We start from the raw sequence: 57,671 nt of genomic DNA, 5'->3' as shown, positions 1-57,671 counted from the left end.
ACCTTACAAAGGTCCTTCAACCTCAGGAAAAGGTAGATGATAGCATCCATACACTCGAAGGTAAAGTGTGGGTGAAGGATGGAAGGCTATATTGTAGAGATTCACCCACAAGGTTTCCTTTAGTGACAATCCAAGAAGGTCTACGTTTAATGAAGAATGGGCAATCCATAACAGAAGAGACAACGATTGTTTCTGAGGCACACCATTATGAAATTGAAGTGGATTCTCTGGAGGAAAGAGAAACAAAATGGTCCATTAAGATAGATAAGCAAGGGTTAATAGTTTTATTAACAGTTGAACCTGGTTACACAATCACCCGGAGTTTACAAGATGTCGTACCGGATTACCATATTGACGTTAAAGTGGACGAAAAGAAAGAAATCATAAACAGCTTAACTCAACATGATGTTATCAATGAGTTGAAATCGCTAGGTATTAACGAGGGTTACGATATAGAAGAAATTATAAAAGCAACGAGTGTGGAAGAACCGTCCACGTTCGAAATTGCAACAGGTAAAAGTCCAACAGATGGAAATGATGGATGGATCGAGTATTTGGTCAACCTTCAAGGTAATAATGAATTTCTTGAAAAAGAGGATGGACGAATTGATTATAAAGAAGTTCAAACCTTTCCAGCTGTGGATAGAGGCGCAGTGATTGGCATTATTCATCGCCCTATTCCAGGAGAATCGGGATATACAGTTCAAAACGAATTAATACCAGCCCCGAAGGTATACCCAGTGATTGTGAGACCTGGAAATGGAATTATCATTGAAGAAAATAAAATTGTGGCAACTGCGTCAGGGCGACCACAAGTGGAGCAAAGAGGAAAACTGATTACAGTAGCTGTTAAACCAAAGCTCGTTCACCAAGGAAATGTAGATTTGGAATCTGGAAATATTCGGTTTATAGGTGATGTAGAAATAGTTGGAGAAGTAAATAATATGGTTGTGGAAGCTGAAGGTGAAATTAATGTTCACAAGCTTGTTAATAAAGCAATTTTGACAACTTCTGGTTCCATCATTACGTATGGAAATATCGTTGGTTCAGAGATTTCAGCAGGGAAAAACAATATGTTACAGGTTGAGTTAGGACATTTGCTAGGGAGTCTCTATCAACAAACAGAAAAATTACTGAAAGTGGTCAATGAACTGATGCTGTCTCCAGCTTTTAAATCTAGTGATTTATCTAATGGTGGGTTAAAGCCGTTAATTCGAATATTACTAGAAAAGAAGTTTCAAAGCTTCCCATCCATAGCTAAAAAGTATGTAGAGGTTGTAAGAAAGGGAGAAACGTATTTAGATGAAGAATGGAAAGAAGTAGCGATATCGCTAAATCATCTTTTTTTATCCTTAACAAATGAAGTCATTTCAATTGAACGTATAGAGCAACTATCACAAAAAATGAAGAAACTAAATGAAGAAAGCGATTCACCGATTGATCAAGATTCCTTTATAACAGTACCTAATGTACTAAAGAGTAAGATTTATTGTAGTGGTAATGTGTTAATAGTAGGGAAAAGTTGTACACACTCTACTATCCATGCAGGTGGTAGTTTGAAAGTTAAAGGTGCTCTAAGAGGTGGAGAGGTTTATGGAAGACTAGGTGTTGATATCAATGAAGTTGGTGCTGAAAGTGGTGTTACAACCTTAATATCTGTTCCAAGTGATCAAACCATAAAAATAAATAAAGCAATGGAAGGTACTACAATCAAAATTGGAAAGTCTAAATACACCTTTCAAGATGTCACCTATGAGGTTGTTGCCTACCTGGACAACGAAGGGAATATAGCGTTTAAATCATAAAGGGGGAAATCGAATGTTAAAGTACTCATTGCTGGAACAAGAAGATGGAGTAAGGGTGGATCTAGAGGGAGATTTGGATATTGAAACTACTGAGATTATAGAGGAAGAATTAACCCCAAGTCTCCTTACGTATCGTTCAGTTGTATTCAATTTTGAAAGGGTACCATTCGTAGATTCCTCAGGTATTGGACTTTTGTTGAAAACCATCCAACTGCTGACAGACCAAAATATTAAGGTAACTATCACGAATGTAAATGAGGATGTGGCGATGGTTTTCGATATACTCCAAATATCAGATATTGTTGGAGAAGATGTGTTTGTTTAGGAATTAGTATCTTCTATAAGAAAAGGAGGAATTAGATGATTTATGAATATCTGTTCCTAGCCATACTATTTGCATACTTACGTGCAAAGTCATTTGACCATTTATGGGAGGTTAAGATTAAAGCTCCTTATCTCATATTAAGCTGCTTTGTCCTTCAACTCATAGCCATGTATCTTTATGATTACTCAGCATTTACAAAGTGGTTTTCTCTATTTATCGCAGCTTCATATCTCCTGCTTTCAATAGGGGCGTTGATCAATAAACATTTACCGGGTTTTATACTTTTCTCCGTTGGGATGTTTTTAAACTTCCTAGTCATTATCATAAACGGTGGAAGGATGCCGGTATCTAGCAAAGCATTAGAAGCGGCAAACCTTTCTCATTATATAGAAATTCTTGAATCAGGCTATCGAAAGCATCAATTAATCAATGAACATACAATGCTACCTTTTCTAGGTGATGTTATTCCACTTCACTTGCCTTATGCATTATTTGATAAGGTCATTAGCATAGGAGATGTCATTATTACTTTTGGGATGTGTATCTTCTTTTTTTATACCATCACTGGAATAAAAAGCTACGTTGATATCTTCCACAAAAACAAAAAAGGGCTAGAAATTGATTGAATCTGACAAAGTAGGATTCAACATTAAAATTGGTTTCAATCTTGGGGCGTAGGATTTTCAAAGAATATAGATGTTTTTCTTATCGAAAAGGGCAAACTCGCTCGAAAGACGAGGACGCAAAGCTAGGGCCTAAAGAGGAAAATCTCAATGGCAGCCGGTTACCGAAGAAGGAGGTTGATCCCATGAAAGGTAAAGTATTTCTAATCATGGTTCTTGCTGCAATGGCATTATCTGCAGTAGCAGGAGTACCTTGGCGTCCATAATCATAATCTTTTAGATTTAAGGATTCAATAGCAGTACCTACGCCCCAGTTTTTATTAAAAAATAGATGTTTCTTGATTAATTTATTTGTTAAACCACAAGTTATTTCCTCATATTTTAAAAAAGGATGTGAAAGAAAATGCCAACCAAATTAAATGTATATATTAATTCAATAATATTGGTTGGTTTTACATTATTAGTCATATCCCTCCTTACAACCGATTACTCCCGTATTGAAGTCATTCTTGCATTAGGTATCTTGGCAGGGGTATTAGAGTATTTTTTAATTGAACTTCCCAATGGTACCTTATTTACTAGTTCTCAAACCTTTACGTTTATTGCTTTATTGTTTTATGGAGTGGAAAATGCAGTTGTAGTGGAACTCGTTATTTTCCTCTTAACTACAGCCTTATTATGGAAAAAAAGAAACATTAAGAAAAATTTGTTTAATTTGAGTCTATATATTATCTGTATTATTGTAGCAGGTTTGTTCTTTGAATGGCTATATGATCGCGAGAGTATTTTTCATTGGAAAACAATGTTGCTACTATTCGCTGTTATAGGAATACATTCTTTGGTCAACTATATATTGATTGCTGTTGTTTTTTCAACACTTAATAATAAACCTTACTGGGGAACCTTGTTAAATATTTTATTAGATGCTATCTATATGTTTCTTACGACATCTAGTATTACATTGTTCCTTGTCTATATTTACAGCTTAAAGCAACCACTCCTATTTTTTATTGTTACTTTCTTTGTTGTATTTTGCTATTTTCTACTTAGATACGCATTTGGTTTATTTATTAACCTTCGAAAAATCTTCTTATCAACAATGGAGAAATTTTCAGAAGTGTCAGAAATGAAATTGTTAATCAACCGTGGTCACTCTACGCGGGTAGGGAAAATGGCTAGAAGAATAGCTGAGGAATTAAAATTACCCATGGAGGAAATTGACTCAATTCATTATGCAGCCCTTTTTCATGACATGGGTAAGCTCCAATTAGGTGAAAAACTGTTTATAAAAAGAGGCCCTTTAACGATTGAAGAGGAAAGGGAATATAGGAACCATATTGAATTGGGTTCGAAGATGGTGAAAGAAATATCAGGGTTAGACAAAGCAGCAGAATATGTTTTCTATCATCATGAGCAGTGGGATGGAAATGGTTTTCCATATAATTTAGCCGAAGAAAGCATTCCTTTAGGCTCTAGAATCATTTCTGTTGCCAATGAGCTCGATCATCTTTTACTTGATCCAAAGATAAAAAATCCCAAAAAAGAGTTTAGTAAGCTTGCTGGGAATAAGCTTGATCCGAAGTTAGTTGAAGTAAGTTTAAATATATTTATGGAACTGTGTTTAGGTGAGTCGGTGGAAGAAGTTGTACATGAGAAGGAATCAGTTGAGAAAAAAGTAGATTCTAAACTTAGTCACAAACTTAAAGACTCTGAATTATTAAGTAAATTAAGTGTGACTCACCTTACATTCAAACATCAGGTTTTTATTGATGGAAAAGGTCAGGAAGTTAGTCTTGATATTGAACAAAAGTTAACTGTTCTCATTGAGAAGGTACAAGTGGAACAAAGAATCATCAGGGAAATAGTAGAAAATGAAGCTGGAAGACTTTATGACGTTTATTGTACTCAAGTGCCAGATGGATATCAGTTCTTACTTACTGATATAACCCCCATTTTTGAATTTGAAAAACAAAAAAATGAACAAGTCCAAACTTTGTATAGAGATGTTATCTTTTCTGTTACGAAAGGAAAAATGGAACTTATTGATATGAAGGAACTGAATAATATCGTTCAAAAACAATCAATTGGTTCATTGCCAATTGAAAAGAAAGGAGATGTCCCGTTAAGTAGACAATTAGTTCAGGAAATTTTAACCCAGTTAAATGTTCCTAGTAAGGTGGCATTTCAAATTTTACTTTGTACATCAGAAGTTGTGACAAATGTGATCAAGCATGCAACTTCAGGCTCAATACACCTATTCTATGAGAATGGGACACTTAAGATTGTTGTTCAAGACAAAGGAAGTGGAATTGATTTATCAGAGTTACCTAAATCCACTCTTTTAGCTGGTTATTCAACAAAAGTATCATTAGGTCAAGGGTTTAATCTCCTCATGAAGATGATGGATAAGGTGAAACTTTATACAAGTCCAAAAGGGACTACGGTTGTGATGGAGATGAATTTGGTAGAAATGGTAGGTACTGGGCATTTTTCAGAAAAAAAAATAGTTAGTGAGTAGAAGAAGGATTTCTTTCTCGGAAAAACATGGTATATTTTTAGTAGGTAAAAAACACTACGGGAAATTTACACGTGGGATAAAGGTGGGGTAGTATGAGTGTTCCCATTCTAAACGAATTGGATAAGACTTTAAAAAGAGAAATTAAACTAGCCAAAAATATCCAAACGAAACTACTTAATAGTACTCCACCCATCTCTTCAGGTGTAGAGGTTTCTGGAATATCGATACCCGCAAGGCTAATCGGTGGAGATTACTATGATGTATGCAAGTTGCCGGATGGCAAACTTAGGATGGTCATCGGGGATGTAATGGGTAAAGGGATCCCGGCTGCCATGCAAATGATCTTAATAAGAGGGGCATTTCGAAGTTTAGCACAGAAAGCAAATGATCCATCGGAAATGTTAACGTTAATCAACCAAGCTCTTTATGAGGATCTTCGGTCACTTACTTCGTTTGTTACATTGTTTTGTGCCGATTGGGATCCAGCTTCCAGCACCATCAGATATGCGAATGCAGGTCATGCATATCCTTTGCTAATGACAAGCTCTTCAACTAGTACGTTCCTAGAAAGTAAAGGAATTATGATCGGTGGTCTGCCCCATTATGAGTATGAGCAACACGAATTAATAATAGAAAAAGGTAGTTGTTTATTTTTCTATACAGACGGTATTATTGAAGCTCAAAATTCGGAGGGGGAACTTTATAATAAGAAAAGATTAATAAATCTACTTTCCAGAATACACACCCTTCCTGTTGAGGATATTAAAAATGGTGTTATTGAAGAACTACACTGCTTTACAGAACATCTTCAACAAAAAGATGATATTACGATGTTAGTTTTTAAATACAAGTATTAAAAGCAGACAGGACTAATCCTTGTTCTGCTTTTTTGTTTATTGCTAAAGCGTTGATTAAAGTTTATGTAAGTAAGAACCTATTATATGCAATGACCTAATCTACATCCTTTAATCTTCTCTTATCATAAGTACATTCATCCTCCGTACCAAAACCATGACCGTCTTCGATAATCGAGGAAACAGTCACATGAGTAGTGAGTGCAATTTTCCAATCTCCATTCTCACGGACCATTGCAATAAGAAAATAATTTGTCCCATCAATAAAGGACTGAGTTTGTTTATGTACTGTGTAGTTCACACCGACATAGTAGATTTTCTTATCCTTTGTAAAAAAATCCATATACTCACTTGGAACATAACTCAAGCCGTACTCATACGGTAGCTCTTTCCACATAACTAACTTCGCTTCCTTCAGATTATAAAGTCCTTTTTTCTCTCTAATATTATTTTCGTTTTCAAAAAATCCTTTTAATTCAACCCGTTGCTGCTCTATCCACCAATAGGGGGCTTCATCCCAGCGGTTGTGACTTACATCCTCGTAAAACTGGTGAATAACAGCTACTGGAGATAGGGTATCCTTTCCATATGCTATTTGGTAGGTCATGGCAAAAAAAAGTGCAATAAAAACCACCATCTTTGTATAAATAACCTCACTACCTTTCCTTTGTAGATCCAATTTGATCGATTTCCTTGAATGGAATCATATCAACTCTCTTATCATCGTCGTTATATAGCTGTATAAACTGTTCATCCATATTAAAAGAAAGGAGCCTTCCATATATTAGAGAGCGCCCAATCCTCTGCTTCATCGTCTCCACATAAATTAGTTCATTCGTGTTTATCCATGCTGAGAATTTTTTCTCCCATTGTTTCATAAGTTCCCTCTCTTGTTTGTTTTCGTTTTGATTAGTATAGACGAATATGAAAACAATATTTCATATGATTGAAAACCAACTAAATCACTTGGTATAATGAGCATAATAAGGAGGGATAGAATTGAATATACCGAAGCCTTTAGTCCAAATAAATCAATCATTCATTTTGATAACTGTTTTAATAAGCTTATTTTTCGGAAAACTATTATTACTTCTCCCTTTTGTAGCTGGAGTTATCACAGTAGTCACGAAACAAAATCCAGTTATGTTAATGGGCAAGGTGTTTCTAAAGAAACCATTTAATCAGTATAGACAAGAAGACCGTGAGCAGCAGCTATTTAATCAATGGATTGCAACAATCTGCCTGGGAATATCATTACTTGCGTTTACAATTAAATATACAGTGATTGGTTATATTTTCAGTGGAATGGTTATCATAGCTTCCGCGTTAGCATTAAGTGGTTATTGTATCGGATGTACCATTCGGTATCGATACTTAATGTGGAAACATCATCACGAGTTCAAATCAAAGTAAAACGTTCTTAATGGACGTTTTTTGTTTGCGAAAAGTAGAACAGGGAATAATGGTGAAAGTGGTTAAAAGTTGAAATGTATAAATTTTCCGTTATAATGAATAAGGCAAAACACTGGGAGATTAGACATAAATACATGAAGATCGGTCTATAACATTATGGAAAAGAATATACCTTAACTACTTGCAGTAGGCTTGTAAGACCGAAAGATTACTTTGACTCCCAAGCTAGCACCGTGAAAGACGAAAGTAAGATTTTATTTTAAGTTGATATAAAAGAAACAGGATGATGATAATGAAAAGAGCACGGATTATTTATAACCCAACGTCAGGAAGAGAATTATTCAAAAAACATTTACCTGAGGTTTTACAGAAAATGGAGATTGCTGGTTATGAGACATCATGTCATGCAACGACAGGTGCTGGTGACGCGACGAATGCTGCTCGCGATGCAGTAGAACGACAATTTGATGTTGTAATTGCCGCAGGTGGTGATGGAACGATTAATGAAGTGGTCAATGGTTTAGCAGAGCTAGAAAATCGTCCAAAGCTTGGGATCATCCCTGTAGGAACCACAAACGACTTCGCAAGGGCTCTTGGTGTACCGCGTACCATTGAGGAAGCGACCAACATTATATGCGAAGGTGCCACCCTTCCTATCGATTTAGGTAAGGTAAACGGACAATTCTTCATTAACATTGCAGGTGGTGGAAGGTTAACGGAGCTTACTTATGAAGTACCCAGCAAACTAAAAACGGTACTTGGACAATTAGCGTACTATTTAAAAGGAATGGAAATCTTACCTTCGATTAAACCGACCCATGTTGAAATTGAATATGATGGGAAGTTTTTTGAGGGAGAGATTATGCTATTTCTTGTATGTAACACAAATTCGGTCGGTGGTTTTGAAAAACTAGCACCTACTGCTTGTTTTAACGATGGAATGTTCGACCTTATCATCGTCAAGAAAACAAACTTAGCTGATATCGTGAGAATTGCATCACTAGCCCTTAAAGGTGATCACATGAACGACCCAGCTATCATCTATTCAAAAGCGAACCGTGTTAAAGTAAAGACAACTGAAAAAATGCAATTAAACCTAGACGGTGAATACGGCGGACTACTACCAGGTGAATTCATGAACTACTATCAACATTTAGATGTATTTGTATCCAACAGTAAAATCAATCAACTCTACTCATAAACAGACCATCCTTGGTCTGTTTTTTTTTTAGTGACAGTCACTTCCCGGTTTTTCTTGTTTCACAAAATATGTTTCACGGTTGTAGTTTTCCTGATAGATACTAAAAAGACATCCATAAAAGGGATGTCTTTTTAGTGGTTAATATTGGCCTTGCGGATAATATGGAGCTGGATACGTTTGTTGTGGATATGGTGCCGGATATGGATAAGGCGCTGGGTACGGATATGGAGCGGGATAAGCCCCAGGAGAAGCAGCTGCACCTAGTACTAAGCCAGTGGCAGTTCCTGCTGCAAATCCAGGATTATACCCCCATCCGTGATGCGGTCCCCAAGTTCCACCATGTCCCCATGTTGCATGTCCTGTCCCATGCCCCCAGCTTGCGTGTCCTCCGCCACCGTGTGGCCGATAATATGAAACCATTATTTTCACCTATCTTTCTTTAAACTTTCCTTATCATATGCAACTAGATTAAAAACGGTCTAACTTTTAACTAGTCCATACCACAAAAGTAATATGACGGTCATGTTTGAATTAGTTGAAGAAGCTTAAAAAGGAAGGCTTTGTTTTGTGTACGCTTCCTCTGAACAAAAAGCGAGTGGGAATATAAAAATTGTTTGACCAAAGAGGTAAAACACAAGGTATCGGTTTTTTTAGAAGGATGAGTCATTCGGAATTTATGACTAAGGATGTGACCGAATTCACTTATAATATGACTCTTAAATCAGCTATATTGTTTATGGAAAGCGAAGGGATAGTAAAAAAAGATGAGTAAGGAGAATCATGATGAATTTAATAAAATTTATAGTTAATCGAAAAATACTAGTTGGTTTATTATCGGTACTTGTCATCTTAGTGGGAAGCTATGCCGTATTCAAGTTAGATAAAGAATTAATGCCAGCAGTTTCTTTTGATAGTGCGTTTGTAGAAGTAAATGCAGGAGAAATGGCAGCAGTTGAAGTAGAGCAAACAATCACGAATCAGTTAGAACAACAAATTGCATCAATAGACGGCGTTGAAGAAGTTCAATCCACAACTGCAATAGGTAGAAGCTCGATATCAGTTACGTTTGAACGCGGGCGGGGTGATGAAGTATTTAAAGAGCTGGAATCTACAGTAAACTTGCTCACAGCTGATATGAACGGTGTAAAAGATGCCACGGCCTTTCAATTAAGCACAAGTGGGAATTATGAGTTTTTCCTTGATTTAGCCGGGGGAGAAGTCGAGGACATGACGTCATTTGCAGAGGAGATTTTGGAACCAAGATTAGAAGCATTGCCAGAGGTAAAAGATGTCCTACTATCTGGTAACCAAAAGCATGAAATGCTAATTGAGTTTGATAGAGAGAAGTTAATCAAAAATGGAATCGATATTTCGCATGTTATTGGTGCAATTCAACAAGGAAATGACGAAGCTACACTTGGAGAACTAAGTGGTGAAACTGATTCCCCTACCTTACGCTGGGATACGAAACTAGAAAGTGTTCAGGATGTGGAATCAATAAAAGTACCGATTCATACTGGTTTTATTGAAGTAAAAGATATAGCAGATGTATCAATTGAGAAGCAAGCGAGCTCGTCATTTGTTTGGAAGAATGGTTCAAAGGATATTATTTTTGTTCAAATTGCACGTACAGCTGATTTTACCCAGATTGATTTAGCGGAAGCGGTAAGGGCTGAGATTAAAAAGATTGATGAAGAGAACTTAATTACAGGGTTTGAGTTAACGGAAATTGTTTCACAAGCAGACTATGTAAAAGAATCAATTGATGGTGTAACTAGTAATATATTAATTGGTGGCGGGATTGCCGTTCTCATTCTGCTATTATTCTTACGAAATGTAAGAGCTACTCTGATTATTGGGTTATCCATTCCGACGTCTATTTTACTTACATTTGCTTCCATGTGGTATTTTGATTACAGCTTTAATATTTTGACCTTGATTGGTTTAGGTCTTGGTATTGGAATGATGGTAGACTCCTCGATTGTCATTCTAGAATCTATTTACCGAAAAAAAGTGCAAGGTCTGCAATCGTTTGATGCGGTTATAGAAGGTGTCAAGGAAGTAGCAACAGCTGTTATTGCTTCCATGTTAACGACTATTGTGGTGTTCTTGCCAATTGGTTTACTTGGTGGTGAAGCAGGATCGTTTATGATCATGCTATCAGTGGTTGTGGCGATAACCTTGATTAGCTCAGTCGTTGTATCGTTTACCCTCATACCTTCTTTAGCGGAGAAATTCTTGAAAGTAAACAGCAAAACATCTGTAAAAAAAGAAGGGAAAATTTCAAAAGCATATACAAGGTTAGTCGCTTGGTCAGTTAAGAAAAAACGAAACAGTCTGGCCGTCATTACATTATTTTTTGTTATACTTGTTGGTTCGACGTTTTTAGTTTCAAAAATTCCGATGATTATTATGCCTGATATGTTTAATCGTTTTGCACAGCTTTCAGTTGTGTTAGAAACAGGTGTACCTCTTGACGAAAAAGAAAAAATTATGATTGAAATGAACGAAGTCTTATCTACTATAAAAGACGTAGAATCAAACTATATTATGGATGATGGAAACCACTTTTCTCTTATTGTGAATATGACAAAGGGAGATGAAATTACGAGAGAACAAAAGGCAATCAATGAAGAAATTCTCAGCTCGTTACGTGGTTTGCAGGAAAACTATCCAATCAGGAGTGCGCATGATGCAATGGCAGGTGGTGGAGGCTACCCAGTACAGGTCACGATTAGTGGAAATGACTTTAATGTTCTACAGCAGCTAGCTCAGGATTTCAAGCAGGAACTGGAATCTATAGATGGAATTGTTCAAGTTTCAACTTCAATCGATCGTAAGTCACAACAACAACTAATTGAATTGAAGTCTGAAGACATTGAAGAAGCTGGACTCATTACACCTCAAATTAAACAGTATATCCAGCAAGCTTTTATGCAAATGCCAATTGCTGAGATGGCAGTCGAGAACGAAACACTTCCAATTGTAGTAAAGTGGAAGGAATCAACCACTTCAAAGAGTGACCTGTTAGGATTAAAGATTCCAACTATCACTGGTGAAAAAGAATTACGTAACTTTATAGAACTTAAAACGATTGAGACACCAAACGAAATATCGCACAAAGAAGGTGAGAGATACATCACAGTTTCTGCCGATATTAAGGGCCGAGATTTAGGGGCCATCAATCGAGATGTTCAAAAAATAATAGAGGATTTTCAAACACCTGTAAGTTATGATGTATCAACGGCGGGTGATTTAGAAACACAGCAACAATTAATGCAAGAAATGCTGCTTGTTTTAGGAATTGCGATTTTCTTGGTGTATCTTGTAATGGCTGTTCAGTTTAATAGCCTTTCCCAACCAATTATTGTCATGTCGGTTATCCCAATGACATTCGTAGGAGTTATTGGAGGACTATTTATTACCCAGCGGGAATTGAGTGTCATGTCGGGAATGGGGGTTGTCATGTTAATTGGCATTGTCTTAAACAACGCGATTCTATTGATTGACCGTACGAACCAGTTACGAAAAGAAGGGTATTCAGTCCAGGAGGCTCTCGTACAAGCGGGGAACGATCGGATCAGGCCGATTTTCATGACTACCTTAACAACCGTTGGCGGAATGTTACCACTAGCCTTAGCGACAGGAGGATCTGGTAACTACCAAGCTCCAATGGCAACAGTCATAATCTCTGGATTATTATTCTCAACACTAATCACCCTACTGTTAGTGCCAGTAGTATACCGTTTATTCTCATCCGTCTCGAACATTGGAAAGAAAAAACGAAAAAGAGTATCAGAAGAAGTAGCTGAAGAGGTAGCATAAAACCCAAACCAATCCAACCCGACTAGTAGAAGGGTTGGATTTTTTTTCGACAAGTGACAGTCACCACCCGGTTTTTCTTGTTTCACACGTTTGTTTCACAGGATCATTAGAAATCGAATGGCTATGTGTGGTACAATCATGGCAGTCAATTTAACGGAAAAGGAAGACGAAACGTATATGGCAAAAGGAACGGTACCTGTTCAAAAAAATGAAATGTATGAGGTAACCTTTGAGGACCTGACTCATGACGGTGCAGGAGTGGCAAAGATAAATGGATACCCTATTTTTGTCCCTGGAGCTCTACCAGGAGAAAAAGGGACGGTCAAAGTAATAAAAATAAACAAAGGGTACGCATTTGGGCGTTTAATGGAGCTTGAGGTAGAAAGTGAATTTCGAGTAGAGCCGGATTGTCCTATTTATCATAAATGCGGGGGTTGTCAGCTGCAGCATATGAGTTATGAAGGTCAGCTATTGGCGAAGAAAAAGCAAGTTGAAGGTGTTCTTTCTAGAATTGGAAAGCTGGATAACGTAATGGTGCATAATGTGTTGGGAATGGCCGAACCTTGGCGTTATCGTAATAAGGCTCAAGTGCCTGTTGGTGAAAGAGAAGGAGGTCTAGTAGCTGGATTTTATCAACAAAGGTCACATGACATTATTGATATGGACAAATGTCTTATTCAAGAACAACTAAATGATGAGATCGTACAAGCAGTTAAGGGGATTTTTGAAAAGTATGGCGTTCGAGCTTACAATGAAGAGCGTCACACTGGAACCTTGCGCCACATTATGGCTCGCTACGGACAAGTAACAGAAGAGGCGATGATTGTTCTTGTCACAAAAGAAGAGAAACTACCTAACAAAAGTCAGATGATTCAGGAAATAGTGGATATTTCCCCGAAAATAAAATCTGTCGTTCAAAATATAAATGCAAAAAGAACGAATGTCATATTAGGTGATAAGACGAAAGTCCTTTACGGAGAAGAATATATCCATGATTATATCGGTGATATCAAGTTCGCCATTTCGGCAAAGTCTTTTTACCAAGTAAATCCGAAGCAAACGAAAGTCCTTTACGATAAGACGCTCGAATTTGCCAGCTTAAATGGAAGTGAGACCGTTATTGATGCGTATTGCGGGATTGGGACCATCTCTTTGTTTTTAGCACAGAGAGCCAAACACGTATATGGAGTAGAAATTGTTCCAGAGGCCATTTCTGATGCTAAACGTAATGCTAGATTGAACGGAATCGAAAATGTGGAATTTGCAGTTGGTGAGGCAGAAAAGGTGATTCCATGGTGGTATGCACAAGGAATTCATGCGGACGTTCTTGTGGTCGATCCACCTCGTAAAGGATGTGACGAGACATTATTAGACACGATTATTAAAATGAAACCGAAGAAGGTTGTGTATGTATCTTGTAATCCGGCAACCTTGGCAAGAGATTTACGGGTACTTGAAGATGGTGGTTTTAAAACGATAGAGGTACAACCAGTAGATATGTTTCCGCACACAACACACTGTGAGGCAGTTGCAAAGTTAGTTTTACAATAGATTACAGGGACCAGTTAGGTCTCTGTTTTTCTTTTAAAGTAGAAGTTTCTAGTGCTTAGTTTTTACAATGTTACTGTAAAATCCAGCTCCAACGCCCAGCCAAGAAAAATAGCGACAATCTTTGCCATTGCATCCTACTCGAGGTCAAATAACCTGTCATGACCTTTATTTCATGACAGGTTATTTGCTTGTCATGGCTAAACGGGGCGCTCCGAGCCTTTTGTTCAGGAAAACCAACCGCGCTGGATTGTTAACTTGCCGATTAAAAAATGGTGAAGGTTTGTACATTACTAGAAGTTATAGAGCAAACTTAAAATGAAAATGGACGATTCTTTACGCAACATGACAAAAATGTCACATTAGATGTTGTTATATCGATGGTTGATGGGCAATTCAGTCGGTATAGTAGAGTTGTGAAGGAGGATGGAACAATGTCTAAAGTTATCCAAACAAAGAACCTATCGAAATCTTACGGTAAAACACAAGTATTAAAAAATATTGATTTAACAATTGAAGAAGGCGAATTCACAGCGATTATGGGGCCATCTGGATCTGGGAAAACAACATTAATGAATACCCTTGGGGCGATTGATGCCTTTAACGGCGGGGATGTATGGATTGAAGGGAAATTGCTGTTAGATTTGAAAAAGAAAGCATTACGAGAATTTCGTCAAAAGCGAATGGGATTTATCTTTCAAGATTATAACTTGCTGGATACATTGACGGTTAAGGAAAATATCCTGCTTCCGCTCTCGTTACAAAAAACACCTGCCCTTGAAATGGAGCAGAGGCTAGCGAAATTAGTTGAAGCATTAAATATTGAATCGATTATACATCAATATCCGTCTGAAATTTCTGGAGGACAAAAGCAGCGAACGGCTGCAGCGCGGGCACTTATTACCAATCCAGCGATTGTGTTTGCTGATGAACCGACGGGTGCACTTGATTCTAGGTCTGCTACCCAGCTACTTGAACAAATTCAATTACTCAATAGTACGTTAAAAACAACGATTCTGATGATTACTCACGATCCGTATGCTGCAAGCTACTGCCGGCGCGTTATTTTTCTCCGCGACGGAAAAATCGTCAATGAAATGTTTAAAGGTGAACAATCCGAAAAAGAATTCTTTGACCGAATCCTGACGATCCAAAGTGTTATAGGGGGCGAAAGGCGATGAGCTTAGTTGATTTATCATGGAGGAATGTGAGGCGGAATTTCCGTTTGTATACCATATATTTCATTTCCATGCTTGTCGGGGTTGTCATTTACTTTACCTTTTCCAGTTTAATGTATAACGAGGACGTAGTTACAGCCATTCAAAATAAAGATAACTACGGAAAGATTATTTTCATTGCCTCGATTATCGTCTTTCTGTTTATTGTGTTCTTTATCTTGTACGCGAACTCATTTTTTATGAAACAGCGGAAAAAAGAATTTGGTATGTATCTACTTTACGGGATGAAAGAAAGACAAGTTGCCACAATGGTCTTTTTTGAAACGTTATTTCTAAGCGCCATTTCTGTATCCAGCGGTATATTAATTGGTGGATTCCTATCGAAATTTTTCGGTATGGTATTAATGAACTTAATGAACTACAATGACGATATTTCTTTTGCTTTTCCACAAGAAGCAATCATCTCAACCATTTTGTTATTCACTTTGTTAATCGGTATTATTACAATTCAAAGTTATTTAAACGTACGTCGTGTGCAGTTAGTTGAATTGTTTCATGCAAAAGAAAAAATGGACAAACCACTTAAATTTTCCATGCCTTTTGCGATATTGTCCATCCTATTGATTGTGATGTCGTACTATACGATTACCATAGCAGGAGATACAAACATATGGAACGATTATTTTAAAGAAGCATTAATTGCTACTACAGTGTCATTGATTGTTGGAACATATTTATTTTTCCGCCAGTTTTCGGGATGGGTTTTACAAAAAATGAGTCAAAGTAAAAATTACTTTAAAGGTAACAAAATGTTATGGGTTTCCTCTCTTCGTTTTTCTATCCGAGGAAATACAGTAAACTTTACATTTAATTCACTGATCAGTGCTATTGTCATCTTTGCAGTTGGATTTATTGCCGTAGATTATGCTATGAAAGGTGAAGTAGTGAAAAAAGAGTTTCCAAACCATTTTGCTTTTTCGACTCAAGATGATGAAACACAAAAACATATTGACAAAATGATGAATGAATCACATCCAATTATTGGTCATGAAACCATTACGGGGATTCAAACAGAAAAAATCTCAAACAGAAAAACGTTTTTTAGCTATCCCGAATATTACACAGAAGAGTTTTACCTATTTCCAGAGTCACAATTAAATGCAATTGTTGATTTACGTGGAGTTGGTGAAAAAGTAGATGTAGAAGGTGTAGAAGCCATTGTTTTAACAAGGGGAATTGATGAACCGACAAAATATGAAAGTCATCAGCCTGAAATTACGGTTTTAGATGATAACACTTTTCATGTAGTCGAAAAGATACGATATCCGTTGTTAAGTATCCCAACAAATCCGGGTGGAGATACGGGTCCTCAACCTTCTGTACTCGTTATTTCAGATGAAGCTTTTGAGCACGTAAAAGAAAATCGTACGCTATCTTCCTTTGAAATTTATCAAATCAAAGATCCGAAAACATCTAATGATGTATCACGAAAAATATACGATATTGTTATGAAAACAGAAGGAGCATATTATTCAGCCTATATAGATATGTATTCCATTGATACTGAGTCGTCCTCTTTAATATTGTTCTCCGTTGCGTTTTTTGCAGTCATTGCATTGTTTGCGTTAGGAAGTGTTATATACTTTAAACAGCTCCGCGAGGCTACAGAAGAGCGAGAACACTACGCAATTTTGCGGAAAATTGGTGTTGGTGACAAGGAAATAAAAAGGATTATTCGGAAACAATTGTTGTTCGTATTTTTACCTCCACTAATACTTGGATTGTTACACAGTTGGTATCTTTTATACTACACTGTCATACTAGTAATAAAGGATTTGCCATCCTTAACGACAATTATATTTTCTGTGATGGGATTATACGTGTTAACCTATCTAATTTTTTATGTATCATCAACATCTATTTACTACAAAATTATCAACGAAAAAAACAGAAGGTGAGTTTACTCACCTTCTGTTTTTTGTAGTGTTAAATACGGATCAAAATCCTTTGGAAAATGAATAATGAATTGAGTAAATTCACCGGCCTCGGACGTGCAGGTAATATAATGGCCAAGTTTGTTCGATAAAGCTTGAGCTAAATACAACCCCATTCCTGTCGACTTCGAATAGATGCGTCCTGTTTCTCCGGTAAACCCTCGGTTAAAAAGGCGCGGTACGTCCTTTTGACTTATCCCAATCCCATTGTCCCAAAATATCAGCTGTTTTTCTTGCGGTGTTTCGAGTGCAGAAATGGTAATCCCCCCACCCGGCTCTGTATATTTTAAACTATTCGTTAATAACTGGTTGATAATAAACTGCAGCCACTTTGGATCACTTTGGATCTCGAGTGAAGCTTCCTGAATAGTAATTCGGATTTTTTTAGAAAAAAAAGTTCTCGAATGAGACTTTACAATCTCCTTCGAAATCTGGATAACGTCACAATTTTGAATATCATAATCCTGGTTAAAGCTATCTAGCTTGGCGTAATAGAGAGCTTGATCGACGTAATTTTCAATCTTCGTAATCTCTTCCCTTAAACTACCCGAGTCCATATCGGTTTGCTGCAGTAAGCGAAGAACCGCAATCGGCGTTTTGATTTCATGGAACCAGGAAACGATAAAATCATAATGCTCATTCTGCCTATCTTGAATCCGATTCATTTCACGAATATGCTGATTTTTCAGCTCATCGATGTGCGCTCCCTTATATTCTCCTTCCAGTGATAAAGAGTCATGATCTTCATCTTTTTTCATATGTCGGATTACACGTACATGTTGCTGATACCGAAATAGCAAAAAACCGAGCAACACAATCGAAGACAGGGTGAAGGCATAGAAAAATGTCCCCCATGCCCATTCGCCATTACGATCAACAAAAAATACCGCGGCAGTGATGAGAAAACTAGTTAAATACAGAAAAATATAATTCTTTTCATAGGTTAGAAAGCGAAGGAAGGTCATTCGATCAAATACCCCATTCCTTTCCGTGTGACAATAAACTCCTCTAGTCCAAGTGCTGTAATTTTCCTGCGCATCCGGTTCACGTTTACGGTAAGTGTGTTATCATCGACGAACTGTTCTTCATTCCATAGTGCCTGCATTAAGTCCTCGCGTGAAACAATTTTCCCGATATTCCGCATCATTACTTGTAAAAGGATGAATTCATTCCGACTTAACTCAGTTATTTGCCCATTATATTCAATACTTGAATTGGTTACATGTAATTTCAAGCCTCTGTGGATCAATCTGATATTCTCATCTTCCTGATAGGTATACTTCCGGCGAATGAGCGCACTGATTTTTGCGACAAGAATATCCAATTCAAATGGCTTCTGGATAAAATCATCCCCACCCATATTAATCGCCATAATGATATCCATATTCTGATTTCTGGAGGATAGGAATATAATCGGCACTTTCGAAACAGAGCGAATTTGCTGGCACCAATAGTATCCATCAAAAACCGGAAGATTGATATCTAATAGAAGAAGGTGTGGATTTGTCTGCTCAAATTCCGTTAGCACCTGGTCAAATTGGGTTACTTCCACCACATCATACTTCCACTTTTTCAACGTATCAGTGACAATTCGTCTTATTGTTTCATCGTCCTCAATCATCATTATTCTATACATGTAATCCCTCATCATTTTAATAGTGGTCACTTCATATATTTTAGCACAAACTTTTTACGATTTTTAATAAGCAAGAATTGAGTGAAAGGAACTTCTATAGATAGAAGTGAAGTAGAATTACACTCTATTATGGAGTATAAACTTGAATAAGGTGTATCCATATCCTCCGCCATAAGGCGCGATTGTGGAAAAGGTTCTTATTAACGGCTAATGATTCTAGTAATTGAACGTATACACTACTACACTATATCTGTGATTACCAATTAAGTCATTGTGAGGCATTAGTAAAGTTACTATTAAAATTGTAACGATTTGGTTAATTTGTAATTTAATACAAAACATTGTAGAAATTACCTGAATATTGAATTAGAATAGATAGTAATAAAAATAAGAGCCTTAAAGGTAGGATTCATGAAAGTAAAGATTATTCACGAGAGAATGAATGACTTGGTTGAATGATAACTTCAACAACAAATAAATACATATGAGAAACGACTGCCATTTGTATACGTAATGTGAGTCGTTTTTTATATTTATTTATCGTAAATATAATATTTTCACATTGTGGATAATGGATTGGTAAGCTTATTCCTGCCTCAGCGCCTATTATTTAAGAAAGAATATTCTCCAATATAAGCCTCTAGACTTATATAAAAATATAGCTCAAGTACATTAATTGTATATGGGTATTACTGTAAGATGAACACATAAAGTATTATATAGGATTATTAATGAAGCTAGAGCTTCCGAATTTATAGATTCTATTAATAAGAACTTCATAAATTCTTAAGGTTTTCATTAAGAGTATCTTAACTTTTGCTCTTTATAATAGAAGCATACTATAAGGAGACAGAATCATGTTAACGAATCAGCCAACCATCCTATATGGTTAACTACTGAAAAGAGGTGCTTTTCGATTGAAGAAAATATTATTTTTTCCATTGCTAGATAGTTTGCCTTCGGGCCATCATCAAGTTGCAAATTCTGTTATGAATTATGTTTCCTCAAGATCCACAGACATTCAATGTAAAAAGATCGACTTACTAAATAGATGGAACCCACACCTGGAATCGATGATTACGAAAACGTATTTGGGGTGGATTCAGAAGTTTCCAGAATCCTATGCGTGGATTTATAGAAAGCTTGCGTATAAATCGAAGCAAAATCGTTCTTATAAACACTATGAAATGCTATTTCAGCATAAGATGGAAGAGATTATTATGGAAGAAAAGCCGGATTTGATTATTTGTACCCATGCTTTTCCATCTTACTTATTGAACCGTCTTAAACAATATGGTGCTTGCGATGTTCCAGTTGTGAATATATATACTGACTTTTTCGTAAATGATGTATGGGGGAAGGAAATGATTGAATATCACTTTGTCTCCGATATCAGGATGAAAAATCAATTAATGGAGGAGTTTCACATACCTGCAAATAAAATAAAGGTTACCGGTATCCCTGTAGACGAGAGTTTTTCTAGTCCATCTTCTAGAAAGAAAGAAGAACATCCGATTACGATCCTTCTCTCGGGCGGTAGCGCAGGGCTTGGGAACATTATGGAGCTTTTGACAAAGGTCAAAAAAGATGGACAGTTAACGTTTAAAGTGTTGTGCGGTAATAATCATTCGTTATTTCAAGAAGTGTCTAACTTGAATAATCCTAATATTCAACCCTTACCTTATATTTCTTCCAGATCGGAAATGAATAAATGGTATGACCTGGCAGATGCTATTATTACGAAGCCAGGGGGAGTAACAATTAGTGAATCCTTAAAAAAGAAGGTGCCCATTTTTATTCATTCCGTACTTCCAGGGCAGGAGGAAATCAACTTGCAATATCTTAGAAAACAAGGTCTTGTCTTTACGATTAGAGATACAATAGAGCTGCTAGATTTGTTATCAAATAAACAAGTCATGAAAGAGTATGAGCAATCATTATATCGATATAGGAATACACAAGATTTCCAAGACCCAGAGGAAATTTTTATATTTCTCGAGTCTCTTGTTAATAAACGTGATCAAAGACGACAAATAAACCAAATCATTGAAAAGAAGATGATGAAGATAATGGGAGGAGTTTCGGGTGATTGAAGCCATCTTACACTGGTTAGAAAACATCGGGTTGCTTGGACTCTTTGCAGCGATGTTTTTAGAAGGCTCATCCCTACCATTTCCAGGAATAGCGGTTGTGTTAGCTTACGGATATATTCTTCCGATTAACTATTGGAATACAGTATGGGTAGCTGCTGGAATGAGCTTTTTTTATTGTTTGGCAAGTTTAATCCCTTATGTTATTGGTAGTAAGCTTGAAGGACTATTAACAAAACGTAAAGGGTTTCAAAAGGCAAAAAACCTTTTTGTTCGTTATGGTATGTGGAGCGTAGCTCTTACGCGCCCATTTGGGCTTGGGAACTATATTTCTTATGTAGCAGGGGTGAGTAAGATGAAACTTATTCCCTACATCGCTCTAACATTTATTGGGATTTATCCTTGGTCTTACGTGATGCTACTATTAGGAAATTATTTTAATGGTAGCTATGAAGCTTTTATGGCTTTTTACGAAAACCACAGTGTGTATGTGTATACAGCAGGTGGAATTTTCATAGGGATGTTATGTCTATTTTTCATGATGAAAAATAAGCGGAATCGGGTAAAAACGCGAATTATGGAAGGAGGGAACGATGGTGCTTGAGACGGGAGTATCGTTAGGGGGCGGTTGCTTGCGAGGAGTCGCCCACATCGGAGCTATGAAGGAAATGCTTAGACAGGATATCAATATTACACATGTAGCAGGTACAAGTGCAGGGGCTGTAATAGGAGGACTTTATGCAAGTGGACTACACCCAGATCGAATGGTAGATGCTCTTGAGGCACTATCGATTCGTAAGCATTTGGATATTGGTTTTAACCGAAAAGGTTTGTTAAAAGGAGACCGAATCTATCAGACTTTACTTCAACTGACGGAAGGAAAGTATTTCTCAGATCTTACTATACCGTTTGCAGTTGTTTGTGTAGATTTACATTCTAGAAAACTAACAATCATTAAGGAGGGAGAGGTAGCAAAAGCGTTACGTGCTTCAATTGCGGTCCCAGGTGTATTCTTGCCAGTTGAAATGGGCGGGAAATTGCTTGTGGACGGTTATATATTAAATAATAACCCAGCTGATGTTGTAAAAGAAATGGGGGCAAAACATGTGACGGCTGTCAGAGTGATAAGCTCCAATAAACAAAATCAAACACCTACAACGCTCATTTCTTCCTTATACCGGTATATGGATATTGCCAGTCATACACACACTGACCAGCTTATAAAAAAACATGCAGATATCATTATGGATATTGATTTGCTTAATGTCGGAAGATTTGAACCGAAGTCCTTACCTACTGTCATAAGATTAGGTCAGGAAGAAGCAAGGAAAGCTTTAGCAAAAGAAAAGAATAAAGAGCTTGTTGGGAACGTTGTTTATATGGATCAATGGCTAAGGAGGACTTCTATTTAATTTGCTGTTATTATTAATTGTAAATAAATAGAAGCTTTGAAAAGTGGTGATTTAAATGGTAATGGAGTTTAGGAAATCAATTGATCAACTGTCTAGTAGTGAAGCTAAAACATTGTTATTAAACATGACCCTAAGAATGCAAGTGCTTTTGAAGTCAAAAGACCAAAAAGAACTCAAGGATTTACAAGAATTATACAATGATTTGGTTCAGTATCACAATTTGAGAAAAAAACCACAGCGAGATTATCATACCGTTCACATTGTAAGTAGTGAATCAATTGCGGGTGGTCTTAGAGTGGGATTAAGTTCTAAACATAAAGTGATTGGTTTTCCTGATTTTTTTACAATAGGACCAATATGGGATCTTCATAAAGAAGAAGGGTTTCAAAACCGCTATCAATGGTTAAAGGACCATATCAATTTCCCAAGGGATTATTTAGAAGAAGAATATGAGTATAATTTTCGTCATGCTCTTGAAGAAATTCAAGCCATTCCTGAACATTTTCCGATCGTGATATGGACCTCTCAAAACCCTGGAGAACAGACAGGACTAAGATTCTTTCTCCATTTGTTAAAGAAAAAAGAGAATCGTATATTTGTTATCAATACATCTTTAGCGTACCAAGAACTTTTCAATACAAAAGACACAAAGTATTTAATCCATCATACTGGAGAGGTACATCCAGATAAATTGAGGATGATTTTTGAACAGAATAGAGCTCCTTTGAGTAATCATAAAAAAGATAAATTGGAGTTAGAGTGGAACGAATTATGTAAAAGCCAAGAGGTCTTACGTATTTTAAATAATGATATCATTACTGGTATCTCGGAAAATTATTATGATCCTCATATAGTTACTACCGCTAAAAGGCTTCAGCAAATAAAAGGGAACCAAGAATTTATAAATGCAGCCAGAATCATTGGTGAGGTTTATGGACAAATGGAAAGGGCTATTGATGACGAATTTTTAGAATACAGGCTTAGAAGTCTTGTTTATAAGGGAGTTTTTGAAATTAAAGGAGTCCCAAAAGGTATGAGATATTATAAGGTGCGATTAAAGTAGCTATGACGTTAATCGTATACTATTGTAAAAAAGCGATTATCTCTGTAATCGCTTTTTCTCGTATGTTAAGAAAGTATTAGTTTCTGGTGTTTAGTTTATACAAATGTTATTGCTAAATCCAGCTCAAGCACCCAGCCAAGATGAAATGGCGACGATCTTTGCCATTTCATCCTACTTGAGGGAAAAAGAAAAATCACTTTTTCCTTGGTCAAATAACCTGTCATGAATAAAAGGGAGAATTTGCTCTGCCTTAGGCTAAACGAACGGGCGCCCTGAGCCTTTTGTTCTTGAATGAAAACCCATTTACCTCTCCTTTCCTGTTATCTTGTTAGTTTAAATAATGTGAAAGTAGATATTGACAATGTGAAAGTAAGTAAGTAAAATAAACGGTGCATTCATTGATAATTATTATCAGTCTATACATATTTTTTTTGAGGGATAATGAGAATGAATTTCAAAATCAAAACGGAGGAGAGACTATCATGAATAAAAAGCTATCATTTTTATTAACATTAGTAGCCATGTTGACATTTGCCATCATCTTGTCAGGGTGTGGTACAAGTCAAACGACAAGTGATCAATCCCAAAAGGAAGAAGAACAAGTGGATGAGAACACGGATCAAGACACACAAGGTACAAGGGTTATTACACATGAAATGGGAGAAACCGAAATTACTGGAACACCGACACGTGTCGTTGTGCTTGAATTCTCTTTTGTTGATGCCTTAGCTTCTTTAGGGATTACTCCTGTCGGAATTGCTGATGATGGGGACTCTGAGCGAATAATCGGTCCAATTGCTGAGCAAATTGGAGAATACACGTCAGTTGGTGCAAGAAAAGAACCAAGTTTAGAGATTATTGCTAGCTTAAAGCCGGATTTAATTATTGCTGATTTAAAACGTCATAAAGACTCTTATGAGGAATTTTCAAAAATTGCGCCAACCATTGTATTATCTAGCTTAAGTGCAGATTACAAACAAAATATAGAAGCATTTCCAGTCATTGCAGAAGCGTTAGGGGCTACTGAACAAGCTGAAGCACGACTGGCAAAACATGAAGAAATGATTAACGAACTTAAAGTAAAAATACCAGCGGATGAATCCCGTACATTCTTACCAGCAGTTGTAACGGAAACGGGGTTCCATGCTCATTCATCAACTTCCTATACGGGTTCTTTACTTGAGACATTAGGATTTAAAAATGCTATTCAAGGTACAGGTGTTGAAGATGCTACGAATAAAATCGATTTAGAAACTTTAATTGAGCATAATCCAGATATTTTATTTTTGATGACATCTGGTGGGGAAACGATCGTGAATGAATGGAAACAAAATCCATTATGGCAAGAAATCAATGCTGTAAAAAATGGCAATGTGTACGAGGTTGATCAAAATGAATGGTCACGCTTCCGTGGGTTAATTGCTGCAGAATTAATTGTAGAGGATACTATTCATCATTTATATAGCGAATAAATACGTTTTCACATCAAATGGAAAAAAGCGGTAAGTATACTTGCTCGCTTTTTTCGTTTTCGTGAGCCTTGGGAACCTAAGTGCAGGTGTTCTTCCAAGCATCTTTGACCTCCCCTTGATGGGAAAGCAGTGTATATGAATTTTGAGCTCCCTTATATTATTTAACTTATTGTTTCAACTAAGGAAGTGACCCTTTATGAACATTTTAACTACAAACAAAGAGAATATGGTACCGGATATGAGGGCGACAAAGCGCTTTGTTTATTTTGGACTTCTTTTTATTGGTGGAATATTGATTTTGCTGATTGGGATTATGATTAGCACGTCGATTGGTATGTCAGAAGTAACGTTTTTTCATGTGGCTGAGTCCTTCTTTAGCACTGACTTAACAAAAGAGCATTTAATTGCTCAAACAGTACGCTTACCAAGAGCCATCATCGCCTGTATCATAGGAGCAAATTTAGCCGTAGCAGGGGCGATCATGCAAGCGATTACTCGTAATCCTCTTGCTTCTCCACAAATCTTTGGAATTAATGCAGGGGCTTCCTTACTTGTAGTGGCATCTACCGTTTTCTTCACAGGACTCTCCTCAAATTCTCTCATTTATTTTGCTTTTATAGGTGCAGCAGTAGGAGGCTTTTTGGTGTATTATTTAGGATCAGCAGGAGGTGGTATGACACCAGTAAAATTAGCCTTAGCTGGTATCGCCATTCACTTTTTTTTATCTGCATTAACAGAGGGACTTATCATTTTTCATGAGCATACAACGGAAGGAATTCTTTTCTGGCTAGCAGGGGCGGTCGATAGTAAAGACTGGCAGGATGTAGAAACACTACTACCTTGGGCGGCTTTTGGCCTGTTAGGTTCATTTTTAGTAGCTAAGTCTATCAGTATATTAAGCCTTGGAGAAAATGTAGCAAAGGGATTAGGACAGAATGTCGGATGGATACGAATAATATCAGGTGGATTAGTAGTGGTTCTCGCAGGAGCCTCTGTTTCAATCGCAGGACCCATCGGTTTTGTGGGATTAATTATTCCGCATATAACTAGATATCTAGTGGGGATCGATTATCGTATAGTACTCCCTTTTTCAGCATTGTTTGGCGCAATTTTACTAATCTATGCTGATATTTTAGCAAGGTTTATTGCTTTTCCATATGAATCTCCGGTTGGAATTGTAACAGCATTATTAGGCGCTCCTTTTTTCTTTTATTTAATTAAAAGGAGGAAGAAGCTATCATGATAAAAAACGAGGCAAATATTTCTTTAGTAAAGAAAAAAGTAGTCACTCCTAAACTTCTTTTTATCCTGTTACCAATTGCCATTATCGTATTATCAATCATTAGTACCGGAATCGGGGCTGTCTTTATTCATCCGAAAAATGTAATGGCTGTTTTAATGGGTGCAGGGACAGACATGGATTCATTTATTATTGAGAATTATCGAATTCCGAGAATCATATTGGCTATATTGGTAGGAGCCGGGTTAGCTGTATCCGGGACCATCCTACAAGGAATCATTCGGAATCCTCTAGCTTCTCCTGATGTTATTGGTATTACAAAGGGAGCGGGGCTTGCTGCTGTAATGGTGATTATATTATTTCCTAAATCTCCCGTTCTTGCTCTCCCTCTTGCTGCATTTGGTGGAGCGATGGCTGTTGCATGTATCCTTTATTTACTAGTATACAAACAGGGAGTGAATCCAACCACACTAGCATTAGGTGGTGTAGCATTAGGAGCCATTTGTCATGCAGGTATTCAATATTTCATGATCAAGTTTCCTCTTGAGATCAATGCTGCTTTAATATGGTTGACCGGAAGTCTATGGTCAAGGGGCTGGGAGCATATTTATGGGGTGTTACCCTGGATTATCATCCTATTACCATTAACTATCGTTTTGGCGATAAAACTAGATATATTAAATCTAGGTGATGATGTTGCGCAAGGATTAGGAGAAAGTGTCCCACGGATTAGATTCATGATGCTAATGGTTGCTGTTGCTTTAGCAGCAGCCTGCGTAGCAGCTGTTGGGTCTATTGGTTTTGTTGGTTTAATTGCTCCCCATATGGCAAGGAAACTGATAGGTGTGAAGCATAAATATTTGATTCCTATGGCAGCGATGATGGGGGCTTTGTTAGTGATAGTTGCAGACTCCATTGGAAGGGGACTAATTCCACCTAAGGAAATTCCAGTTGGTATCGTGATTGCGGTGATAGGCGCACCCTACTTTTTATATCTATTGCGTAAAGAAAGAAAGAGTTACTAAAGGAGGGGAAAGTGATGGGAAAATTAAGAGCAGATCAACTTTATTTAGGTTATGAATCAATGATGGTCGTTGAAGAATTGGATCTTTCTATACCACAAGGAGAGATTACAATATTCATTGGTTCGAACGGCTGTGGAAAATCTACTATCCTACGTTCCTTTGCGAGACTCTTACAACCGAAAAAGGGTACAATTTATTTGAATGGTAAAGATATTCAAAAACAACCTAATAAAGAAGTAGCCAAGAAATTAGCTATTTTACCTCAAGGTCCACAGGCGCCAGAAGGGTTAACAGTGAAAGAGTTATGCTACTATGGTCGCCATCCTCATAAAGGGATTTTTTCTAAAAATACAGAAGAAGATCATCAAATGATCAAATGGGTATTGGAAGAGACAGGTATGACGGCATTTGCGGATCGTTCGCTTGATGCCTTATCAGGAGGACAGCGTCAACGAGCTTGGATTGCAATGGCTTTAGCACAAGGAACTGACCTTCTATTACTAGATGAACCCACTACTTATCTTGATTTGGCCCATCAAATTGAGGTACTTGAGCTATTAAAAAGGTTAAATCAAGAATATCAACGTACGATTGTCATGGTATTACATGATTTAAACCAGGCTGCGAGATATGCTGATCATTTGGTTTGTATTCGAAACGGTGAGGTTTATCATCAAGGTACTCCAGCGGAAGTATTTACAGAAGAGATGATTAAGGACGTGTTTAGTCTAGATAGTAAAATTATAAATGACCCTGTAGTGGGATCACCAATGTGTATCCCAATTGGTGTAAGTAAACATGCTCAAGAGAAAAAAATGATGCTGATATAGTGAAATTTTTTTACTTTAGATTACTTTTTGTTGGAGGAGAAATAGATGGGACAAAATGAACATTCTTCAGTTGCGAAGGTAGTTCGAGAAAGACGATCGATTAAGAGCGATTACACGGATAAACCTGTCTCACAACAATTGATTGTCGAGTTACTAAATGATGCAGTATGGGCACCCAATCACGGTCTTCGAGAGCCATGGCGGTTTATATTCGTGCCAACCGAAAAGAGAGAAGCGTTTGTTGCAGATCTAGTAACTACCTTCCCGGCTGATATGCAAGAAAATCGAAGAAATTATTTCAGTCAGCCAATGGCCTTTTTAATCATTGTAATGAAAGAAGATCCTCGCCAAAAACAATGGGAAGAAAACTTCGGTGCAGTTAGTTGTTTGATTCAAAATTTCCAGTTACTCGCATGGGAACAAAAGCTTGGTGTTGTCTGGAAAACAAATCCTCATATATATGATCCTAAAGTTCGAGCATTATTGAAGGTAGAACCCGGAGAGAAAATAGTTGGCTTTTTACATTTAGGCTATTTTGATAAAATACCTGAAGGTAGACCAAGAACATCTGTAGAGAATATGTTTACAGTATATAACTAGTGATATAGTGAGTTTTTTACTATCATCATGGTTTAGACGCGACACTCTCAAGGAGTGATCGCGTTTTTTTAATAAAAGTTTTCAGAAAGAGAATGGGCAAGTGACTAGGAATCAGCTCCAGCGCCCAGCCACTCGAGGTCAAATAACCTGTCAAAATAAAAGGGAAAACCACCCTTTTTTCATGACAGAACATTTGCTCTCCCTTAGGCTAAACGGGGCGCTTGCACCTTTTGTTCTATTTGCGTAGGAAGAAACAAAGAATCTCTGAAAAGGAAAAAGATTGTCGAATTATGTCTCTTGATAGTATAATTTTCCTAATACTTAAATAATTAAGAGGGTAGGGACATGAGATGAAAGATAATAATGAAAAATTGTTAGAAAATAGACTGACCCGTGTGGAGATGGATATGGTTAGACGTAATTCAATTGTCTATAAAGCCATTACATTTGTCACTGTTTTGACACTCCTCTCAATTCTTTCAATAAGAGCAGGTCTTTCAAGTTATTTAATCATACTCATAGGGACGCAACTAGTATTATGGGGAACCTTCACTTTCCTGCATTTTAAAAGAAAACTGATTATGCAGCTACCTTATATTGCTGTTATTGGAACAGCAATGCCAACCACGATAACATTAGTCTTACAGCCAGCGGCAACAAATGTATTTTCAATTTATTACTTAGTGATATTGGCTCTAATATACATGAATAGAAAAATATCCATCGCTTCATTAGTTTATGGTTTTTTCATGTTGATATATATGCTTTATCTACAAAACAATGTCATTAGCATTGCTGAAGAGGAGAAAATTACATACCTTATCTATTACGTACTCATTACAATACTCATATTTTCCCTACTTCAAGTCTCCGCTCATATAAATAAAGAAATGAATGATTCAAGGAAAGAATCCGAGGCACTAGTAAAATTACAGCAAGACCAAAAGGATTCCTTAATTCAATTAGTCAATGATGTTACAAAAAATATCGGAGTGGTGTCTAAGTCTAGTCAAACAAATAACCGTGCATTTCAAGAAATGAGTGCTACATTTCAAGAAATCTCAACAGGCGTTAGTAGTCAGAATGTAGCTACAGTAGAAATCAACGAATCTGTTACTTCTATGCAAATAGTAGCGGATGATATGCTACAATCAATCACAACGTTGAAATCGGAAACAGAGGGAACAAACGCCCTATCGGAACAGGGGCAAAAACAAGTGGAACAGCTAACAGAAATCATTAGTAAGTTTAAAAACGAAATAGACTTTATGTCAGAGGAAATAAGCCAGTTAATTACAAGACTAACAGAAACAAATCAATTTAGTGACACGATAAAGGAGATTGCGAATCAAACAAACTTGTTATCGTTAAATGCTAGTATTGAAGCAGCTAGGGCTGGAGAACATGGTCGAGGATTTGCAATCGTGGCAAATGAAATTCGAAGCTTATCAGACATGACGACTAAATCAGCTGAACAAATATCTGAACAACTGAGTGCGTTTACTAAGCAATCAGATAATACTCGTAATAGAATGCTTCAAGTCGCAGACCAAATGGATAAAAGCTACGAAATGACGGTGAATACAAATAATTCCTTTAAGTCTATTAACTCAGCCATTCATAAATTATCACAATTGGCAGATGTTAGTAACAATTTAACCTTAAAAATAAATCAAACAGTCGGAGGAATTAATAAATCTACCGAAGAATTAGCAGCAGTTAGTGAGCAGTCAAGTGCTTCCATTGAAGAATTAATGGCTACCCTTGAAACTATTCTTGAAGGAAACACAGCAAGTGTAGGCAGCATAAAAGCTGTGGAGGAATCACTTAAATCTATTTCGCGTTAAAAAACTAGTAGTCAGTAGAGAAAAGTTGATAAAACCCTTCTCAAGAATGAGAAGGGTTTTTTTTATCGAAGATCGTGTTGGAATAGCAATTGACCGATATGGTCAATTGCGTATATAATTCTACTGACCAAAATGGTCAATGATTACTTGTGGTTACGGAGGCTAATTATGACAAAGTTTTTAAATTTAGATATAGAAAAGCAAGACCGTATTATCAATGCAGCAATTAAAGAGTTTGCCAAAAAAGGGTATAAAAATGCATCTACCAATGAGATTGTGAAGGAAGCTGAAATATCAAAAGGACTTTTATTCCACTACTTCAAGAATAAGAAGGATTTGTTTATATTCCTATATGATCTTTCCATAGAGCTTGTTTTAGATAAAATTTTTGAAGAGTTGGATTGGGAGGATAAAGATATTTTTAATCGCTATCGGCAAATAGCCAGGTTGAAAATGCAAGTGTTTAAAAGATATCCTGAAATGTTTAATTTTATGAAGGTTATCTTTACTGAGGACTCAATCGAAATAAAGGATGAAATTGAGCACAAAAATCAAGAATTTATGAATGGTAGCTATCAAAAAATGTTTGGTGATATAGACTTTTCAAAATTTAAAGCAGGGATTGATATTCCAAAAGCATTAGGGATTATTTCGTGGACAATGGAGGGCTTTGCCTATAAGCAACAAGAACGCGTGTTACAAGCATCGCTAGACGATATAGACTTGGACGAAGTGTTTATGCAAATGGATGAGTATTTAGAGCTGCTGAAGGTGTCTTTTTATAAATAAATATTGTTCGGATGATTCCTATTTCAGCAGTACGAGGAGGATTTCTAGTCATCCTAGCTGAATTGGTAAGCATTATGGGTCCTAATGGATCTGGAAAATCAACGACCCTTCGATTAATTACTAGACTCTTAAAACCAACACAAGGGGCTGTATATTTAGTAGGTGGAACGATTAATCGTCTATGGTTTACTAAAAATTTATAGAGGACAGCTCCAGTTTTAGAAGAAAACGTGAGGAGACTGTCTTTTTGTTCATGATTAGGTAAGTATAAAAGTTTTCAGCAAGAGAAGGGGCTAGTGACTTGGCATCCAGCTCCAGCACCCAGCCAAGATGAAATGGCGACGATCAATGCCATTTCACCCTACTCGAGGGAAAAAGAAAAAATATCTTTTTCCTTGGTCAAATGTTCTGTCATGAATAAAAGGGAAAACCACCCCTTTTTCATGACAGAACATTTGCTCTGACTTAGCTAAACGGAGCGCTTACGCCTTTTGTTCTACTTTAAATCATTTAATACTTACCTTAAGGCTGAAATTTGTTTATAATAAAAGGAAGATGTGGGAGGCATTTCCACGAACGAGAGACGGATTATACTATATTAATAAACTTTTAACGTAAACTTACTGGAACGCTCCAGAAGATAGGAAGTTTGAGAATATGACAAATGTTCAATATAAGGAAGCTAGAGAATTGAATAGTGAAATTTTAGAGGTTATTGGATTCTTTTCTAATAAGTTTCTAAACTCCTTAAGAGGAACTCCGATCTTATTAGTTATTTCAGATGAGAACGGAAAGATTCTTGAAATGGTTGGAGATGAACTGATAAAATCGAATATCAGCCATTTCGGATTTCAAATAGGTTCTACTGTTAGTAAAGAACAGAACGGAAAAAATATTATTAGTTTAGCCTTACAAAAAAGAATTCCGGTCCAGCTTATTGGAGATGAGTATGCTCATCCAATTCTTCAGCAAACTGCAAGTTATGGTATATCGTTCAGGTATACCGATATTGATAAATTAATTGGTAGCATCTCCATTATTACACCTATCGAGATGCAAACCCCTCTCTATTTATCAATCCTATCCAATATTGTGGATTCCATTGAAAGAGAACTACGTTTAAGAGAACAGAATCGTAAGCTGAATATTATTAGTCAGGTTATGATAAGTAAAACGCGAAATGCCATTATTATTACAGATGCAGACGGGAAGGTCACGGAATATAACCATTTTGCAGAAGTGTTGTCTGGATTTACAAGAGAAGAGATTATTGGTAGGGATATTTTCGAATCCCCTCGTACCGGTACTTACTTTGCGGAAGTGCTTGGCAAACAACGTATCTTTAAGGAAGTAGAACTAAAGTTTGTGAATAATAATGGAGAAACACTCATTTGTCTATTTGATGCTCAACCTATTTATGATGATCAAAATTCTACCATTATTGGTGCTTTTGCTCAGCTCCGTAATATTACTGAGCGCTATCTGTTAGAAGAAAAGTACAATTATTTAGCTTATCATGATGAACTCACAGGTCTTCCGAATCGTAGACATTTTCAAGATGAGTTACATCAATTGATTCAAGAGAATAAAAATGATATCGCCCTTTTATTAATCGATTTAGATCGCTTCAAGATCATTAATGATACGTACGGTCATACGTGCGGAGATAGATTACTTATCGAAGTGACCAAAAGACTTAAGAGGTGTGTGCCAGAAGAAGGAATGGTTGCTAGAATTAGTGGAGATGAATTTATTGTTCTATTAAAGGATAATGTGGAGCAAGCTATGCATATAGCTGACAGGATTATCAAGCAATTCAAGGACCCTTTTACAGTCGATCATAATCAAATCCATACAACTGCAAGTATAGGAATTGCCAGGTATTCTGCAGGTGAGGTTCCAAGCTTAGAGGATTTCTTCGTTCAAGTGGATGTAGCTATGTATAAAGCAAAGTCACAAGGAAGAAACTGCTTTATGGTCTATTCCCCTGACATGTATAAGGATACAAGTGAAGAATTACTACTAGAAGGGTACCTTAGAAAAGCACTTGAGCGACAAGAATTTCAACTTTTCTTTCAAGCACAAGTGAACAGTAAATCTGGAGAAATGATTGGTGTAGAGGCATTACTTAGATGGATTCATCCAGAACTGGGTATCATTCCTCCTAATAAATTTATTCCACTTGCAGAGAGGACAGGCTTAATTGTTCCAATTGGGGAATGGGTGATAGAAGAAGCATGCAGACAAAATAAAAAATGGCTGACTAAAGGCTTACCTCCTATTAAAGTTTCCGTTAATTTATCAACACAACAATTTTTAAAACAGAATATAGTTGAAGTCATAAAGGGAATTCTGGATCGGACCGAATTAGACCCGCAATATTTAGAGTTAGAAATTACTGAATCCATGGCGATGGACTTTTCATACGCTGAGCATACCATTAATCAGCTCAGAAGCATTGGAGTTCAGATTAGTATGGATGACTTCGGTACTGGTTATAGCTCACTCAGTTACTTAAAGAGGTTTTCAATAAATTGTTTGAAAATTGACAAATCTTTTGTTACAGATATTTTAATTGATGAAAATGATGCGAAAATTGTTGGAACGATTATTGCAATGGCTAATAGCCTTGGGATTAAGGTGATTGCTGAAGGGGTAGAAGATAAAGGTCAGCTTCAATTTTTGAGTAAACAAGAATGCTTTGATGTTCAAGGCTACTATTTTATGAAGCCTTGTCCTGCCAAAGATTTTGAAGACCAATATATACAATTAGTTGAAGAATTTAAGAGAAAAAGTAAAGAAGTGATGTAGTTGGAAAAAGTAAGCTCCATACTAGCAAGACACATGAAAAAGTGGGGAGTAACGCATATTTTTGGCATCCCCGGAAAAGCAATTGTTCCTTTGCTGCTAGAGATAGATACTACAAACATTGAATTTATATTAAGTAAACATGAAAGTGGAGCTGGTTTCGAGGCTGCGGGTTATTCACTGCTAAGTAACTCTCTTGGGGTTGCTGTTGGAACATCTGGTCCAGGAGGAACGAATCTTATTACAGCAGCTGCACAAGCAAAAGCATTCCATATTCCAGTTCTCATCATTACAGGGCATCCTTCTATCAAGGATGTAGGAAAAGCGCTTGGACAAGACTCTACACTGTTTGGAACGGATTTAGTGGAAATGTTCAGACCTGTTACGAAATTTAGTGTAAGAATTGAAAGAGGGGATCAAGTAAAATCCTATCTAAGTCATGCGCTAGAGAAAGCGTTCTCAGGAGTAAAGGGCCCAGTTCATTTATCCATTCCAGCTGACGTATTAACTGAAGAAATCGAACCGTTTGAGATGAATCTTCCAGAGTCCCAGCATGTTGTTTCATCAAACTACCATGAAGTTATAGATGTACTAAATAATGCAAAGCGGCCAGCTTTGATCCTTGGTAAAGGAGTCCATTCTAGCAAGGCGTATGAAGAAGTAAGAAGAATTGCAGAAGTTTGGGGAATTCCGGTGATGACGACTCCAGGTGGAAAAGGGACGTTCCCTAGTAAGCACTCCCTTTCGTTAGGAGCATATGGACTAGGAGGAACAGATGAATCTGAAGCTTATGTAGAGGAAGGCATCGATGTCATGTTAGTCATCGGGACAAAGCTTACAGACATGTCATTGGCTGGGTTTCGTGAAGAACACTTCCCTAAAAGAGTGATTCATTTCGATTATGACCAAACCTTTATCGGAAAAACAATTGATGTCCCAACCCTGTTTATTCAAGGAGATTTAAAGAGGAATCTTCAGCTTATAATAAGTGAGATGATGAGGCGAGGTCTCGGAAATGATTCAGCTAGTATTCGTATATTAGAAGAAGAGAGAGTCATAAACCATGATTTAAAACGAAATTTACAACAGCTCCTTGATGAGATGAATAGACGAGGACAGGCAATCGATGCTGAACTTTTAGGGGTGGCCTTAGAACAAGCAAGTAGTATAGAGCAATATGATCAGGGAGACTGGCTCTCCTCTAAAACCTGCATGGAGGTTATGAATGATGTCCTACCAAGTGAGTCCATTATTTTCGGGGACGCAGGTAGTCATTCTTACTATGCGATCAAATATTTGGACATTAAGCAGCCAGGTACATTCTTCTTTGATGATGTATTCGGTGCGATGGGCTATGCGATTGGCTATTCGATAGGAGCGAAATTAGCGGCTCCTAACAAGAAAGTGATCTGCCTAACCGGTGATGGTTGTATGTTCATGCACGGAGCAGAGGTGTCCACAGCTGTAAACTCCAATGCACCGGTCATCTTTATAGTGATGAATAACAGTGGCCTTGATATGGTAGATAAAGGAATGAAAAATATGACTGGAAAATCAGTAGGTACAACGTATTCACATCCAGTTGATATTTATCAATTTGCTTTATCTATGGGTGCTCTTCCGTATAAATGTCGGACGGCAGAAGAGTTTAAACATTCACTGCAGACAGCGTTAGGCTATAATAAGGCTGTTGTTATTGAAGTGCTCGTTGATCCGGATGAAGTTCCTCCAACTATGAGAAGAACACTATGAAAAAGCAGAAGCTACCTTTTCTAAAGGTAGCTTCTTTGTGCGCATTATCGTTCATTCTAGCCTAGTTGCTGATTAACTTGTCAAAGTTGACGATAGATAATCGGAAGTCGCTGATACACAGCGTAAAGTTGACGATAAAAGGTAAAGTTGCTGATAAAATCAAAACGTTGATGATAAATCATAAGCTGTCGCTTATAAAAATTCTTAAGTTGCTGAAAAAATGTTAATAGTTGCTGATAAGCTTGCAAATGAAAGAGCCGAAATGAAAAAAAGGTGATCAACAATTGAAGACTCTGTAAAAGGTAACAAATAATAAGTGTAAATTGTAAATAAACTAAAAAAATCATTAAAAAAAGAAAAATTTTAACTGATTTGCCGGCTAACTCGATTTTTCTCCTTATACTACATCATCCCTAAAGTATTACTTCATAAGCCTCATCACAATCGCTTTTAACTCATCAAGACATTCTTTTTCAAAAATGCCATCTCCAACATATAAGGAGGAAATAGTCGTTTCAACTAAATATTTCCTTGGTTTATTTGAATTTAAGAGTTCTTCCTGAATGAAATCTAATAGCTCTGTGTACCTTCCTGAATCATTACTATTCAATAAAAATTGTTTTAGCGCTACTATCTTTTGATTGAGTTCTTGTTTATCATTTTGAAGCTGCTCACTCTCAGGTAACCAATGATGAAGGAGTTCAGGTTGAAACAATTGCTCATTTGTTTCTTCTAACTCCATCGCTATGCTCAGCATTCGATTCATACTATATTGGACAACCTTATGGATTCCAGAAGAAGAGGGATCAATCTTTGAGTAGTATCTGGTGTTGTGGTGAAGTAGTCCCAAAAACATGATCGCACAATCTAATAAGTATGGTTTCTTTTCCTCACCAAAGATGTCTAAAAACCGTTCATATACCCAGTGAATGATCTTCATTTGTCCTTTTTTGATAGAGGTTTTTAGCTCTTCATCACTTGAAATTAGGACTTCTTCAAAAAGTGGAATGAGCTTATACTCTCTTTTTGCATTCATTTGATATTCAACCTGCTGGATAAAGATTTCTATGTTTGAAGGGTCATGCCCAAGTAATAATTCGTTTCGTTTTTTTTCGATTTGAGTGAAAAACAACTGAAATAACTCAATGAGTAGTTCGTTTTTAGAAGAAAAATAGTTATAAAACGTTCCTTTTGAAATTCCACTGTAGTCCAAAATATCCTGAATGGAAGTTGAGTGAAATCCTTTTTCTATAAAAAGCTCATGGGCTTTTTTGACAACATGCTGTTTCCTATCCTTCATAAATCCCACCCCAACCTTTTTTTAGACGACTAGTACAAAAAAATCATACCGTATTTTTCCCTCATATACAAATCACAATTTTTATAAGGTATTTTCCAATTGTAATTATTGAACGGTTGGTATATTATAAATAAAGTGAAACGATGGTATAAAAAATGAACTATCGGTATAGGAGGGTAACATGAATAAAACAATGAATCCTACAGCACGACCGCCATACGGCATTTTAGCTGTACTTATGATAGGTGCGTTTATAGCATTTTTAAATAATACATTATTAAATATCGCACTCCCTTCTATTATGGTGGACCTAGAGGTTGGCCCTACAACAGTACAATGGCTAACAACAGGTTTTATGTTAGTGAATGGAGTGTTAATCCCAACGACAGCTTTTCTAATTGAAAAATATTCTGTCAGACGTCTCTTTTTAGTAGCGATGGGACTCTTTACTGCTGGAACGATACTTGCTGGTGTTGCTCATGTTTTTCCTGTTTTACTAGCGGGTCGGATGATTCAAGCATCTGGTACAGCGATTATGATGCCGCTACTAATGAACGTCATGTTGGTAAGCTTTCCTATTGAAAAGAGAGGGACAGCAATGGGGGTGTTCGGTTTAATCCTTATGTCTGCACCAGCCATCGGACCAACCCTTTCAGGGTGGATTATTGAACATTACGATTGGAGAATGCTTTTCCACTTTGTTACTCCGATTGCGATTCTTGTCCTATTGCTTGGGTTTTTCCTATTAAAGGATCAAAAAGAAAAAGTGGATATTCGCTTAGATATGATTTCAGTATTGTTATCTAGTACTGGATTTGGTGGTTTACTATATGGATTTAGTTCAGCTGGTAGTAAAGGCTGGGATCATCCGCTTGTATACGGAACGATCATTGTTGGTGTATTAACACTCGTAGCCTTTATTATGCGACAATCTAAATTTGAGAGACCGATGCTTAATTTTCAGGTCTTCAAATACCCAATGTTCGCTTTATCATCAACAATTACGATGGTTTTAAATATGGCACTGTTTTCGGGGATGTTATTAGTACCGATTTATGTTCAAACGATTCGCGGGATATCCCCATTAGATGCAGGCTTACTGATGCTGCCAGGTGCGCTAGTCATGGCGTTTATGTCTCCCATTACGGGCAGACTTTTTGATAAGTTTGGTGGACGAGTGCTAGCAACGAGTGGATTGGTCATCACTGTAGTAACTACCTATTTGTTCAGTCAGCTCACTCAAGATACATCTTATACACATATCGTTATTTTAAATTCAATTCGAATGCTAGGTATTTCAATGGTGATGATGCCAGTTTCAACAAATGGTTTAAATCAGCTACCTGCCCGTTTCTATCCGCATGGTACAGCAATGAATAACACATTAAACCAAGTTTCTGGAGCAATTGGAACCGCCTTACTGGTAACAGTCATGTCAAATCGTACGGTCACACATACAAAAGAGTTAATGCAAGATGCCATGCAAAAAATGACAGGACAGCCAACTGAAGCAGCTCTAGCACAGCTTGAACAGCAAGTTGGGATGCAGGCAATGCTAGAAGGAATTAATGATGCATTTTTCGTATCTTCCATCATTGCAGCAGTGGCGCTTGTTCTTGCTTTCTTTATTAAAAGATCTTCCCAAGCAGTGGATACAAAAGAGGTTAGTACAAAAATGGCAAACAAAGTTGCGACAGAGAATTCATAAGATTGAAGAACGAATGGTTCTAGTGCTTTCAATTCGGAAGCATTAGAACCTTTTTTGTAATAGAGGGAAGTTACGTTAGAGAGTAAAACTAAAGTCTTAGAAAAAATTCATTCGTTTGGAGAATTTCATTCTTCCTATTTCTTTATAAAATAAAGAAGAGTTCCAATTGAATGTATTGTCTAAATAATTTAATAGTGAATATTTCTAATTTTTGTAATAAAATAGAATCTTGCGAGGAGGCGAGAAGATGAACATATTAAAAACAACACTGCGCCATTTTAAACCTTACTGGAAAAGATTGCTCTTGGCATTAGCTTTTTCTATAGTAGGCGGATTATTTACAATTGTACCATCAATCCTGGTAGGAAAGCTGGTCGATGAAGTGATTAGCGGAATGGAAATGAACTTCTTGCTATGGGTCGTTGGAGGGGTTCTCGTTGCGTTCTTAGGGAAATCCTTATTTGAAACCATGCAGGAATATGTACAGGTGAAAATCGGACTTGATGTGATTACCGATATGCAAATACGTGCATTTAGACGGCTACATCGTACGCCGATGTCATTTTTTTCAAACACACCACGTGGTGATATGTTATATCGATTAACTCATGATGTGGAATCAATCCAAAATTTGAATAATACCGTTGTGCCTAGAATCTTGCAGCAAGTCGTAGGGGCTATTGCAGCATTTTCTGCCGTATTTGTTCTATACTGGCCAGCTGCAATCGTCATGTTTGTTGTATTTGCTATTTATATTTACCCTTCGTTTAAGCTAGGGGCAACTGTCAGAAGAATGAGTGCTGTCCAACGTGACATGCGATCAGATATGTATCAGCACTTGCAGGAAAGTATTGAAAGTATTCGTTTAGTGAGAACCTTTCAAACTCAGAAAACCGAGGTTGATACACAGGAGCAAAAGATGCTGAAGTGGAAAAACTACTCCATCCGCGCCGCACTTATTAATAAGGTTAACTACCGACTTGGGAACTTATTTAATATTGTAACGCCTGGTGTTGTCATGTTAATTGGTGGTATGGCAGTTTGGGGAGATAAAATCACGATAGGGACGTTAGTATCATGCCTTAGCTTTATTCCAATCATGTTTTTACCTGTCAGATCCCTTGCTGAAAATGCCCTAATCGTTCAGCAGGCAATTCCGGCTCTTCACCGAATTTACGAATACTTTGACCTGCCAGAAGAGCATGAAGAAGCCTTACCTGAGTTTGGAAAAGTGGAAGGAAACATTGAGCTAGATAACATTTGGTTTGCATATCCAAATACGGAAAAGCAGGTTCTAAAAGGAGTTTCTCTTGCTTTAAAGCAAGGTCAGCACATTGGAATTGTCGGAACGAGTGGTGGAGGAAAAAGTACGTTAGTTCAACTATTACTTGGGTTATATGAACCAAGTAAGGGGACTGTTCATATTGATGGAAAGGACTTATTTTCGTATAACCGAAATAGCTTTAGACAGCAGGTAGGGGTAGTCTCACAGGAGACCTTCTTACTAAACAGTACCATTCGTCAAAATCTATTATACGGAAAGCCGGATGCTTCAATGGAAGAGCTTGAACGAGCCGTAGACGCTGCTGGTTTAAAGGAATTAATCGAATCGCTAGATGATGGTTATGAGACGATTGTCGGAGAACGCGGCTTAAAGCTATCAGGAGGTCAAAGACAAAGGATGGCTCTTGCAAGAGCCATTTTAAGGCAGCCACCAGTGTTGATTTTTGATGAAGCGACGTCATCACTTGATGGGGAAACAGAAGAAAAGGTGCAGGCTTCACTAGAGCAGTTAATTCCGGGTAGAACAACGATAACAATTGCTCACCGCCTTATTACAGTCCGAAACGCTGATACGATTATCCTGTTAGACCAAGGAATGGTAGCGGAAAAAGGAACACATGAAGAACTTTTAGCCTTAAAGGGGCAGTATTATGAATTATATAAAGCTCAATATAGTGAACTAGAAAAGGAGATGGTGGGATGAGTACTGTCTCTCAAACGAAAAATCGCGATGGAAGAAGAGTCCTCGCCTTTTTAAAGCCCTATAAAAACTGGGTTATTGCTGACTCAGTTGTGATTGCAATCAGCCAAGTGTTTTCTGCCCTAATTCCCACATTAGCACTTAGCTGGCTTATCGATACGATTCTTCCAAATGAAAACTACAACTGGTTATGGGGATTAATGTGGTTGTTACTTTTATCAGCAATACTTGATCTCGTCATGATGGTCATTGATGAATATTTCTGTCATCAAACCGCTAAAACCGTTACGAACTGGCAAAAGCTGCGTTTATTTAAACATTTACAAATACTACCATATTCATTTTATCATCATAATCCTTCTGGGGAATTGTTAGCAAGAGTATCGGATGATCCAGATACTCTCCACAATTTCTTAGCTTGGGAAGGGTCGACCTTTATGGCAAGCGTACAAGGAGTGATTATCTACAGCCTTGTGTTGCTATGGATTCATCCTTATTTAATGGTTACGAGTGTCGTCCTCGGTGTTATTTTCTATTGGACATCAAATTATGTTGGGGCAAGAACAAGGGCTGCTTCTGCAGATGCCAGAAAAGAGGCATCTAGGTATTTGGAAAGGCTAAGAGAATCTGTAACAGGTATTCATTTGTCACGCGTAATGGGTGTCTCTGAAAGTGAAGTTCAAAGTGTTGTAGCCATAAGGGATTCGTTCGTACAGCATTCAATAAAAGAATTAAAGGCAAGAATGCAATCAGTTATTGTAATTGCAAGCTATAACGGGTTTGCTCTGGGTCTTGTCTATTTGATTAGTACACTATTAATCTGGAATGATAATTTGACAAGCGGACAAATGCTGACGGCTGGTGGACTTGTAACGATTGCAGCAAACGAAATGCAACGGTTGCTTCGTAACTGGCTTTCTGTGAGAAGAACAGGTCCAGCTCTTGACCGATCCGATATTCTTTTATCAGAGGAGCCATCTACGGCTGAGACGATGGAAGGCGTGATAGGAGAACGTGCGAGCGGTCATATTAGCTTAAAGGATGTAACATTTGCTTACCCAGGTAAGCAAGAAACAGTTTTATCAGGTGTATCCTTTTCGATTCGAGCAGGTGAAAAAGTAGCCTTAGTAGGTCCAAGTGGTTCAGGAAAATCAACAATTGTTGATTTACTATTTAGACTTTATGATACGAAGATGGGCACGATGGAAGTAGATGGAAAGAGTATTCAGGAATGGGATACTAGCTGGCTACGATCGCAAATGTCCATCGTTACTCAAGATGTGATGATGCGAAGTGGTACACTAGCTGATAATCTTCGAATCGGAAAGCCCGATGCAACAGAGGAAGAACTCATAAAGGCACTCCATGATAGCGGATTAGGTGAATTGATTGAATCTCTACCTGAAGGTATAAATACGATGGTTGGTGAAAGAGGCAGTCTATTATCAGGAGGACAAAAGCAACGATTATCATTAGCGAGGGCGATTTTGAAGAATGCTCCAATTCTGATACTAGATGAAGCAAGTTCGGCTTTAGATCCCATTACCGAAACAAAGATTAATGAAACTGTCTTGAAGTCAGGGAAAAATCAAACAATCCTCATTATTTCTCATAGACTCTCAACGGTTCTCTCAGCAGACAAGATTATCGTTCTTGAACACGGGAAGATTGTGGAAGAGGGAACTCATGCAGATTTACTTGAAAATAACAGTAGCGTGTACGCTAGGTTGTTTGGCAGAGAAGCAGAGATTGGGGAATATAGTATAAAGAATGTCGCGGTTGAATCCGTGTAAGTGTTTTATAATGTTTTATTATTGTTATTGTTTAGGGTAGGTTGAAACCCTTGGGAGAGTAAAGGAAAATCAGCTATATGTCTATAATAACGATGTTATAAGTCTATGTATTCAATGAATATAGCTATCTATTAAGGCAGGGGTAAGACAACTTAACAGCGTATACTCAGGTGTTTCTTCATCATCAGTAGAAATTCCTCCAATTATTTATGATAGTCTAGCTGTTTACCAAGTTCCTACTGAGTCTGTAAAAGCAATTTCAGGAACAATGCAATCTTCTGTTTCACACACAACTGTTGGTCCTGACCATAAATATGGTATTTACTTTGAGTGGAATGGAATAGATGATATGAGTATTGCTAAAGAAAGCACTTTAGCCACAGATGATGTTCATATAGAATATGATGGTGAATCTAGAGGAGCGAATTTTGTTTTTAATTATTCCAACTATGGTAGTCAGTATGATAAGGTTAAATCATATGCAAGTGTAAGATATATGACTCACCTCCTTTGGGATCAACTGTATATGTTTGGTCAGAAGAACATTGGTATAATCACTACGTTTACTAGTATATTTATAGAAGTAGGGTAATCCCTACTTCTATATTTATTAAATGAGGTGAAAAAAGTGAAGCAAAAAGTAATTTTGGCATTAATGATTATTAGTATAGGGCTAAACATTTTATTGATCTACGAACAAAATCGTCTAATTAATCAAAAAGATACCGATATCATTTCCTACATAAAAGTATTAACTCACATAAAAGGGAACTTAAAGGAAATTAACAGTGGAAATAATGATGATGAAACAATATTTGCTACAAAGGGAATGTTAAAGTCTATTTATCTGATTTATCCAGAGGTTATAAACACACCAGCAGCTGCAAAATATCATTCTCATATCTTTGATTTATTTGATAAAGGGGAATATAGTAAAATTGAAAGTCAGTTAAATGACATTTATAAAATAGTAGAATCAGGATATACTTCAGAGAATAAAATTAATAAGAAAGATTTAATTGATAATTTAAATACTTATTTCACAAACGTCCAATATAACCAATAAACAATCAAAAAACTGAGATAAATCCTTCAAATCAAAAAATAGAATCCGGTAAATAATACTGATTCTATTTTTATTTTTCTTTCCTTAGGTTTTTTATCTATTATCCTGTTAGTAATGAATAAAGTCATTTTATATTAAGCTATTTGGCTCACTGATAGCAATTATCAGGTTATAATGTTAAATTTTGTTAATATGAGAATATGGGCGGTGAACATATTGGATACACTTAAAAACGAAAAGAAGACCTGGATGGCAGAATTGTGTGGTAATAATTTAGAAACTGAAAAAAAACTAAGGGATATACTTATACAAAATAAAGAGTTCTATCGGTTTTCTGTTTTATTTCTAATTCTCTTCCTAGTCGGCTGTAATATCAATTCTAGCCCTAATTTAGAACAAGTTATTGAGAGAATATGGTCAGAAGATATTGAAGTCCTATACCTGTATGACCAGGAAAAATTTGTTATTTTTACAAACAACAAAGACTTACTTTCCATTAATTCTTTTACTAAAACTGAGAATAGTAATTATAGTTATTCAGTAAATAATGAAAATACCATTACTTTCGAGGGAGCTAATTACCGTAGTCTTGGGAATTTTGCTAGGTCTTTTATAACAAATAATCGGTCATATATTTGGGGAGGAATATTGAATCCACCAAAGGAATTTGACAAAGTAATATTGGAGTTTAGCAACAAAGAGGATGGTGTTAACCATTCTTATCCTTTGAATATTCAAGGAGAATTTTTTATTACACCTATTTTTGGACCATTAGATTCAAAATGGAATATAAAACTAATCTTTATGAAAGAAAATAACATTATATTGGAGCAATCCCCAGCGTAAAAAGAAGAGATTCTTTTTATCTTTGTATTAGAATTTTTCTAAGATCATATTATTAAAGTAAGAATTCAAATTTATTTTGAGTTCTTTTTTGCATTAACTTGTTTAATCACGCGAGTGTTTTTTAGAGAGAGTTCAACAAGTTTTAATGCACTTTCTTTTGTAATGCCTGATTTGTCCATATATTTATACCTCCCTCTTGTTCTAATCGACTGATTAATTCCTTTATCACATTATCTCCGCTATTACTAAATACCTTCATAAAATCAACGAACAAGATTTCCATACCGCTTCTACAGTTCTAAAATTCATTTAAATCTTTTAGCTATAATGATGACAACTATCGTTCAACCTATAGTTATGATAAAATATTGACTATTATAAATAGTGCCATCTTGTAACCGGTTCGGCACAACATCTAAAAAAATGAAAGGTTGAGAAAACGTGGAACATAATTCTTCCAACTTTATACGAAATATCATCATGAAAGATTTAGAGTCAGGTAAGCGAAATCATGTGATTACTCGTTTCCCGCCAGAGCCCAATGGCTATTTACATATCGGTCATGCGAAATCCATTGTAATTAACTTTGACTTAGCAGATGAGTTTAACGGGAAGACGAATCTTCGTTTTGATGATACGAACCCATTAAAGGAAGATGCAGAATTTGTACATGCTATTAAAGAAGATGTGAAATGGCTTGGGTACGACTGGGACGGATTATTTTTTGCATCTGATTATTTCCAAGAAATGTATGAGAGAGCGGTTCTTCTTATTAAAAAGGGGAAAGCCTATGTTGATGATCTCTCAGCGGATGAAATCCGTGAATACCGAGGGACGTTAAAAGAACCTGGTAAGGAAAGTCCTTATCGCAATCGCTCGGTCGAGGAAAACTTGGATTTATTTGATCGTATGCGCAAGGGTGAGTTTGGAAACGGGGAAAAAGTGTTAAGAGCAAAAATTGATATGAGCTCACCTAACATTAACTTACGTGACCCGGTTATTTACCGAATATCTCACGCTATTCACCACAATACAGGTGATACGTGGTGTATTTATCCGATGTATGCATTTGCGCACCCATTAGAGGATGCGATTGAAGATGTAACACATTCGATTTGTACAACGGAGTTTGAAGATCAGCGTCCACTATATAATTGGATTGTTGAAGAGTGCGAAATGACGAGTAAGCCGCAGCAGATTGAATTTGGTCGTTTGAACATTACAAACGCTGTAATGAGTAAACGTAAGTTAAAGCAGTTAGTCGAAGAAGGCATTGTAGATGGCTGGGATGATCCACGCATGCCAACAATTTCAGGCTTAAGAAGAAGAGGGTATACACCAGAGGCGATTAGAACATTTGTGAGAGAAACAGGAGTATCAAAAGGTTCTGGTTTTGTTGATTCACAAATGTTAGACCACTTTGTACGAGAAGATTTAAAAATGAAATCTCCACGTACGATGGGGGTTCTGCGTCCGTTAAAGGTAGTCATTACAAACTATCCAGAAGGACAAGTAGAAATGCTTGATGCGGAAATCAACCCGGAAAATCCTGTAATGGGTACAAGACAAATCCCATTCTCAAGAGAAATTTATATTGAGCAGGATGACTTTATGGAAAATCCACCAAACAAGTATTTCCGCTTGTTCCCAGGGAACGAGGTACGTCTAAAGCATGCTTATTTTATTAAGTGTGAAGAAGTCATTAAAGACGAGGCTGGAAACGTTGTAGAAATCCATTGTACGTATGATCCAGAAACAAAGAGCGGTACAGGCTTTACAGGTCGTAAAGTAAAAGGAACGTTGCACTGGGTAGAAGCAACACAAGCGATTCCAGCAGAATTCCGCTTGTATGAACCATTACTTCAAAAAGAAGAAGCAGAGGACTTAGAGGCTGAAGCAGACCATGAAGCAGAAGCAGAAAAATCGTTTCTTGATCATATCAATCCAAACTCACTCGAAGTGATAAAAGGATTTGTTGAGCCCAACTTAAAGGATATTGAACCACAGGAAAAGTATCAGTTCTTTCGACATGGTTACTTTAATGTGGATCCAAAGTATACAACAAAAGATAACCTTGTATTTAATATGATTGTTTCATTAAAGAGTTCGTTTAAACTGTAAATAACTCATGAAGAGACCTGTATTTGAATACAGGTCTCTTTTTTTGCTGTTGCGATTTTAGCTTATAGTAGGACTTGCGTCTTTTGTTCTTGATTAGGAAATTATAAATGCTCACTATTTGTGGATAACTGTGTGATGGGCGTAGTAATCCGGCTTCAGCGCCCAGCCAAGATGAAATTGCAAGGATCGTCGCAATTTCATCCTACTCGAGGGAAAAAGAAAAATCACTTTTTCCTTGGTCAAATAACCTTGAAGAGTAAAAGGGAAAGAGCGCCTTTTTCTCTTCAAGGAACATTTGCTATGCCTGAGGCTAAACGGGGCACCCTGAGCCTTTTATTCTAACCAGGGAATGTTCTTTGAGTTTTACTAGCGTCCTTCGCTCGGCTAGATAATGAAAATAAATCTAATTCAGATAAACCTTTTTGCAGTGCTGCTTCTTTTATTAATCCTATCTCTAGATACATAGCCTCTGACAATATCCCTAGGTCGATATTTTTCTTAATTTCAAAATAAAAATCAGCGAGTAACTCATTAGGTAAATGATGATAGAAGTTTTTTCCAATCTCCATAGCTATGTCCTCCTGCATAAGTTTTGAGAAAGTCTAAAATTTTGTCGATAAGTAATACAAAATATACGCAGGATTTTCCAAGATTATGACGATTTTTATCTTTTTTTTATCCCGTTCCAACTGGCGCTAAGCCCCCCACTTCAAAACTTTAGATGAATCGAGAAGTTTAAGTGGGGGATAAGCGCCAGTAAGAACCCGATTGGTTCAACTAACAATCAGTGGGGGATGAGGAAAACCCCCACTGATTGAAGTTTCACTTTATAAATGGTGAATTCTACTCGGTCGAATCTAGCCTATATAAATCTACAACCGTCTGTGCCATTTTGAATATTCTTTCTCTTAAGTGGACCGGATGAATAATTCTAATTTGATTCCCAAACCCAAGAATATATCCCTCTGCCTCTTGTTCTGTATCAAAGCTAATCTTTACCGGAATCCATCCACTATCAGTAGGTTTATCAATTTTGATGACTTTTGCAAAGCGACCTGAAAATTTTAGTCGTTGAAGGATATGGGGTGCTACTTCAACTTCTACAATAAATGTTGGCAGACTTTGTATAAAAGTTTCGGTCGAATCCTTCCAATACTGTTCCAAATGAAAGTCCTTTGGACGTGTGAATGTTTCCTCTGTCAATGAGGCTAACTGTATTCGGGACGCACGATAATTTCGAATATCGCCTTCACAAGATGCAATTAAATACCACGTGCTTCCTTTAGCAACTAGTCCTAACGGTTCAACAGTTCGGCTCACATATTCACCGTCCGAGCGTTCATAGTGGATATGGAGTTTTTGATCCCCTCCGATTGCTTCCTTAAGTGTATGAAATGACTCAAGTTTTTCATTGGACTCCCTCCAAGCACTTGTATCAATGTGAATCCGATTCCATATATCACGAGCGGTTTTATCTATGGAATAAGGGAGAGACGCAAGAAGTTTTTGGCGTGCTTCATCCCAGTTTTTAGATAACCCTAAATCTGTTAGAAGCTGTGAGGATGGGGATATAAACAGAGATTGAATTTCTACCGCCTTTAATCCAGTCAAATCGGTACGGTAGTCGTCAATTAGTCGCCAGCCCCCTGTCTTTCCACGATCAGCAACAATTGGGATACCAGCTGTGCTTAATGCCTCCATATCACGATGTATCGTACGTTCTGTAACCTCTAATTCTTTAGCTAAAGCTTTCGTTGTCTGCTTTCCTTTATTTTGTAACAGCAATAAGATGGAAAGAAGTCTATCTGCGCGCATTATTTCTCACCGCCTAATAACGATTGATTTTAATATGACAAAAGGTGTCATCTTTAATCATTATAATATAGATATGAACATAAAGGAGGTTGATCGATATGATACGTTTAAAAGGAAAGGTAGCGGTTGTAGCAGGAGCAACAAGAGGGGCAGGGCGCGGTATTGCGATGATGCTCGGAGAAGAAGGGGCAACGGTGTATGTTACCGGTAGAAGTACGAGAGGAAATCTCTCGTCAATGGGAAGATCTGAGACGATTGAGGAAACGGCAGAACTTGTGACGAAAAGCGGTGGTAAAGGGATTGCCGTTAGAGTAGATCACACAATTGAGAAAGAGGTAGAGGCACTTTTTCAAAGAATTGATGAAGAACAGAATGGACAGCTTGATATAGTAGTAAACGATGTCTGGGGAGGAGACCCTCTCACCGAATGGAATACTCCTTTTTGGGAGCATAATCTTGAAAATGGTTTACTTATGCAAAAAAGAGCGGTTCACTCACATATGATTACAAGTTATTATGGTGTTCCTCTAATGGTAAAAAATCAAAAGGGTCTTGTGATTGAAATAACTGATGGTGTGGACTATCAGTATCGTGGTAATTTATTTTATAGCTTAGCTAAAACTTCAGCAATCCATTTAGCTCATGCGATGTCAAAGGATTTATCGAAGCATGGTATCACAGCAGTTGCGGTTACTCCGGGATTCCTTCGATCAGAGGCAATGTTAGACTTGTTTGGTGTAACCGAAGAGAATTGGCAAGAAGGTGTGAAAGTGGACCCCCATTTTATCGCTTCGGAAACCCCATTTTTTGTAGGGAGAGCGGTTGCTGCCTTGGCGTGTGATCCAAACGTACATCAAAAAACAGGGAAAGCACTTAGCTCGTGGGAGTTATCAAGAGAGTACGGATTTAAAGATATGGATGGCAGGCGTCCTGATTGGGGTAAGTATTTTGAAGAAAATGTGCTAAATCAATAGTAGATGGAAACAAATTTGCTTTCAAAATAGAAGACCAAATCCATTTGAGATTTGGTCTTCTGTCAATGTATGGAGAAATTACGGATTAATTCATTACCCATTTATCCTTCATAAATAAGAGTCTGCTTACAATGAAAATCACGATGATCAATAATAGGTTGCTACCAATCATAGTTACGATATGCTCAATATTTACTACTCCAAAAATTAATTCTTTTAATAAACTAAACAGGTTCAAAATGGGAATAGCAAAATGATGAAAAGATAACTCGTTAACCCCTAAACCAGCCGTGATTATACCAGGAAATGCTGCTATCATCATAATAGGTGTACTGTAGCTTTGTGATTCTTTAATGGTCTTTCCAAGTATGCTTGTTAGCATTAATAGAGAAGAGACAAACATTGCATAAACGATAGAAACAAATACAGATATAACAATTAAAAGTGTGGCATTTTCATCAAAGGAAACAGCATTTTTTAAATTCTCTGTTAAAAAGGTTATTTCTAGGACTACTACAACTAGGGTAATAATGCCTGTTAGAGCACCAATGGTCGTAATGGTTAGCCATTTTGAAAAGAGAAGGGTTGCTCGATTGACAGGTGTCATTAACAAGGCTTCCATTGTCTTCTTTTCTTTTTCACCTGCAAACAAATCAGATGCTGCTGGTCCAGCACCTATCCCAATCGCCATAGCTAGAAATAATGGGATCATCATGGCGATAAGACTTAGGGCAGGGCTTTCCTCCGATACTTCCTTTTTTTCAATGGTAAAAGGTTGAATAATGTGTGTATCAATGTCCTCTTGGACAAGTCGATTTGTGATGATTGTTTTTTCAAAAGAAGATAGTGCAGTCGTGACCATGTGCATTAAATTTGATGAATTTTGACTATTAGAATCTCCTATGATTGTAACTGAACTTTGTTCGCCGTTTTGTACTTTAGTATTAAAATCAGATTGAAAGATAAGTGCTGCTTGTGCATCACCTTCTTTTACAGCTTCCTCCGGATCTAGCACAGGCAAAAGACTAATATTTTCAAAGACAGATATAATGCTTTTTTCATCGGTAGTGAAATCTTGATTTACTGCTAGTGTAAACGTATCTCCTTCACCATCGGAAATGAGATTTTCGTAAAAAAGAGTTAGCCCTGTCATCATGACAATTGGTAATAGTACTGTTAATAAAAGAGTTCTACGATCACGAAAACAATCAATTAGTTCTTTAATAAAGATTTTACGAAGCATAATGTTCATTCCCCCTAACAAGTTTGCTCATGAAAATATAGTTTAGATCCCTGCTACCTTCTGATTGATAAAGATCTTCAAGGTTACCATGGTATACGAGCTCTCCCTTATGCATCATCGCGACTGTGTTACAAAGCATGGATACTTCCTCCATAATGTGACTAGAGAAGATAATGGTTTTTCCTTCTCGCTTTAATTGGTGAACGAGCTGACGAAATACATTGGAAGACGTGATATCTAAGCCAGTAGTTGGTTCGTCGAATAAAATAATGTCAGGATTGTGAATAAGTGTTCGTGCAATCGCAACCTTTTGTCGCATACCTTTAGAGAATCCACCTACCTTACGATCCAAGTAATCTTTCATCCCAAACATTTTGGCAAGATCATCAATACGTACCTTCGTTTCATGTTTACTTAATCCATATAATGTAGCGAAGTATTCTAGGTTTTCACGTGCGGTTAACCGATCATATAATCCTGTTTCTCCGCCAAAAAGAACGCCAACTTGCTTTTTGATCTCGTTTGGATGTTTAACTGTATCAAACCCATCAACTACAACATTTCCTTCTGTCGGGTTTATTAACGTAGCTATTGTGCGTAGCAATGTTGTTTTTCCGGCACCATTTTCACCGAGCAACCCTACAACCTCACCCTTTTGAATGGAAAAAGATACGTGTTTAAGAGCAGTAACATATACCTTTTTATCTTGATATTTCTTTGTGACCTCTTGTATTTGAATCATTCGTTCCACCTCTTATTTTTTTCTTGATTTCATCATACAAATAAAACGTAGGAGATTCTGTACTTATGTCGTGAAAATGCCTTTTCATGTCGTCAAAATGACAAATTCACCTGTATTGATGGTAAAATAGAACAATATTTAACAATTTTATAGGATGTATTTCACAGGTGAGGCGAAAAGAATGAAGGTTGGTCTAGTAGATGATCGTATGATTGATTTAGAGAAATTGAATGTCATTGTTTCAGGAGTACCAAATGTAGAAATTGTTTTCTCTACTCAGTCTGCGGAGGATGCTTACGAGTATATTAAAAAAGAAGAAATTGATCTATTAATTGCTGATATCGAAATGCCGAATTTATCAGGCTATGAATTAGCGGACATTATCCACTCACATGCTTTGAATATATCCGTCATTTTTGTTACAGCATCTAGTGGCTATGCCGTCCATGCGTTTGAACTCAATGTACATGATTATATTATGAAGCCCTTTCCTAAGGACCGATTGGTTAAATCCATTGAGCGTCTCATGGAAAAAACAACTTCAGCTGAGATGGTCGGCAGACTATATTTGAAGCAGAAAAATGATATCCACATTATTCAGAAAAAGGATATCGTTTTCATTGAACGCTCGGGGAGATCGACCACCATTTACACAAAGTCGGGAACCATTAAAACGTATCAAACATTAAATGAACTTGAAGGGGAATTAAGGGAGCGAGATTTTATTCGTTCCCATCGCTCTTTCATTATTAATATCCACTTTGTAAAGAATTTTTCCTTGTATGCGAAAAATTCATACATCGTTACCTTTGAAGGAATGAAGGAACAAGCAATGATAACAAAAGAAAAAGTCGATTTCCTGCAAAAGCATTATTTTTAAAAGGTGGGTAAACATGAGAATCGTCATTATTTATGGGGGACTTATCTGGGGGCTTGGGGTTCTGCATCTACAGGCTTTACTAGCGAGTTTCATTTCGGATATTCCTATTTATTACGCTGTAATAGTAGTTGGCGGATTTGTCATCTATTTTTCAAGGAGACAACCCTTGCAGATTTCGGTTATAGGACTTCGATTAAATAGTATGCTATTTATGATACAGATTGCTCTGTTCTATATGTATACGGTGTTAGAGCCTTCATGGTTTTATCTTTTCCCTGCACTAATTTTCTTGGCGATTGAATATGAAAGAATTTTATTAGGCAGAAGATTAACTTTAATGGACTCACAGCTTGAGCAATATGAAGAACAAAAAAATCAGTTGAATGAAACATTCAAGACGGTTCGCGGTGAAAGGCATGATTTTCTAAAACATGTATCAGCTATTCATTTTTTGTTAGAGAAAAGAAAATTCGATGAAGCGAAAGATTATTTAGATGAGCTTGTTGAAGGATATGAAGAGACGAACCTTGCGATAAAGGGAGAGCGTGGGACGGTTGCAGGAATTCTTCACCAAATGTATAAACGTGCAAAAAAAGCTGGTATTTCTATCGTATATGATATTGACCTTCCAGTTTCAAGCTTGCCAATGACCGATCATCATCTCGTTACTTTACTTGGAAACCTATTATCAAATAGTATAGAAGCCTGTGTTGAGTGGCAGATACATAACAATAAGCAGGCTAGTATCACTCTTCAATTTTACAAAAGAGGCGGATTATACATATTAATATGTAAAAACGATAGTATGAAGATTCCAACGGAAGTACTTGATGAACTCTTTAAATCTTATGGAAACACAACTAAAGCTGGTGAACATGAGGGACTAGGTACAAAACTCATACATGATGTGGTGGAAGAATATCAGGGGTTTTTGGATTTCGTTTATAAAAATGAAGAGTTTATGATAAAGATAAAGATCCCTTCAATACACTAAGGTGAACAAATAGAATGGGACAGGGCCTAGCCCTGTCCCATTCATTATTTATCTTCTATCTTTTTTGGTATAAATTTAAAGATTTCTTTTGTTTCAAAGCTATCGACGAGCCTGTTTAACCAATCATAGTACTCAAGACTATTTTGTAGTTTAACCATATCTATTTTGGTCTGTTCAATTACTTCTTCTGAAGTGTTTGGATCTTGTTGTAGCTCTTTTAGCTCGGTGAGGGATCTTTCAATGGCAGAGATGTTCATCGTAATTCCCGTTCTCCATTTAATCGTGAAGAAATCAAAAAATGATTGATACCAGTCCTCTTCTACTGAATATAAGTCTTTTCTAACTCCTTTCACCCATACCTTGTCCACCATATTAAGATCTAATAAACTTCTAACTGAAGTACTCATGCTTGTTTTACTCATCCCAAGCTCTTCTTTCATTTCATCAAGTGTTAATGGTTGGTCTGAGAAAAAAAGAAGGCCATAAAGTCTACCAATAGAGGGGGTTACCCCATACAAATTCATATTTTGGGCAATAGCATCTATTACACGAGATCGTGAGCGTTCAAGTTTTTCAATATCCTTCATTGCCATTCACTTCCTAGTCTAAGTGTCTCTTATATTAGACTACATTTTAATAAATCGAAAGTAAAGTTTTGGATAAGTGCCGAAAATGGAGGATATGGGAGCATATGTATGCATTTTTTATTTAATGTACGTACAGTTTTTACTGAACAAACAATATATTTGAATTTAACCGAATATAAGGTTTGTTTGGATTATCATTCCAGTACTATAATAAGAGAGTCCGATAGGCGACAAGCCGAGAGAGGTGAAAGTATGGAAGAAAAACAAGTGAAAATAAAAGTTAATGAAGTAACGAAGATTTTTGGTAAATCCTCTAAGAAAGCATTGCAAATGCTTAGAGAGGAAAAGTCCAAGCAAGAAATCCTGCAGAAAACTGGTTCAACAGTTGGGGTTAATCGAGCAACATTCGAAGTCAATACAGGTGAGATTTTCGTGATCATGGGGTTATCGGGAAGTGGGAAATCGACACTTGTTCGATTATTAAACCGATTAATTGAGCCGACAATTGGAGAAATTGCGATTGACGGTAAAGATGTGGTCTCCATGTCAAAGGACGAATTGCGAGAAGTTCGCCGAAAGAAAATAAGTATGGTGTTTCAAAAGTTTGCTCTTTTTCCGCATCGTACGGTTCTCGAAAACACAGAGTATGGCTTAGAAATACAAGGGGTAGAGAAGCCTGCTAGAGAAAAGAAAGCACTGGAAGCACTTCAGTTGGTTGGACTTACCGGGTATGAAAATCAGTACCCTAGTCAATTAAGTGGAGGTATGCAACAGCGTGTTGGACTAGCAAGAGCGCTAGCAAATGATCCTGATGTTCTTTTAATGGATGAAGCGTTTAGTGCATTAGATCCATTAATTCGAAAAGATATGCAGGATGAGTTGCTAGAATTACAATCTACCATGGAAAAGACAATCGTCTTTATCACACATGATTTAGATGAGGCCCTTCGAATTGGAGACCGAATTGCGCTGATGAAGGACGGAGAAATCGTGCAAATCGGTACGCCAGAAGAAATATTAATGAGTCCATCGAATGAATATGTGAAGAGATTCGTAGAAGATGTGGATCTCTCTAAGGTCCTAACCGCTGGACATGTAATGAAACGAGCAGAAACCGTACAGGTTGAAAAGGGTCCAAGAGTGGCTTTAAAGCTCATGAAGGATCTGGGAATTTCATCCATCTATGTCGTGGATAAACAACAAAGGCTGTTAGGGGCGATCACGGCTCAAGATGCCAAGAGAGCAAGTGAAGAGCAACAATCGATGCAGACGTTTTTGGAGCAAAATATTGCTACTGTTACAGCTGATACGTTATTAACAGATTTATTTGAAGAGGTATCGAATGCGACAATACCTTTAGCTGTTGTAGATGAGAAGCAAAAATTAAAAGGAATCGTCGTTCGAGGGGCTGTTATTGGTGCCCTAGCTGGAAATGATACATACATCAATCAAATTGATGATGTCCAGGTTCTAAAGGAGGTGAATTAGATGGAGGGATTACTTCCTAAGCTTCCTTTAGCCAAATGGGTGGATGCCTTTGTGTCATGGCTAACCGTGACATTTGAAACTCAGTTTGATGGTATTGCTGACGGTTTAGATTGGTTTGTGGAGGGTATTGTTACAGTATTATCCTTTATTCCACCTATATTATTTATTGTTATTGTAAGTGTTATCGCTTGGAGAATATGTAATAAGTATATCGCATTGTTTGCCTTTATCGGACTCCTTCTAATCGATAATTTAGGATATTGGGAGGATATGCTTGAGACATTAGCCCTTGTCTTAACAGCAGTGTTTATCTCAATACTTATAGGAATCCCGTTAGGAATATGGGCATCGCAGAATAATCGTGTGAAGCAAATTTTAACGCCAATTCTGGATTTTATGCAGACCATGCCCGCGTTTGTATATTTGTTACCAGCAATATTCTTCTTTAATATCGGGGTTGTACCTGGTGTAGTGGCTTCTGTTATCTTCGCCATGCCACCAACGATACGTTTAACAATATTGGGGATTCAACAAGTTCCGGCAGATTTGATTGAAGCGACAGAAGCGTTCGGCTCCACAACGAAACAGAAGCTTCTAAAAGTACAGCTTCCATTAGCAATGCCGACAATCATGGCGGGCATTAACCAGAGCATTATGCTTGCGTTATCTATGGTTGTTATTGCATCGATGGTTGGGGCACCAGGACTTGGTACAGAGGTGTATAGAGCCGTTACACAAATTAAAACAGGAATTGGTTTTGAAGCTGGTCTAGCGATTGTTATTATTGCTATCATATTAGACCGGATTACACAAAATATAGGAAAGAAAAAACAAGGGGGAACCGTATAATGTTTAAGAAAGTAGCAGGAATTACATCAGCAATTGTTCTATCATTCGGATTAGCAGCTTGTAGTGGAGCTGAAGATAGTTCAAGCTCTACTAAATCTATAGGGGATCAAGTAGATTATAAGATAGTTGGAATCGATCCAGGTGCTGGATTAATGAAGCTTACGATTGATGAAGTATTACCTGAATATGGTCTAGATGATTGGGAAGTAATCGAAGGATCGGGAGCAGCTATGTCAGCAGCGCTTAAAAAGGCGTATGATAAGGAAGAACCAATTATTGTAACTGGTTGGACACCACACTGGAAGTTTGCTAGTTTTGATCTTAAATACTTAGAAGATCCAAAAGGAATTTATGGGGGAGCAGAAGATGTTCATACGATTGCTCGTTTAGGTTTAAATGAAGATCATCCAAATGCCTATAAGCTATTGGATCAATTCAATTGGGAACCAGCGGATCTTGAAGCCGTTATGGTGTTAATCGAAGGTGGTATGGAGCCAGAAGAGGCTGCTGCCGAGTGGGTTAGTCAAAATAGTGAATTAGTAGATACATGGACTGAGGGTGTAGAATCAGTAAATGGTGACGAATTCAAAGTACTTTATGTAGCATGGTCAGATGTTATTGCGAGCTCTCACGTTGTTGAAAATGTTTTAGAAAGTGTAGGATATGACGTAGATCTAGTGCAAGTGGATGCAGGCCCAATGTGGGCTGGTGTTGCAGACGGTAGTGGCGATGTAACGGTTGGTGCGTGGTTACCAACAACACATGCTGATTACTACGCTGAATATGAAGGAAAGTTTGAAGATTTAGGCTCAAACCTTCATGGTACAAAGCTAGGATTAGTAGTCCCTGCATATATGGATATTGATTCTATTGAGGATTTAAAGGCAGAATAAATAGTAGTAATAAAGTGTCTGTTTTCCACTAGATTTTTAGGTGGAATACAGACACTTTTTTATTCTATATATTATTTACAAAGCTACGTAGAAACCAAATAATAGAAATATATTACGATTGAAAGGAGAAGGAACTAAACAATGAAAGATATGATGAGACGAATTGTAGAATTTCGAGATGAAAGAGGCTGGAAGGCCAATCATAATGAAAAGGACTTAGCTATCTCTATTTCATTAGAAGCAAATGAGCTTCTTGAAAACTTTCAATGGAAAAGTAGTGAAGAAGCAAAGCTCGAATCATTACAAAACATAAAAGAAGAAATGGCAGATGTTCTAATTTATCTTTTGCAGCTAGCGGATCGATTAAATATTGATCTAGAAGAGGAAGTATTTAATAAGATGGAGAAGAATGAGATTAAATATCCAGTAAAGTAATGAAATCTACTAGAACTTAGGTGAAAGTCGTGAAAGTAGAACTTAGTATTCCAAATAAGTTAGTAAGACCCTGGGTGGAATGTTATTGGAATGTAGAATTCGATA

General features: G+C 37.1%; 51 protein-coding genes and 1 riboswitch (2 of these 52 cut by a window edge). Of the genes, 40 read left to right on the top strand and 11 right to left on the bottom strand.

All coding sequences use genetic code 11. The features are described 5' to 3' along the window. The 5 genes from ACFSCX_RS15220 to ACFSCX_RS15200 form a co-directional block, all read left to right on the top strand. On the top strand, positions 1-1,805 hold the 3' portion of the coding sequence (locus ACFSCX_RS15220) for a flagellar assembly protein A (RefSeq protein ID WP_377929104.1). The gene continues 250 nt to the left of window position 1, outside the view; only the last 1,805 of its 2,055 coding nucleotides appear in the window; its start codon lies beyond the left edge, outside the window; the stop codon is at positions 1,803-1,805. Positions 1,806-1,818: 13 nt separating this feature from the next. Continuing rightward, positions 1,819-2,130, top strand: a complete 312-nt coding sequence (locus ACFSCX_RS15215) for an STAS domain-containing protein (protein ID WP_377929103.1) — start codon at positions 1,819-1,821, stop codon at positions 2,128-2,130. 35 nt (positions 2,131-2,165) lie between these two features. After that, on the top strand, positions 2,166-2,756 hold the full coding sequence (locus tag ACFSCX_RS15210; RefSeq protein WP_377929102.1) for a DUF5317 domain-containing protein: 591 nt from the start codon (positions 2,166-2,168) through the stop codon (positions 2,754-2,756). Between the two features lie 80 nt (positions 2,757-2,836). Beyond that, positions 2,837-2,922: riboswitch (cyclic di-GMP riboswitch) on the top strand. Positions 2,923-3,156: 234 nt separating this feature from the next. Next, complete coding sequence (locus tag ACFSCX_RS15205; RefSeq protein WP_377929101.1) at positions 3,157-5,271, top strand: HD domain-containing phosphohydrolase; 2,115 nt, start codon at positions 3,157-3,159, stop codon at positions 5,269-5,271. A 92-nt stretch (positions 5,272-5,363) separates the two neighbouring features. Beyond that, complete coding sequence (locus tag ACFSCX_RS15200; RefSeq protein ID WP_377929100.1) at positions 5,364-6,128, top strand: PP2C family protein-serine/threonine phosphatase; 765 nt, start codon at positions 5,364-5,366, stop codon at positions 6,126-6,128. Positions 6,129-6,222: 94 nt separating this feature from the next. Here ACFSCX_RS15200 and ACFSCX_RS15195 read toward each other — a convergent pair whose 3' ends face one another. Both ACFSCX_RS15195 and ACFSCX_RS15190 read right to left on the bottom strand, forming a co-directional pair. Beyond that, positions 6,223-6,804, bottom strand: coding sequence for a hypothetical protein (locus ACFSCX_RS15195; protein ID WP_377929099.1), 582 nt, complete (start codon positions 6,802-6,804; stop codon positions 6,223-6,225). After that, complete coding sequence (locus ACFSCX_RS15190; protein WP_377929098.1) at positions 6,782-7,003, bottom strand: hypothetical protein; 222 nt, start codon at positions 7,001-7,003, stop codon at positions 6,782-6,784. The genes ACFSCX_RS15195 and ACFSCX_RS15190 overlap by 23 nt, the downstream gene beginning before the upstream one ends. A 121-nt stretch (positions 7,004-7,124) precedes the next feature. Between ACFSCX_RS15190 and ACFSCX_RS15185 the strand changes: the two genes are divergently transcribed. Both ACFSCX_RS15185 and ACFSCX_RS15180 read left to right on the top strand, forming a co-directional pair. After that, the gene (locus tag ACFSCX_RS15185) at positions 7,125-7,538 is read left to right on the top strand and encodes a DUF4395 domain-containing protein (RefSeq protein ID WP_377929097.1); all 414 of its coding nucleotides are present in this window, start codon (positions 7,125-7,127) and stop codon (positions 7,536-7,538) included. Positions 7,539-7,830: 292 nt separating this feature from the next. Beyond that, a complete protein-coding gene (locus ACFSCX_RS15180) occupies positions 7,831-8,739 on the top strand; it encodes a diacylglycerol kinase (protein ID WP_377929096.1) in 909 nt (302 codons plus the stop codon). A gap of 138 nt (positions 8,740-8,877) precedes the next feature. Here ACFSCX_RS15180 and ACFSCX_RS15175 read toward each other — a convergent pair whose 3' ends face one another. Beyond that, on the bottom strand, positions 8,878-9,159 hold the full coding sequence (locus ACFSCX_RS15175) for a hypothetical protein (protein ID WP_377929095.1): 282 nt from the start codon (positions 9,157-9,159) through the stop codon (positions 8,878-8,880). A 363-nt stretch (positions 9,160-9,522) separates the two neighbouring features. Here ACFSCX_RS15175 and ACFSCX_RS15170 point away from each other — a divergent pair, with 363 nt between their 5' ends. The 4 genes from ACFSCX_RS15170 to ACFSCX_RS15155 all read left to right on the top strand — a co-directional run bounded on the left by ACFSCX_RS15170 (position 9,523) and on the right by ACFSCX_RS15155 (position 17,248). Next, positions 9,523-12,564 (top strand): efflux RND transporter permease subunit, encoded by a 3,042-nt coding sequence (locus ACFSCX_RS15170; protein WP_377929094.1) that lies wholly within the window; start codon positions 9,523-9,525, stop codon positions 12,562-12,564. A 177-nt stretch (positions 12,565-12,741) separates the two neighbouring features. Further along, positions 12,742-14,115: a 23S rRNA (uracil(1939)-C(5))-methyltransferase RlmD gene (gene rlmD / locus ACFSCX_RS15165; protein WP_377929147.1), complete on the top strand. Its 1,374-nt coding sequence runs from the start codon at positions 12,742-12,744 to the stop codon at positions 14,113-14,115. A gap of 431 nt (positions 14,116-14,546) precedes the next feature. Next, entirely contained in the window at positions 14,547-15,293 is a 747-nt protein-coding gene (locus ACFSCX_RS15160) for an ABC transporter ATP-binding protein (RefSeq protein ID WP_377929093.1), read from the top strand. Continuing rightward, positions 15,290-17,248 (top strand): FtsX-like permease family protein, encoded by a 1,959-nt coding sequence (locus tag ACFSCX_RS15155; protein ID WP_377929092.1) that lies wholly within the window; start codon positions 15,290-15,292, stop codon positions 17,246-17,248. Before ACFSCX_RS15160 ends, ACFSCX_RS15155 begins: the two co-directional genes overlap by 4 nt. Positions 17,249-17,250: 2 nt before the next feature. On the opposite strand, the gene ACFSCX_RS15150 is transcribed toward ACFSCX_RS15155, so the two are convergent. Together ACFSCX_RS15150 and ACFSCX_RS15145 are read right to left on the bottom strand one after the other, a co-directional pair. Further along, a complete protein-coding gene (locus ACFSCX_RS15150; protein WP_377929091.1) occupies positions 17,251-18,249 on the bottom strand; it encodes a sensor histidine kinase in 999 nt (332 codons plus the stop codon). Further along, the gene (locus tag ACFSCX_RS15145; protein ID WP_377929090.1) at positions 18,246-18,920 is read right to left on the bottom strand and encodes a response regulator transcription factor; all 675 of its coding nucleotides are present in this window, start codon (positions 18,918-18,920) and stop codon (positions 18,246-18,248) included. Before ACFSCX_RS15145 ends, ACFSCX_RS15150 begins: the two co-directional genes overlap by 4 nt. A 917-nt stretch (positions 18,921-19,837) precedes the next feature. On the opposite strand from ACFSCX_RS15145, the gene ACFSCX_RS15140 reads away from it, so the two are divergent. The 14 genes from ACFSCX_RS15140 to ACFSCX_RS15075 all read left to right on the top strand — a co-directional run bounded on the left by ACFSCX_RS15140 (position 19,838) and on the right by ACFSCX_RS15075 (position 35,848). Beyond that, on the top strand, positions 19,838-21,013 hold the full coding sequence (locus ACFSCX_RS15140; RefSeq protein ID WP_377929089.1) for an MGDG synthase family glycosyltransferase: 1,176 nt from the start codon (positions 19,838-19,840) through the stop codon (positions 21,011-21,013). Beyond that, positions 21,006-21,614, top strand: a complete 609-nt coding sequence (locus tag ACFSCX_RS15135) for a DedA family protein (RefSeq protein ID WP_377929088.1) — start codon at positions 21,006-21,008, stop codon at positions 21,612-21,614. Before ACFSCX_RS15140 ends, ACFSCX_RS15135 begins: the two co-directional genes overlap by 8 nt. Further along, the gene (locus ACFSCX_RS15130; protein ID WP_377929087.1) at positions 21,604-22,422 is read left to right on the top strand and encodes a patatin-like phospholipase family protein; all 819 of its coding nucleotides are present in this window, start codon (positions 21,604-21,606) and stop codon (positions 22,420-22,422) included. The genes ACFSCX_RS15135 and ACFSCX_RS15130 overlap by 11 nt, the downstream gene beginning before the upstream one ends. Positions 22,423-22,477: 55 nt before the next feature. Next, positions 22,478-23,485, top strand: a complete 1,008-nt coding sequence (locus ACFSCX_RS15125; RefSeq protein ID WP_377929086.1) for a DUF1835 domain-containing protein — start codon at positions 22,478-22,480, stop codon at positions 23,483-23,485. A gap of 482 nt (positions 23,486-23,967) precedes the next feature. Further along, on the top strand, positions 23,968-24,957 hold the full coding sequence (locus ACFSCX_RS15120; protein WP_377929085.1) for an ABC transporter substrate-binding protein: 990 nt from the start codon (positions 23,968-23,970) through the stop codon (positions 24,955-24,957). Positions 24,958-25,195: 238 nt separating this feature from the next. After that, entirely contained in the window at positions 25,196-26,200 is a 1,005-nt protein-coding gene (locus tag ACFSCX_RS15115; protein WP_377929146.1) for a FecCD family ABC transporter permease, read from the top strand. Next, complete coding sequence (locus ACFSCX_RS15110; RefSeq protein ID WP_377929084.1) at positions 26,197-27,222, top strand: FecCD family ABC transporter permease; 1,026 nt, start codon at positions 26,197-26,199, stop codon at positions 27,220-27,222. The genes ACFSCX_RS15115 and ACFSCX_RS15110 overlap by 4 nt, the downstream gene beginning before the upstream one ends. Positions 27,223-27,236: 14 nt before the next feature. Next, positions 27,237-28,052, top strand: a complete 816-nt coding sequence (locus tag ACFSCX_RS15105) for an ABC transporter ATP-binding protein (protein ID WP_377929083.1) — start codon at positions 27,237-27,239, stop codon at positions 28,050-28,052. A 45-nt stretch (positions 28,053-28,097) separates the two neighbouring features. Further along, entirely contained in the window at positions 28,098-28,652 is a 555-nt protein-coding gene (locus ACFSCX_RS15100) for a nitroreductase family protein (protein WP_377929082.1), read from the top strand. 350 nt (positions 28,653-29,002) lie between these two features. Beyond that, positions 29,003-30,499 carry a methyl-accepting chemotaxis protein gene (locus tag ACFSCX_RS15095; protein WP_377929081.1) on the top strand — a complete coding sequence of 499 codons (1,497 nt, stop codon included), beginning with the start codon at positions 29,003-29,005 and terminating at the stop codon, positions 30,497-30,499. A 168-nt stretch (positions 30,500-30,667) separates the two neighbouring features. Beyond that, a complete protein-coding gene (locus tag ACFSCX_RS15090; protein ID WP_377929080.1) occupies positions 30,668-31,288 on the top strand; it encodes a TetR/AcrR family transcriptional regulator in 621 nt (206 codons plus the stop codon). Between the two features lie 11 nt (positions 31,289-31,299). Beyond that, on the top strand, positions 31,300-31,491 hold the full coding sequence (locus ACFSCX_RS15085) for an ATP-binding cassette domain-containing protein (protein WP_377929079.1): 192 nt from the start codon (positions 31,300-31,302) through the stop codon (positions 31,489-31,491). 454 nt (positions 31,492-31,945) lie between these two features. Further along, on the top strand, positions 31,946-34,099 hold the full coding sequence (locus ACFSCX_RS15080) for a putative bifunctional diguanylate cyclase/phosphodiesterase (protein ID WP_377929078.1): 2,154 nt from the start codon (positions 31,946-31,948) through the stop codon (positions 34,097-34,099). Further along, positions 34,100-35,848: a thiamine pyrophosphate-binding protein gene (locus ACFSCX_RS15075; protein ID WP_377929077.1), complete on the top strand. Its 1,749-nt coding sequence runs from the start codon at positions 34,100-34,102 to the stop codon at positions 35,846-35,848. A gap of 421 nt (positions 35,849-36,269) precedes the next feature. On the opposite strand, the gene ACFSCX_RS15070 is transcribed toward ACFSCX_RS15075, so the two are convergent. After that, complete coding sequence (locus ACFSCX_RS15070; RefSeq protein ID WP_377929076.1) at positions 36,270-37,148, bottom strand: TetR/AcrR family transcriptional regulator; 879 nt, start codon at positions 37,146-37,148, stop codon at positions 36,270-36,272. A 181-nt stretch (positions 37,149-37,329) separates the two neighbouring features. On the opposite strand from ACFSCX_RS15070, the gene ACFSCX_RS15065 reads away from it, so the two are divergent. The 7 genes from ACFSCX_RS15065 to ACFSCX_RS15035 all read left to right on the top strand — a co-directional run bounded on the left by ACFSCX_RS15065 (position 37,330) and on the right by ACFSCX_RS15035 (position 46,666). Further along, complete coding sequence (locus ACFSCX_RS15065) at positions 37,330-38,856, top strand: DHA2 family efflux MFS transporter permease subunit (protein ID WP_377929075.1); 1,527 nt, start codon at positions 37,330-37,332, stop codon at positions 38,854-38,856. A gap of 247 nt (positions 38,857-39,103) precedes the next feature. Beyond that, the gene (locus ACFSCX_RS15060; protein ID WP_377929074.1) at positions 39,104-40,843 is read left to right on the top strand and encodes an ABC transporter ATP-binding protein; all 1,740 of its coding nucleotides are present in this window, start codon (positions 39,104-39,106) and stop codon (positions 40,841-40,843) included. Next, positions 40,840-42,633 (top strand): ABC transporter ATP-binding protein, encoded by a 1,794-nt coding sequence (locus ACFSCX_RS15055; RefSeq protein WP_377929073.1) that lies wholly within the window; start codon positions 40,840-40,842, stop codon positions 42,631-42,633. The genes ACFSCX_RS15060 and ACFSCX_RS15055 overlap by 4 nt, the downstream gene beginning before the upstream one ends. A gap of 268 nt (positions 42,634-42,901) precedes the next feature. Continuing rightward, positions 42,902-43,225: a hypothetical protein gene (locus ACFSCX_RS15050; protein ID WP_377929072.1), complete on the top strand. Its 324-nt coding sequence runs from the start codon at positions 42,902-42,904 to the stop codon at positions 43,223-43,225. A 36-nt stretch (positions 43,226-43,261) separates the two neighbouring features. Then, entirely contained in the window at positions 43,262-43,699 is a 438-nt protein-coding gene (locus ACFSCX_RS15045) for a hypothetical protein (RefSeq protein WP_377929071.1), read from the top strand. Positions 43,700-43,915: 216 nt separating this feature from the next. Beyond that, positions 43,916-44,545, top strand: a complete 630-nt coding sequence (locus ACFSCX_RS15040) for a hypothetical protein (RefSeq protein ID WP_377929070.1) — start codon at positions 43,916-43,918, stop codon at positions 44,543-44,545. Positions 44,546-44,986: 441 nt separating this feature from the next. After that, positions 44,987-46,666, top strand: a complete 1,680-nt coding sequence (locus ACFSCX_RS15035) for a glutamine--tRNA ligase/YqeY domain fusion protein (protein WP_377929069.1) — start codon at positions 44,987-44,989, stop codon at positions 46,664-46,666. 338 nt (positions 46,667-47,004) lie between these two features. Here the strand turns inward: ACFSCX_RS15035 and ACFSCX_RS15030 are convergent, their stop codons facing one another. Both ACFSCX_RS15030 and ACFSCX_RS15025 read right to left on the bottom strand, forming a co-directional pair. Next, positions 47,005-47,235 (bottom strand): hypothetical protein, encoded by a 231-nt coding sequence (locus tag ACFSCX_RS15030; protein ID WP_377929068.1) that lies wholly within the window; start codon positions 47,233-47,235, stop codon positions 47,005-47,007. Between the two features lie 274 nt (positions 47,236-47,509). Next, the gene (locus tag ACFSCX_RS15025) at positions 47,510-48,481 is read right to left on the bottom strand and encodes a helix-turn-helix transcriptional regulator (RefSeq protein WP_377929067.1); all 972 of its coding nucleotides are present in this window, start codon (positions 48,479-48,481) and stop codon (positions 47,510-47,512) included. 98 nt (positions 48,482-48,579) lie between these two features. On the opposite strand from ACFSCX_RS15025, the gene ACFSCX_RS15020 reads away from it, so the two are divergent. Then, positions 48,580-49,455, top strand: a complete 876-nt coding sequence (locus ACFSCX_RS15020; RefSeq protein ID WP_377929066.1) for an SDR family oxidoreductase — start codon at positions 48,580-48,582, stop codon at positions 49,453-49,455. Between the two features lie 85 nt (positions 49,456-49,540). Here ACFSCX_RS15020 and ACFSCX_RS15015 read toward each other — a convergent pair whose 3' ends face one another. Beyond that, complete coding sequence (locus tag ACFSCX_RS15015; protein ID WP_377929065.1) at positions 49,541-50,698, bottom strand: ABC transporter permease; 1,158 nt, start codon at positions 50,696-50,698, stop codon at positions 49,541-49,543. Beyond that, on the bottom strand, positions 50,688-51,440 hold the full coding sequence (locus ACFSCX_RS15010) for an ABC transporter ATP-binding protein (RefSeq protein WP_377929064.1): 753 nt from the start codon (positions 51,438-51,440) through the stop codon (positions 50,688-50,690). The genes ACFSCX_RS15015 and ACFSCX_RS15010 overlap by 11 nt, the downstream gene beginning before the upstream one ends. A gap of 181 nt (positions 51,441-51,621) precedes the next feature. On the opposite strand from ACFSCX_RS15010, the gene ACFSCX_RS15005 reads away from it, so the two are divergent. Next, positions 51,622-52,320 (top strand): LytR/AlgR family response regulator transcription factor, encoded by a 699-nt coding sequence (locus ACFSCX_RS15005; protein ID WP_377929063.1) that lies wholly within the window; start codon positions 51,622-51,624, stop codon positions 52,318-52,320. Between the two features lie 13 nt (positions 52,321-52,333). Beyond that, positions 52,334-53,314: a sensor histidine kinase gene (locus tag ACFSCX_RS15000; RefSeq protein WP_377929062.1), complete on the top strand. Its 981-nt coding sequence runs from the start codon at positions 52,334-52,336 to the stop codon at positions 53,312-53,314. Positions 53,315-53,358: 44 nt separating this feature from the next. On the opposite strand, the gene ACFSCX_RS14995 is transcribed toward ACFSCX_RS15000, so the two are convergent. After that, on the bottom strand, positions 53,359-53,901 hold the full coding sequence (locus tag ACFSCX_RS14995; RefSeq protein ID WP_377929061.1) for a GbsR/MarR family transcriptional regulator: 543 nt from the start codon (positions 53,899-53,901) through the stop codon (positions 53,359-53,361). 252 nt (positions 53,902-54,153) lie between these two features. Between ACFSCX_RS14995 and ACFSCX_RS14990 the strand changes: the two genes are divergently transcribed. From ACFSCX_RS14990 to ACFSCX_RS14970, 5 genes are all read left to right on the top strand, one after another. Next, complete coding sequence (locus ACFSCX_RS14990) at positions 54,154-55,389, top strand: quaternary amine ABC transporter ATP-binding protein (RefSeq protein ID WP_377929060.1); 1,236 nt, start codon at positions 54,154-54,156, stop codon at positions 55,387-55,389. After that, positions 55,390-56,238, top strand: coding sequence for an ABC transporter permease (locus tag ACFSCX_RS14985; RefSeq protein ID WP_377929059.1), 849 nt, complete (start codon positions 55,390-55,392; stop codon positions 56,236-56,238). Next, on the top strand, positions 56,238-57,131 hold the full coding sequence (locus ACFSCX_RS14980) for a glycine betaine ABC transporter substrate-binding protein (protein ID WP_377929058.1): 894 nt from the start codon (positions 56,238-56,240) through the stop codon (positions 57,129-57,131). Before ACFSCX_RS14985 ends, ACFSCX_RS14980 begins: the two co-directional genes overlap by 1 nt. 141 nt (positions 57,132-57,272) lie before the next feature. After that, complete coding sequence (locus ACFSCX_RS14975) at positions 57,273-57,566, top strand: nucleotide pyrophosphohydrolase (RefSeq protein ID WP_377929057.1); 294 nt, start codon at positions 57,273-57,275, stop codon at positions 57,564-57,566. Positions 57,567-57,595: 29 nt separating this feature from the next. After that, on the top strand, positions 57,596-57,671 hold the 5' end (the start) of the coding sequence (locus ACFSCX_RS14970; RefSeq protein ID WP_377929056.1) for a DUF6597 domain-containing transcriptional factor. 722 nt of this gene lie beyond the right edge of the window; the window shows 76 of its 798 coding nt (coding positions 1-76); the start codon lies at positions 57,596-57,598; the stop codon falls past the right edge of the window.

The sequence above is a fragment of the Bacillus salitolerans genome (assembly GCF_042680805.1).
In the GTDB taxonomy this organism is placed as follows: domain Bacteria; phylum Bacillota; class Bacilli; order Bacillales; family SA4; genus Bacillus_CJ; species Bacillus_CJ salitolerans.
Note: the sequence above shows the minus strand (reverse complement) of the source record. Positions and strands in the feature narration are given on the sequence as shown.

Excerpts from the sequence above, each read along its gene's own strand:
- ACFSCX_RS15090 (WP_377929080.1), top strand. The coding sequence starts at position 30,668 with ATGACAAAGTTTTTAAATTTAGATATAGAAAAGCAAGACCGTATTATC.
- ACFSCX_RS15130 (WP_377929087.1), top strand. The coding sequence starts at position 21,604 with ATGGTGCTTGAGACGGGAGTATCGTTAGGGGGCGGTTGCTTGCGAGGA.
- ACFSCX_RS15055 (WP_377929073.1), top strand. The coding sequence starts at position 40,840 with ATGAGTACTGTCTCTCAAACGAAAAATCGCGATGGAAGAAGAGTCCTC.
- ACFSCX_RS15015 (WP_377929065.1), bottom strand. The coding sequence starts at position 50,698 with ATGCTTCGTAAAATCTTTATTAAAGAACTAATTGATTGTTTTCGTGAT.
- ACFSCX_RS15160 (WP_377929093.1), top strand. The coding sequence starts at position 14,547 with ATGTCTAAAGTTATCCAAACAAAGAACCTATCGAAATCTTACGGTAAA.
- rlmD (WP_377929147.1), top strand. The coding sequence starts at position 12,742 with ATGGCAAAAGGAACGGTACCTGTTCAAAAAAATGAAATGTATGAGGTA.
- ACFSCX_RS15170 (WP_377929094.1), top strand. The coding sequence starts at position 9,523 with ATGAATTTAATAAAATTTATAGTTAATCGAAAAATACTAGTTGGTTTA.
- ACFSCX_RS15190 (WP_377929098.1), bottom strand. The coding sequence starts at position 7,003 with ATGAAACAATGGGAGAAAAAATTCTCAGCATGGATAAACACGAATGAA.
- ACFSCX_RS15200 (WP_377929100.1), top strand. The coding sequence starts at position 5,364 with ATGAGTGTTCCCATTCTAAACGAATTGGATAAGACTTTAAAAAGAGAA.
- ACFSCX_RS15095 (WP_377929081.1), top strand. The coding sequence starts at position 29,003 with ATGAAAGATAATAATGAAAAATTGTTAGAAAATAGACTGACCCGTGTG.
- ACFSCX_RS14980 (WP_377929058.1), top strand. The coding sequence starts at position 56,238 with ATGTTTAAGAAAGTAGCAGGAATTACATCAGCAATTGTTCTATCATTC.
- ACFSCX_RS15155 (WP_377929092.1), top strand. The coding sequence starts at position 15,290 with ATGAGCTTAGTTGATTTATCATGGAGGAATGTGAGGCGGAATTTCCGT.
- ACFSCX_RS15210 (WP_377929102.1), top strand. The coding sequence starts at position 2,166 with ATGATTTATGAATATCTGTTCCTAGCCATACTATTTGCATACTTACGT.
- ACFSCX_RS15020 (WP_377929066.1), top strand. The coding sequence starts at position 48,580 with ATGATACGTTTAAAAGGAAAGGTAGCGGTTGTAGCAGGAGCAACAAGA.
- ACFSCX_RS15150 (WP_377929091.1), bottom strand. The coding sequence starts at position 18,249 with ATGACCTTCCTTCGCTTTCTAACCTATGAAAAGAATTATATTTTTCTG.
- ACFSCX_RS15215 (WP_377929103.1), top strand. The coding sequence starts at position 1,819 with ATGTTAAAGTACTCATTGCTGGAACAAGAAGATGGAGTAAGGGTGGAT.
- ACFSCX_RS15105 (WP_377929083.1), top strand. The coding sequence starts at position 27,237 with ATGGGAAAATTAAGAGCAGATCAACTTTATTTAGGTTATGAATCAATG.
- ACFSCX_RS15110 (WP_377929084.1), top strand. The coding sequence starts at position 26,197 with ATGATAAAAAACGAGGCAAATATTTCTTTAGTAAAGAAAAAAGTAGTC.
- ACFSCX_RS15005 (WP_377929063.1), top strand. The coding sequence starts at position 51,622 with ATGAAGGTTGGTCTAGTAGATGATCGTATGATTGATTTAGAGAAATTG.
- ACFSCX_RS15050 (WP_377929072.1), top strand. The coding sequence starts at position 42,902 with ATGCAATCTTCTGTTTCACACACAACTGTTGGTCCTGACCATAAATAT.
- ACFSCX_RS14985 (WP_377929059.1), top strand. The coding sequence starts at position 55,390 with ATGGAGGGATTACTTCCTAAGCTTCCTTTAGCCAAATGGGTGGATGCC.
- ACFSCX_RS15120 (WP_377929085.1), top strand. The coding sequence starts at position 23,968 with ATGAATAAAAAGCTATCATTTTTATTAACATTAGTAGCCATGTTGACA.
- ACFSCX_RS15000 (WP_377929062.1), top strand. The coding sequence starts at position 52,334 with ATGAGAATCGTCATTATTTATGGGGGACTTATCTGGGGGCTTGGGGTT.
- ACFSCX_RS15070 (WP_377929076.1), bottom strand. The coding sequence starts at position 37,148 with ATGAAGGATAGGAAACAGCATGTTGTCAAAAAAGCCCATGAGCTTTTT.
- ACFSCX_RS15030 (WP_377929068.1), bottom strand. The coding sequence starts at position 47,235 with ATGGAGATTGGAAAAAACTTCTATCATCATTTACCTAATGAGTTACTC.
- ACFSCX_RS15025 (WP_377929067.1), bottom strand. The coding sequence starts at position 48,481 with ATGCGCGCAGATAGACTTCTTTCCATCTTATTGCTGTTACAAAATAAA.
- ACFSCX_RS15100 (WP_377929082.1), top strand. The coding sequence starts at position 28,098 with ATGGGACAAAATGAACATTCTTCAGTTGCGAAGGTAGTTCGAGAAAGA.
- ACFSCX_RS15080 (WP_377929078.1), top strand. The coding sequence starts at position 31,946 with ATGACAAATGTTCAATATAAGGAAGCTAGAGAATTGAATAGTGAAATT.
- ACFSCX_RS15145 (WP_377929090.1), bottom strand. The coding sequence starts at position 18,920 with ATGTATAGAATAATGATGATTGAGGACGATGAAACAATAAGACGAATT.
- ACFSCX_RS15085 (WP_377929079.1), top strand. The coding sequence starts at position 31,300 with ATGATTCCTATTTCAGCAGTACGAGGAGGATTTCTAGTCATCCTAGCT.
- ACFSCX_RS15010 (WP_377929064.1), bottom strand. The coding sequence starts at position 51,440 with ATGATTCAAATACAAGAGGTCACAAAGAAATATCAAGATAAAAAGGTA.
- ACFSCX_RS15205 (WP_377929101.1), top strand. The coding sequence starts at position 3,157 with ATGCCAACCAAATTAAATGTATATATTAATTCAATAATATTGGTTGGT.
- ACFSCX_RS15175 (WP_377929095.1), bottom strand. The coding sequence starts at position 9,159 with ATGGTTTCATATTATCGGCCACACGGTGGCGGAGGACACGCAAGCTGG.
- ACFSCX_RS15125 (WP_377929086.1), top strand. The coding sequence starts at position 22,478 with ATGGTAATGGAGTTTAGGAAATCAATTGATCAACTGTCTAGTAGTGAA.
- ACFSCX_RS14995 (WP_377929061.1), bottom strand. The coding sequence starts at position 53,901 with ATGAAGGATATTGAAAAACTTGAACGCTCACGATCTCGTGTAATAGAT.
- ACFSCX_RS15060 (WP_377929074.1), top strand. The coding sequence starts at position 39,104 with ATGAACATATTAAAAACAACACTGCGCCATTTTAAACCTTACTGGAAA.
- ACFSCX_RS14975 (WP_377929057.1), top strand. The coding sequence starts at position 57,273 with ATGAAAGATATGATGAGACGAATTGTAGAATTTCGAGATGAAAGAGGC.
- ACFSCX_RS15180 (WP_377929096.1), top strand. The coding sequence starts at position 7,831 with ATGAAAAGAGCACGGATTATTTATAACCCAACGTCAGGAAGAGAATTA.
- ACFSCX_RS15115 (WP_377929146.1), top strand. The coding sequence starts at position 25,196 with ATGAGGGCGACAAAGCGCTTTGTTTATTTTGGACTTCTTTTTATTGGT.
- ACFSCX_RS14990 (WP_377929060.1), top strand. The coding sequence starts at position 54,154 with ATGGAAGAAAAACAAGTGAAAATAAAAGTTAATGAAGTAACGAAGATT.
- ACFSCX_RS15065 (WP_377929075.1), top strand. The coding sequence starts at position 37,330 with ATGAATAAAACAATGAATCCTACAGCACGACCGCCATACGGCATTTTA.